Below are 57,671 nucleotides of genomic sequence, written 5' to 3'. Positions count from 1 at the left end.
AGCGCGCCGCCGAGCTGCTGTCCGGTGCTCAGCAGCGCGGCGGCAAGACCGGCCTGATCGGCGGGCACGCCCGCGTCGAATTCCTGATAGCCCAGGACCGTCTGCATATACAGCGTGACGAAGAAGAACGATAGACATCATTCCTGCGGCGATGACCAGATGTGTCAGATTGGCGGCGGCCAGCCCGCGGATGCCGAAGATCGACAGCGGGACCAGCGGGTCGGCGGTGACGCGCTCGTTCACCACGAACCCGACCAGTAGTGCGGCGGCGATCGCGAGCAGACCGAGTGTGCGCGCGTCGTCCCACCCGTACTCGGGCGCCTTCACCAAGCCGGAGACGAGCGCCATCAGTCCCGACGTCGCCAGGACCGTGCCGAGCACATCGAAGCCGCGTCGGATTTCGTTGCGCTGATCGTTCGGAATCAGCAGCGGAACAGCCGCGAGCACGAGCACGCAGGCCGGGGTGTTGACGTAGAACACCCAGCGCCAGCCCGGTCCCTCAGTGATCACACCACCGAGGAACACGCCCGTCGCCGACGCGAGACCGGCGGCGCCGCCCCAGATCCCGACGGCGGTGTGCCGATCGGAGCCCTCCCGAAAGCTGGTGGTCAGGATCGACAACGCGGCGGGCAGCATCAGCGCCGCCCCGACACCCTGCGCGAGCCGGGCGCCGATCAGCAGCCCGCTGTCGTCGGCCAGTCCGCCGAACGCGGACGACAGGCCGATGACGACCGTCCCGGCAATCAGGATTCTGCGCCGCCCGAGCAGGTCCGCCAGCCTCCCGCCGAGCAGTAGAAGTCCGCCGTAGGTCAGGAGGTACCCGCTCCTATGTGTGAGACCGAAGGAGGGCCGGTGACCGAGACCGTCGACGAGCACGCGACGCGGGTGTTCGCCGACCACAGGGAGCTGCTGTTCTCGGTGGTCTACAACATGCTCGGCAGCGTCGCCGACACCGAGGATGTGCTCCAGGAGACCTGGCTGTCCTGGGTCGCGCGCCACAGGGGCCGCACCGACGAGATCGAACACCCCAGGGCATATCTGGTGCGCATCGCGGTGAATCAGACCCTCGCCCGGCGCGCGGTGATCAGCCGCAGGCGCGAAACCTACGTCGGCACATGGCTGCCCGAGCCGCTGGTCACCGACCCGCCGGCCGGGCACGGCGGCGAGGATGCCGCGGCGCCCGCGCTGCGCGCCGAGTCGGTGTCCATGGCCATGCTCGTCGTGCTGGAGACGCTCACCCCGCTCGAGCGCGCGGTGTTCGTGTTGCACGAGGTCTTCGGGTATCCGCACACCGACATCGCCGAGATCCTCGGCCGCAGCGCCACCGCGACCCGCCCGCTCGCGCATCGGGCCAGGGAGCATGTGCACGCTCGGCGGCCGCGCTGCCAGGTCGACCCTGGGGTGCAGCGGCGGGTGACCGAGCAGTTCCTCACCGCACAGATGGACGGCGATCTGGCGGGGTTGCTGGCGCTGCTCGCGACGGACGTGACGTTCTGGTCCGACGGCGGCGGCAAGCAGCGCGCGGCGCTGCGGCCGGTCCACGGCCGCGACAAGGTCGCGCGCCTGATCACGAGCCAGGTGGTGCTGAGCCACGTGCCCGACTTCGGCGTCGGCTACCGGTTCGTCAACGGCGACCCGTCCGCGCTGATCCTCTCGGCGGGCGCGCCGTTCGCCGTCCTCGTGCTCGATATCGATCCGTCGACCGCGCGGATCAAGGGGATCTACGCGGTCGCCAATCCGGACAAACTCACCAGGATCGATACCTGATCAGCGGCCGACGCGTGGATAGGGCAGGTCGGTGCTGGTGTTCTCGGTGACCGCGAGCGGGCTGCCGATGTGTGGGAAGGCGCGCTGTGCGCAGGTGGGGCGTTCGCAGACCTTGCAGCCCGCGCCGATCGGCACCGCCGCGGTGGGGTCGTCCAGCTGCAGTCCCGCCGAATAGACCAGGCGCTCGGCGAATTCGATGTCGCAGCCGAGGCCGATCGCGAAGTTCTTCGTCGCGGTGCCGAACCCGTGCGGCGCCGTCATGGCGGTGCGGGCGATCCACAGATAGCGCCGTCCGTCGGGCATCTCGGCCACCTGGGTGAGGATGCGGCCGGGGTGCGCGAACGCCTCGTGCACCACCCACAGCGGGCAGCTGCCGCCCACGCGAGAGAAGTGGAACGCGGTAGCGGACTGGCGCTTCGAGATGTTCCCCGCGCGGTCGGTGCGGACGAAGAAGAACGGGACGCCACGCTGCCCTTGCCGCTGCAGGGTGCTGAGGCGATGGCAGATGGTCTCGAAACCGACCTCGAAACGCAGTCCGAGCAGATCGATATCGTAGTGCAGTTCCTCGGCCGACCGCAGGAACCGCCCGTAGGGCAGCACGAGCGCGCCCGCGAAGTAGTTCGCCAGCCCGACGCGGGCCAGAGTGCGGGATTCGCCGTTGAGCGAGGGGGTTTCGGCGAGCACCCCGTCCAGCTCGGCCCTATACAGCAGGAAGGCGAGGGTGGTGGCGATCTGGAAGGCTCGCTGGCCGGGCCGCAACCTTCTGGCCAGCGTCAGCGTGCGGGTCTCCTGGTCGTAGTGCCGCTTCGGGATGGTCCGGTCCGCGCCGTCGCCGCGGACCAGGACCGTGACCCCGGCGCGCTCTTCGGCGATCCGGGCGAGCTGGCGGTCGAGCGAGCCGATGGTGAGGCCGGAGTTCTCGAAGAGCTGCTCGGCGGCGATGTCGAGCTGCGGAATGTGGTTGTGGTGGTCGTAGAAGAAGTCGCGCACGTCCTCATAGGGCATGGGCATGCCCGGTGCGCCCGCGGGTGCGGACACCCGTGCCGAGAGGAGATCGAGTTGGTCGGTGGCGGCGCGTAGCCGCCGGTGCATCGCCACGACGATCCTGGCGACCTCCGGCTGGCGGGTCGCCAGTTCCTCCACCTCGGTCAGTGGCGATGTGTGTCCGCCCGCGGCGTCCACCAGCACTTCGTGCAGGTCGGACACGAGGCGCGCGTCCGAATCGGCGGCGAAGAACTGGACGTCGAGGTCGAAGGTGGAGTTGAGTTTGAGCAGCACGGGAATGGTGAGCGGCCGCTGGTCGCGCTCGAGCTGATTGAGATAGCTGGGCGACAGGTCCAGCGATTTCGCCAGGGCCGCCTGGGTCATCCTCCGCTCTTCGCGCAACCGCCGAAGCCGGGCGCCCGCGTACATCTTGCGCACGTGCACGATGGTAGCGGCGAATATTCGCAATCATCGCAATATCGGGACTTATTTCTCGCAAAAATATGCCTATGCAAGGTGTTTTCGCTAAACCCGAGCTGCGTAGTGTGCGAAGGGAGCGTTTCACATTGTGCCGGAGTGGAGGGATGCGCGAAGGCATACATCGCACGGGCCTCGGCGACACTACTTGTCGTCCATGATCACGGCCTGGGCCGCGATCACGTACGTGCCGTCGAAGGTGACTGCGGGAGAGCCGTGCAGCCGGTAACCCTGCTCGAGCAGGGCGCTGACCCGCTCGCAGAATCGGGCGTCGTCGACGCCGGTGATCAATCGGTAGCGCAAGGGCTGGTCGTCGGTCATTTCATCAGCGTAGGACGGTGTGTCGGTGACGGGCCTGCTGGCGGCCCGCGGCGAGTGCGGCACAGAAGCTCGGCATTCCGGGCGGGTATGGCATCCGGCAAATCGTCGGGTGAATGGCGTGGGAACCGAATCGGGGGTATGCGCGTCGAAGTAGGTAGGTGGGGAAAGAGAAGTCGTTGATGACCTGCGAGGAGGGGTTGCGTATGGAGCGCTGTTCCGGATGCCATACGGCATGGCGACGGGGGATGCGGGCGAGGGCGCGGGTTCTGCCGGTGACGCGGAGGGAAGAGTCGTGTGAGCGGTACACCTCGCGGCGGCGGCAGAGCCCGAAGCCGGAGCCGGAAACCGAGTGAGGTCTCAGCGGCCCGGTCCAGAGGGTCGGCCAGTGCGGGTGTTCGCAGCCGATCAGTCGGCGGCGTCGGTAGGCGACCCGACTCGAGGTGGTGTCGAGGTGCGTCCGCACCGGTGATCCGCAGTGCGGTGGCAGCAGACACGTGCACCACCACGCTGCGGAATGTGCCGGCGCCCCCTCTGGAATGCGAAGGGGGCGCCGATCATTGATCAGCCGGACGCGCTCAGCGCACGGCAGCCGCGGCGGCGACCATATTGCGCAGTGCGGCCTCCACCTCGGCGGGCCCGCGGGTCTTCAACCCGCAGTCCGGATTCACCCAGAGCCGTTCGCCGGGGACCGCTTTCAGCGCGGCGCGCAGCGACGTGGTGATCTCCTCCACGCTGGGCACCCGAGGTGAGTGGATGTCGTACACACCCGGTCCGACGCCGAGGTCGAAGCCCGCGGCGTTGAGGTCGTCGAGCACCTCCATGTGCGAGCGTGCCGCCTCGATCGACGTGACGTCGGCGTCCAGTCCGGCGATCGCATCGATCACCTCGCCGAACTCCGAATAGCAGAGGTGGGTGTGGATCTGCGTGGCATCCGACACCCCGGAGGTCGCGAGCCGGAACGACTGCACCGACCACTCCAGGTACGCGGGCTGATCGGCTGTGCGCAGCGGAAGCAGTTCGCGCAGCGCCGGTTCGTCGACCTGGACGATCCGGATGCCCGCCGTCTGCAGATCCACTGTCTCGTCCCGGATAGCCAGCGCCACCTGCCGCGCGGAATCGCCCAGCGGCTGGTCGTCGCGCACGAACGACCACGCGAGGATGGTCACCGGACCGGTCAGCATGCCCTTGACCGGCTTGTCGGTGAGCGACTGCGCGTAACCGATCCACTCGACGGTCATCGGCTCCCGCCTCGTCACGTCGCCGAACAGGATCGGCGGGCGCACACAGCGGGTGCCGTAGGACTGCACCCAGCCCTGCTCGGTGGCCGCGAAGCCGTCGAGTTGCTCGGCGAAGTACTGCACCATGTCGTTGCGCTCGGGTTCACCGTGCACCAGCACGTCCAGCCCCAGCTTCTCCTGCAGCGTGACGACATCCGCGATCTCGGCGCGCATCCGGCGCACGTACTCGGCCTGGTCGATCTCGCCGTTCCGCAGCGCGGCCCGCGCCAACCGGATCGCGGAGGTCTGCGGGTACGAACCGATCGTCGTGGTCGGCAGCGCGGGCAGCCGCAGGCGATCCTGCTGCAGCTCGCGCCGCTGCTCGGCGGGCGCGCGCCGGATGGCGTCCGGTCCGAGCGCGGCCAGCCGGGCCCGCACCCGCGGATCGTTCAGCCGGGGATCCGACCGCCGAGATTCGAGCGCCGAACGAGTCGTCGCCAATTCGTCGCCGATCGCCTCGGCGCCCTCGCTCAGCCCGGTCGCGAGCAGACGCACCTCGGCCACCTTCTCCGCGCCGAAGGCCAGCCACGACCGCAGCCGCTCGTCCAGCCGCGTCTCCGTGGCCAGCGTGTACGGCACGTGCAGCAGCGAGCACGAACTCGAAACCGCCACGTGCGCTGCGGATCCCAGCAACGTTCCGAGGGTCGCCAGGCCGTGGTCGAGATCGGTGCGCCATACATTGCGACCGTCCACAATGCCCGCCACCACCAGCTTGCGTGCCAGAGCCGGCACCGCTGCCACCTCCGAAACCTCGGTGCCGGAGGTGAAGTCGATGGCAATACCCTCGATTTCGGTGCCCGCCAGTGCGGCGAGCGCGGCATCCGGGTGTCCGAAATAGGTCGCGACGAGGATCGCGGGACGATCGGTCGCGGCGGACAGCTCCTCGTAGGTGGCGCGCACCAGATCGATCTCGTCCGCGGTGAGGTCGGTGACAAGCGCAGGCTCGTCGATCTGCACCCACTCCGCGCCCGCGGCGACCAGCCGCCGCAGCAGCTCGTGATATAGCGGAATCAGCTCGGTCAGCCGAGCCAGTGGCGCACTGCCCGTCGCTTTCGCCAGCCTCGAGAAGGTGACCGGGCCGATTACCACCGGTCGCGCGGGCACGCCGAGCGCGAGCGCCTCCCGCAGTTCCTCCAGCAGCTTCTCCGGGTGCAGCGAGAACTGGGTTTCCGGGCCGATTTCCGGCACCAGGTAGTGGTAGTTGGTGTCGAACCACTTGGTCATCTCCAGTGGCTCGACCGTGTCGGTGCCGCGCGCGGCCGCGAAGTAGCGGTCCAGGGGATCGGCGATTCCGGTGACCCGGGGTGGCAGCGCGCCGAGCAGGACAGCCGTATCGAGCATCTGGTCGTAGTAGGAGAAGGTGCCGATCGGGATCGAGTCGAGACCGGCGGCCAGCAACTCGGTGAGCTGGGCGTGCCGGAGGTCGCGCGCGAGGGTGTGCAACTCCTCGGCGCCGATCCGGCCCGCCCAGTAGGCTTCGGTCGCCCGCTTGAGCTCGCGCCGCGGCCCCACCCGAGGTAGCCCGAGAACCGTCGCGGTGAACGGCTTGTGATGTGAAACAGTCACGATGTTTCTCCATTGCTGAGGTAGAAAAGCCATCGCCCTACGGGTAGCCGGAGAACCAGTGACATGCCGGAGATGTTCCCGGTTGAGGGAGCCCGACACGTCCGCGCTGGTGGTCCGCACGCCCAAATCCACGAGGCGGTGGCCGCCGGGTACGGCGTACCCGGCACGGCTGGCAGGTCTTCGGACTCGCGGGCACCGGCCGGGTGGTCCCGGCCTGTGCCGGGGCTCGCCTGATGGCCGACCTACTGGCCGTCGCTTCCCAAGTCGCGGAGCCTTCCGGCTCGGTGAACTCAGTGCGTGGTGACGGCGGTCGTTCCTGCATACCGCTGCGGGACAGTCCCGGATTCCCACCGGGTTCCCTCTCGCCCCTCGTGGCGTCTCCGCACGAGTGGGCTCGACCCATTGCGCGACGTCGGGGCTCCATCTCGTCGTGCGCCGGTGAACCAGCTGCACTCCCAGCATAGGACGCGCGGTGTCGCGGCTGCTCGGCCGGCTCGGAAACCTGCGTCGATATCGGCTTGGTTCTCTGGCGGTCAACCGGTGCCGATCTGATTCGCGGAGCTGGAAAAGCCACGGTCGCTTGTCGCGGGAGGTGGTAAATGATCAATTTCGGGCTGGGAATGTGTCGTTCCGGTGAACGCAACTTCGCAACGATGCCAGTCGTCATTGTGAAGATTCCTGCGAAGAGGACTTCCGTGTCGGTGCGATGGGCGGTGCCGGGTACCTTAAGCCAATGTTCTCGAAAGTCTTGGTTGCAAACCGTGGCGAGATCGCCATCCGGGCCTTCCGTGCGGCTTACGAACTCGGCATCGGGACGGTGGCCGTGTTTCCCTACGAGGACCGCAATTCAGTCCACCGGTTGAAGGCGGCGGAGTCGTATCAGATCGGTGAGGCGGGCCACCCGGTGCGGGCCTACCTTTCCATCGACGCGATCATCGAGGCCGCCAAGTCGGCGGGTGCCGACGCGGTCTACCCGGGGTACGGCTTCCTTTCGGAGAACCCGGACCTGGCGGCAGCCTGCGCCCGCGCGGGCATCACCTTCATCGGTCCCTCCGCCGAGGTGCTCGAACTCGCGGGCAACAAGGCACGTGCGATCGAAGCCGCCAAGGCCGCCGGTCTGCCGGTGCTGCGCTCCAGCGCACCGTCGGCGGACGTCGACGAGCTGGTCGCCGCGTCCCGGCAGCTGGAGTACCCGATTTTCGTCAAGGCCGTCGCGGGCGGCGGCGGTCGCGGCATGCGGCGGGTCGCCGACGCCGCGCACCTGCGCGAATCGATCGAGGCGGCCTCGCGCGAGGCCGAGTCGGCGTTCGGCGATCCCACCGTGTTCCTGGAGCAGGCGGTGGTGAACCCGCGCCACATCGAGGTGCAGATCCTGGCCGACCAGCACGGCAACGTGATGCACCTGTTCGAGCGGGACTGTTCATTGCAGCGCCGCCACCAGAAGGTGATCGAGCTCGCGCCGGCCCCGAACCTGGATCCCGCACTGCGGATGCGCATCTGCGCCGACGCCGTGGCTTTCGCGCGACAGATCGGCTACAGCTGCGCGGGCACCGTCGAATTCCTGCTCGACGAGCGCGGCAACCATGTCTTCATCGAGATGAACCCGCGAATCCAGGTCGAGCACACGGTGACCGAGGAGATCACCGACGTCGACCTGGTGCAGTCGCAGCTGCGGATCGCCGCGGGCGAGACACTGGAGCAGCTGGGCCTGAGCCAGGACTCGGTCACGATCCGCGGCGCCGCGCTGCAGTGCCGGATCACCACCGAGGACCCGGCGAACGGATTCCGCCCCGACACCGGCCGCATCACCGCCTACCGCACGCCGGGCGGCGCGGGCATCCGGCTCGACGGCGGTGCGAACCTGGGCGCGGAGATCGGCGCCTACTTCGACTCAATGCTGGTCAAGCTCACCTGCCGCGGCCGTGACTTCGGCGCAGCGGTGGCGCGGGCCGGTCGCGCACTGGCCGAGTTCCGCATCCGCGGCGTGGCCACCAATATCCCGTTCCTGCTCGCGGTACTCGACGATCCCGACTTCAAGGGTGGCCGGGTCACCACCTCGTTCATCGACGAGCGTCCGCAGCTGCTCACCCTGCGCGGCTCAGCCGACCGCGGCACCAAGATCCTCACCTACCTGGCCGACATCACCGTCAACAAGCCGCACGGTGAGCGGCAGACCACGGTGTACCCGCACGACAAACTGCCATCGATCGATGTGAGCGTGCCGCCGCCGGACGGTTCCCGGCAGCGGCTGCTTCGGCTCGGGCCCGACGGCTTCGCGCAGGCGCTGCGTGAGCAGAAGGCGGTCGGCGTCACCGACACCACCTTCCGCGACGCGCACCAGTCGCTGCTGGCCACCAGGGTCCGCACCAACGGCCTGCTCGGCGTGGCCGGTCACGTCGCGCGGCTCACGCCGGAGCTGCTGTCCATCGAGGCATGGGGCGGCGCGACCTACGACGTGGCGCTGCGGTTCCTGTACGAGGACCCGTGGGAGCGGCTGGCCGCGTTGCGCGAGGCGGTGCCGAACATCTGCCTGCAGATGCTGCTGCGCGGGCGCAACACCGTCGGCTACACACCGTACCCGCAGCAGGTGACCCGCGCGTTCGTCCAGGAAGCGACCGGCACCGGCATTGATATCTTTCGAATCTTCGACGCGCTCAACAACGTCGACCAGATGCGTCCGGCGATCGACGCGGTGCGCGAAACCGGGACGGCCATCGCCGAAGTCGCGATGAGCTACACCGGCGACCTGGCGAATCCACACGAGACCCTCTACACGCTCGACTACTACCTCAAACTCGCCGAACAGATCGTCGACGCGGGCGCGCATGTGCTGGCCATCAAGGATATGGCGGGCCTGCTGCGCGCCCCGGCCGCCACGACATTGGTCACCGCTCTGCGCAGCAATTTCGATCTGCCAGTGCACGTGCACACCCACGACACCCCCGGTGGTCAGCTGGCCACCTACCTGGCTGCGTGGCAAGCCGGCGCCGACGCGGTGGACGGCGCCAGCGCCGCGATGGCCGGAACCACCAGCCAACCCGCGCTGTCCGCGATCGTCGCGGCGGCGGCGCATAGTGCGTACGACACCGGCCTGAACCTGCAGAACGTCTGCGATCTGGAGCCGTACTGGGAAGCACTGCGAAAGGTGTACGCGCCCTTCGAATCCGGGCTGCCCGCCCCGACCGGCCGGGTGTATACCCACGAGATCCCGGGCGGCCAGCTGTCGAACCTGCGTCAGCAAGCCATCGCGCTCGGTCTCGGCGACCGGTTCGAAGAGGTGGAGGCGAAATACGCCGCGGCGGACCGGCTTCTGGGCCGTCTGGTGAAGGTCACACCGTCCTCGAAGGTCGTCGGCGACTTGGCACTGGCGCTGGTCGGCACCGGTGTCGACATCGAGGACTTCGCCGCGGATCCGGGCCGCTACGACATCCCCGATTCCGTTATCGGCTTCCTGCGTGGCGAACTCGGCACACCCGCGGGCGGGTGGCCCGAGCCGTTCCGCAGCAAGGCGCTGGCCGGGCGCGGACCCGCGAAACCGGAGACCGCGCTGACTCCCGAGGACGAGGCGGGGCTCGCCGGTACGTCGGAGGAACGGCGCGGAACGCTGAACCGGCTGCTCTTCCCTGGGCCCACGGCCGAATTCCTCGCACATCGGGAGAAGTACGGCGACACCTCCGGGCTGTCGGCGAACCAGTTCCTCTACGGTTTGCGCCGCGGTGAGGAACACCGGGTGCAGTTGGAAAAGGGCGTCACCCTGCTCATCGGCTTGGAGGCCATCTCGGAGCCGGACGAGCGCGGCATGCGCACCGTGATGTGCATCCTGAACGGGCAGCTGCGTCCGGTCGCCGTGCGGGACCGGTCCATCGCCAGCGACATCCCGGCAGCGGAGAAGGCCGACAAGGGCAACGCGGGCCACATCGCCGCCCCGTTCGCCGGAGTCGTGACCCTCGCTGTCTCGGAAGGCCATCCGGTCGCCGCGGGCGACACCATAGGCACCATCGAAGCCATGAAAATGGAAGCGGCCATCACCGCGCCCCGCTCGGGTGTCGTCGGTCGCGTCGCGATCGGTCCCGTACAGCAGGTCGAGGGCGGCGACCTACTCATCGAGCTGGCCGTGCGCGAGTCCTCCGCCGAATGACGCGGATTGTCGCGGGGGCAGCGGGCGGGCGGCGCCTTCGGGTACCGCCCTCCGGCACCCGTCCGACCTCCGACCGGGTGCGGGAGGCGCTGTTCAGCGCCTTGGACGCCCGGCTGGATTTCGTCGGCGCGCGCGTGCTCGACCTGTACGCGGGCTCCGGCGCGCTCGGGTTGGAGGCGCTCTCGCGCGGCGCCGAGCACGCGTTGCTCGTCGAGTCCGACCGCAAGGCGGCCGCCGTCGTGCGCGGCAATATCGCCGACCTCGGCCTGCCCGGTGCGCAGCTGCGGGTCGCCGCGGTGGCGAGCGCGCTGGAACTGGGCGGGGCGGGCGCCTTCGATCTGGTCTTCTCCGATCCGCCCTACGCGGTGGAGAACGCGGCCGTGCTGGCCGACTTGCGCACGCTGGCCGAGCGCGGTTGGCTGCATCCCGGCGCCCTCGTCGTGCTGGAGCGGTCGGCGCGTTCACCCGAAATCGACTGGCCCGCAGGCTTCATCCCGGCCAAGTCGCGCCGGTACGGCGAGACCCGCATCGATCTCGCGGAGTTCGAGCCTGCCGTCGGAACGGGTCCGGCCACCGCTGCCGCACCGCCGCGGTCCTGCTAGCGTCGGGCCATGGCAGGAGCACTGTGCCCCGGGTCTTTCGACCCCGTGACCTATGGACACCTCGATGTCTTCAATCGGGCCGCCGCCCAGTTCGACGAGGTCGTCATCACCGTCATGATCAACAAGAGCAAACAGGGCATGTTCAGCGTCGAGGAGCGGATGGAGATGCTGAGGGAGTCGACCGCACACCTGGCCAACGTGCGGGTGGAGTCGTGGTACGGCCTGCTCGTGGACTTCGCGCGGGAGCAGGGCATTACCGCCATCGTGAAGGGTCTGCGCGACGCGGGCGATTTTGGTTACGAGCTGCAGATGGCGCAGATGAACAAGAAGCTCTCCGGCGTGGACACCTTCTTCATCGCCACCAACCCGTCCTTCAGCTACCTGTCCAGCTCGCTGGTCAAAGAGGTCGCGGCCTTCGGCGGCGACGTCAGCGACATGTTGCCCCCTTCGGTCTACAAGCGCCTCCTGGAGCGCCTCGCTGAACGCAAAAGCTGACAGCTCCCCTACTCCCGGACCGTCGCCCTATACAACGACTACTCGCAACGCAACTCTTGATCTCTAACGCAACAACTGATCTCAGAAGCACATGGGTAACTCGTCGGGCACGCCCAGAGCTGGAGTGGCACCCAACGCAGGACCTGAACGCAAATCCCGCGCCACCTCACTAGTACGGCCTAAAGACGCGGAGAGGCGGAACAGAAGACCAAGCCACGCAGGGCCAGGAAGCGCATGCCGCCCACCGCGGCGGTGATGGCCAGGATCGCGACGGCTTGGGCGGCGTCCCCGAGGCCGGGGGCCCACACGCCGAGGGCGGCCAGTGCCGCGGTCGTGATGGCGAGGCCGAGTAGCGCCAGCCCGCCGCCCTCCCATTGCGCGGTGAACCAGCCGACCCGGCCCGCGGCGTGGAAGGTGAGCTGGCGGTGTAGTTCGTTGGCGATCATGGTGCTGACGATCGAGCCGATGACGTTGGCCAGCAGCGGCCCTGTGCTGTGCATGGTGAAGAACAGCAGGACGTAGGCGACGTTGCTGGACCCGCCGACCAGGGCGAAGCGGATCAGCTGGGCGAAGGCGCGATCGCCGCGCAGGTAGTGCGTCAACTGCTCCAACTTGGCCGCGACCGGCGCCTTCGGCAGCGCGGGGTACGGGCCGCCCCACGGCACGAAGAAGCTGGTGGCGCTCACTCCTGCCGGTCGCGGCAGTTCCAGAACAGTCATCGTCTTTCCGATCGAACACGAGCTTTCAGTAGGACAACAGCGTTGGTCATCGCTTTGCTTCCGTCGATTCTCGGCAGGCCTCTTCGGCACTCTAAGTTCAGTATGTACTGAACAATAAAAACCTGTCAACGTTCGCGGATGCTGTCCATCCCTTCGGCTTCCTCAATCCGCGGCCCCGGTGGGTCCGTGGTCCGTGCTGAAGATCGCGGTTCACGACCTTCCAGACGAATGTAACACGAAGCGGAGAGGTAGTCTCCACTTGACTTCTGTGGCATGGAAGACACCGGCACGACACACCGGACGATGACTCGGCACGAGCCGTGACGAGGGGCACACTGGGCCTCGGCGGAGAGTTTTCGCCGTGAGTCCGCAGGAGGGTAGTGAGCATGTATCGCGTATTCGAAGCACTCGACGAACTGGTCGCGATCGTCGAAGAGGCGCGCGGCATCCCGCCGACCCGCAGCTGCATTGTGCCGAGAGGTGACGTGCTCGAACTACTCGACGACGTCCGTGATGCGCTGCCCGGCGAACTCGACGACGCCCAGGACGTACTCGACCATCGGGACAAGATTGTCTCCGATGCCAGGGCCTCGGCCGAGACCACGGTGAGCGGTGCCAACGAACAGGCGGACCACACCATCGGCTCGGCCCGCGAGGAGGCCGACCGTATCCTCGCCGACGCCAAGGCGCACGCCGACCGGATGGTCGCCGAGGCGAGCGCGCACGCCGACCATCTGGTCGCCACTGCGCAGTTGGAGGCCGATCGGGTGGTAGCCGACGGTAACGCCGAATTCGAGGCGGTGACGGGTCGGGCGCGCGCCGAATCGGAGCGGATGATCGAGGCGGGCAAGGCCACCTATGAGCGCGCGGTCGCCGACGGCCTCGCGGAGCAGGAGCGGCTGGTCTCGCAGACCGAGGTGGTGCGCGCCGCGCACGCGGAATCGGCCAAGGTGATCGACGCCGCGCATGCGGAAGCCGACCGGCTACGTGAGGAGTGTGACCACTACGTGGACGGCAGACTGGCCGACTTCGAGGAGACGCTGAGCAGCGCGCTGCGCACGGTCGGTCGGGGGCGCCACCAGCTGCGTAGCGGTGCGGGTGCGCCGGACTACGCGACCGAATATCGCAGGTGAGCGGCATGGCGTGTGACCTGTCCGGTTTGAGCGATGGCCGTGTGCTCGCGTATTGTCGGGTGGTTGCCCATTTTCCCTCGATCGTGAGTGAGTTCGTGATGCCCGCCGGTTCCGGTTCCGGTTCCACATCGCGTTCCCGTTCGGCTCAGCGCCGTACGCCGGACGCGGCTTTCGTGCTGGACACCCGCAGCCTCGGCCGCAGGCCGGGGACCATGCGGGAACTGCGCCGCACTCTCACCACGAAGGAGCGAATCGGGCTCGATCTGATCGCCATCCCAGCGGGCGCTCAGGTGGAGCTCGACCTGCAGTTGCAGGCCGTATCCGAAGGTGTGCTGGTCACCGGAACAGTGTCCGCGCCGACCGAGGGCGAGTGCTCGCGCTGTCTGGAGCCGTTCACCGGCGACGTGAGCCTGTACATCACCGAGCTGTTCGCCTACCCGGACAGCGCGACCGAGCAGACCACCGAGGACGACGAGGTCTACCGGATGGTCGACGACACCATCGACCTGGAGCCGGTTGTGGTCGACGCGGTCGGTATCGAGCTGCCGCTGCAGCCGCTGTGCACGTCGGACTGTGCCGGATTGTGCCCGGAATGCGGTGTACGGATGGCGATTGCGGGATCCGACCACGGGCATGAGATACTTGACCCTCGCTGGGCCGGACTGGCTGAGTTCGCCACCGGATCGCCCGGCAGCGGCAGCCCCGACAAGGGTGACAAAGGTGCGGCCGGCCCAGACCACTGAGCAAGACCGATCAGCCCAATGGCGAGCAAATAGGACAGAGGAGAAGTAGTCGTGGCCGTTCCCAAGCGCCGGATGTCCCGTTCCAACACCAGGTCGCGGCGCAGCCAGTGGAAGGCCACCGCGCCGACCCTGATCACCTGCCCGAACCGCGCCTGTGGCGAGAAGACCTTGCCGCACATCGCCTGCCCGTCCTGCGGCACCTACAAGGGCCGCCAGGTCACCGCGGCGGTCTGATCGTTCGACCTGTCGTATCGACGTGACCGACGAACCCGGCTCGTCCGGTGAACATGCGAGCCTGCTCGCGGCGCTAGGCGTCGACGTGCGGCCGGATCTGCTGCGCCTCGCGCTGACACATCGGTCGTACGCGTACGAGAACGGTGGTCTGCCGACCAACGAGCGCCTCGAGTTCCTCGGCGATTCCGTGCTCGGGCTGAGCATCACCGAGCGGCTGTACCATGAGCACCCCTTGAAGTCCGAGGGGGAGCTGGCCAAGCTGCGCGCGAGCGTGGTGAATATGCGCGCGCTCGCCGAGGTCGCCCGTGCTCTCGGCGAGGGCGGTCTCGGTGTGCACCTGTTGCTCGGCAAGGGTGAGGAGCTCACCGGCGGCCGTGACAAGGAGAGCATCCTTGCCGACGGCATGGAGTCGCTGCTCGGTGCCGTGCATCTGCAGCACGGTATCGAGGTGGCCCGCGCGGTGGTGCTGCGACTGTTTGCCGAGCTACTCGAGCGAGGGCCCCGCATGGGCGCCGGCCTGGACTGGAAGACCAGCCTGCAGGAATTGACCGCCGAGCGCGGTCTCGGCGTGCCCAGCTACGAGATCACCTCGACCGGGCCCGACCACGACAAGGAATTCACCGCGACCACGGTGGTCGGCGGCCGGGCCTATGGGCAGGGCGTCGGCCGATCCAAGAAGGAAGCCGAGCAGAAGGCCGCGGGCACCGCCTACGAGGCGCTGACCGCGGAAGCCTGACGTGCCGGAACTTCCCGAGGTCGAGGTGGTTCGGCGTGGCCTTGCCGAGCATGTGGTGGGGCGTGTCGTCGAATCGGTCGCGATCACCCATCCCCGTTCGGTTCGCCGCCATCTCGAAGGCGCCGCCGATCTCGCCGCGCGGCTGACCGGCCTGAAGGTCGAGTCGGCCGAACGACGCGGCAAATTCCTGTGGCTGACCTTCGACGACCCCGAGGCCGCCTTGGTAGTGCATCTCGGGATGAGCGGCCAGATGCTGGTCCAGCCCGCCGACGCGCCGCTGGAGAAGCACGCGCACATCCGCGCCACTCTCGGCGACGGCACCCAGCTGCGTTTCGTCGACCAGCGCACCTTCGGCGGTTGGGCGCTCGCGCCGCTGGTCGAGGTGGACGGCACCCTGGTGCCAGAACCGGTTGCTCACATCGCCCGCGATCCGCTCGATCCGTGTTTCGACGTCGAATCCGTGGTCGCGGCCGTCCGTGGCAAACAGAGCGAGATCAAGCGCGTCCTACTCAACCAGGGTGTGATCTCGGGCATCGGCAATATCTACGCCGATGAGTCGCTGTGGCGCGCCGAGATCCACGGCATCCGTCCCGCTTCGGGTCTGTCCCGGCCCGCCCTGCGCGGCCTGCTCGCCGCGGTGCGTGAGGTGATGAGTGCGGCGCTGGCCGCGGGCGGCACCTCCTTCGACGCGCTCTACGTGAACGTCAACGGCCAGTCCGGCTACTTCGAGCGTTCGCTTGCCGTCTACGGCCGCGAGAACGAGCCGTGCCGCCGCTGCGGCGCGCCGATCACCCGGGAGCGGTTCATGAACCGCTCTTCCTACTACTGTCCACGCTGCCAGCCGAAGCCGCGCCGTCGCTAGCGTGAGCGAGCTACCGTTTCCTCGGGGCGGTTCGGATGTCACCCCGGCCATGAGGAAGGAAGCATGCGAAAGCTCACCTATTACGTCGCCTCGACCATTGATGGATTCATCGCGACCGAGGAGGGCTCGGTCGACTTCTTCCCGGTCGGCGGGGATCACGGTCCTGCGATCACCGCGCAATACCCGGAAACCCTGCCGACCAAGGTGCGCGAGGCGATCGGGGTCGACCAGCACAATCGCTATTTCGACACGGTGCTGATGGGGCGTAAGACGCACGATTTCGGGGTGCGCACCGGTACTTCCAGCCCCTACGCGCATCTGAAGCAGTACGTGGTCTCGACCACCCTGCCCGAGAGCCCCGATCCGGCGGTGGAGCTGATCACTGACGACCCGGTCGGGAAGGTGCGCGAGCTCAAGCGGGAGACCGGGCTCGGCATCTGGCTGTGCGGCGGTGGTGAACTGGCGCAGGCGCTGCTCCCGGAGATCGATCAGATCTTCCTCAAGCTGTATCCGATCGTGCTCGGCCGTGGGCGAGCGTTGTTCGGCGACGGGCCGCGGCTTCCGGAGGCGGCCGAGTTCAGGGTGATCACCAGCAGGGTGTTCGAGGACGGGGTGGCCTTCATGAAGTACAGCCGGATCCGCTAGCCCGGTGGCCGGACACGTTCCGAGCGGGGAGCAGACGCCGGGCCCGGTCGAGTCGTTGCGGGAGATCGGCTTCTGGCTGGAACGTTCCCGTGCGGAGACCCATCGGGTCAAGGCGTACCGGCGCGCCGCCGACATCGTCGCCGAGCTGACGGGCGACGAGCGTGCGGCGCACCGGAGGGCGCGCAGCTGGCGCGAGATCGCGGGCATCGGGCCCAAGACCGCCGCCGTCATCGAGCAGGCGTACGACGGTGCGGTGCCACGGTATCTGGCCGAGCTGCGGGGCACGGCGCAGCCGATCGGCGTGCCGGGCAAGCCGCTGCGCGCGCGGTTGCGCGGTGATCTGCACACCCACTCGAACTGGTCCGACGGCGGCAGTCCGATCGAGGAGATGATGCGCGTCGCGGCCGCCCTCGGGCACGAATACTGTGCTCTGACCGATCATTCGCCGCGGCTGACCGTCGCCAACGGACTGTCCGCCGACCGGCTGCGCGAGCAGCTGGATGTGGTCGCCGAACTCAACGAGCGGATGGCGCCGTTTCGGATCCTCACCGGCATCGAGGTGGACATCCTCGGCAACGGTGCCCTCGACCAGTCGGCCGATCTGCTCGCGGAGCTGGATGTCGTGGTGGCGAGCGTGCATTCGCACCTGCGCGACGACAGCGCGACGATGACCGAGCGCATGGTGTACGCGGTCGCCGACCCCAACGTCGACGTGCTCGGCCACTGCACCGGCCGCCTGGTGGAAGGCCGCCGCGGAACTCGGCCGGAGTCGACGTTCGACGCCGAGGTGGTGTTCGAGGCGTGCCGCGCCTACGGCACCGCCGTCGAGATCAACAGCAGACCCGAACGACGTGATCCGCCTGCACGATTGCTGCGGTTGGCTGTCGAGATGGGCTGTCACTTCGCCATCGACACCGACGCGCACGCCCCGGGCCAGCTCGACTGGCAAGGCTACGGCTGCGAGCGCGCGGTCGCGAACGGCGTTGCGCCCGAACGGGTGATCAACACCTGGCCGCTGGAGAACCTGCTGGCCTGGGCCCGCAGCCACGGAGCGTGACCGTTGGGTTAACTGTTGCCGAACAGTTGGATCGCAGGTGTGCTGGACGTCGATCGCCCTCGAGAATGGGGGCTACACGGATTTCTCGGGGAGTGGGATCAACTGGTGGGCGACCTTCCGCTCGAAATCGTTCTGGCGCTGATCGGTATCGTCGTGCCGATCGCCGCCTTTCTGTGGGAGTTCGTCTTCGCGGGTCGCAGGCGGCTCGGATATCGGGTGCAGATGGATACGCCGGTCACCGGCGAGATCTCCTCGGTGTTCCCCGGCGTGCTCCCACAGTTGCGTCCCTCGCTCGACGGCGCGAGCCCGGACCTGAAGGACATCTCCGTCGTCCTGGTGCGCATCGAGAACAGCGGCGTCACGACGATCGACTCCCAGGACTACAAAGCGCCGGAAGCCGCCAGGATCGGGCTGCACCTGCGTTTCCCGCAGCGCAGGGTGATCGGCATGGCGGTGACCGAGCTGAGCGATCCGTCGCTGGCCGACAACCTGGACACGGACTCCGGCATCGCGGTGCGCGAGGACATCGGCGGGCACGTCGGCGTGATCGATCTGCCCAAAGTGCCGCTGGGCCCGGCCGAGCACTACAAGATCCTGGCCATCCTGCAACGCTCCGAAGGATCGGGGGAGTACGCGCCACCGATGCTGCGCGGGGGAGTCAAGGGTGGTCGGGTCATCGAAACTCGCAGCCGCACCGGCATTTCCCGGATGATGTTGGTGCTCACGGTGTTTCTGGTGACGGTGATCGTCGTCCAGCTCGTGGTGGCCGCGCTGGAGCCGTCGCCGACGCCGTTGGACTGTGCCTCGGGGAACCTGGCTGTGGTCGGGTCCTCGGCGTTCGGCCCGGTGGTCCGAGAGGCCGCCGACCAGTACCGGAAGCGGTGTACCGGTGCGGAGTTCACATTCGCCTTCGAGGGGACCGAGCGCGGCCTGGACCGGCTCGCCGAGGAAGGCACGGGTAACCCGGGGCTGCTCGCGATCAGCGACGGGTCGAAGGGCAGCGGGTATCCGACGCTGGTGTACCGCCCGCTCGCACTGTCGCTGTTCACCATGATCGTCCATCCTGGCGTCGGCGTCCGCAGCCTCACCGTGGGCCAGATCCAGGATCTCTATCTGGGCAGGATCGGCAACTGGCGCGAGGTGGGCGGTCCGGACTTGCCGGTCGTGCTGGTCGATCGCATTCCGGGGTCGGGTTCGCGAAATACTTTCGAACGCAGGCTTCTCGACGGCAGGCAGGCCGATCGCCCGCACGTGAGTTGCACCGCGCTCAAGGGCACGGTCACTACCGAGCCCGCGCACTGCGATGTACGAGTGACCGCGGACATGCGCAAGGCGGTGGCCGAGATCCCGGGCGCCGTCGGCTATTCGGAGTTCTCCGAGGCGAGCGAAGCGGGCTTGCCCACCGTCGCGATCGACGCCATCGGCGCGGGTCGCGACGCCGTCGTGCGGCGCACCTACCCGTTCTGGGGCGTCGAATATGCCTACAGCAATGGTGAACTGCCCGGCGACTCGCTCGCCGCGAGCTTTCTGCACTTCCTGATCGATCAGGTCGGCAAGGATGTGCTGCGGGCGCACGGCAATGCGCCGTGCGCCGAGCTGCCCGACCCGGGCCGCTGTCTACCCGACTCGTGAATGTGACGACCACGCGCGCTCGGCTACGTGGAGTTACGAAACTCGTTGCGCGACCAGGTCTGGGCCCAGGTCGGTAAGTCCTGCGACGAGGGCGCCCACGCCGGCCTGGTCGTGGTCACCGCGATGGTCGACCTTTGTGACCGTGTCGGAGTTCCGCCGCGGATTCGGCCCCGCGTGGATCGAGCCCCGGGCGGTCGGCCGTGACCGGTCCGGCCGCCGATCTGTCGGTGGTCTCGGCGAGGATGGGCGCATGACGGAACTATCGCTGCGCGAGCTGAATCGGACGCTGTTGGTCCGCCAGAAACTGGTGGAGCGGGTCGCGCTGACTCCGTTCGAGCTCGTCCGGCACCTGGTCGCCGTGCAGGGCCAGGAGCCCAACTGGCCCTACGTCGGACTGTGGACCAGGCTCGCGCAATTCCGGCACGACGAGCTGGCCGCACTGCTGCGCGACCGTAAGCTGGTTCGCTCCACCATGCTCCGCCGCACCGTGCACCTAGCGGACGGCGCGGACTTCCGGTGGTTGCGTCCGACGGTGCAACCGGTTGTCGATGCCGCGCTGAAGGCGCCCTACTACCGCGACGAGATCGACGGCGTCGACCTGGACGAGCTCGGGGCGGCCGGGCGTGAGCTGCTGGCCGGACAGCGCCTCAGCCGCAGCGATCTGGGCAAGTTGCTCGCCGAGCGTTTCCCGGACCGGCATACGCGCAGGCTGGCCGAAACTGTGGAGCTGCTGGTCCCGATGGCGCACGGCCCGGAGACGGGCGCGTGGGGGCGCTGGCGTAATCGGTCTGTGACGGTCGGTCTGGCGGAGGAATGGCTCGCGGCGCCGATGGCTGCCGAGCCGCGGCCGGAGACGCTGGTGCTGCGCTACCTGGCCGCCTTCGGCCCCGCCACCGTCGCCGACATGCAGGCGTGGGCGGGCATCACCCGGCTGGCCGAGGTCGTCGACGAGATGCGTACGCGGCTGCGGGTGTTCACCGACGATCAGCATCGTGTGCTGTTCGACCTACCGGACGCGCCTTTGGCGGAGCCGGATCTGCCGGTGCCCGTGCGCTTCCTGCCTGCCTTCGACAACGTGCTGCTCGGCCACAAGGACCGCCGCCGGATCATCAGCGAGGAAGATCGCCGACGCGTCGCCGAGGAGGCCTCCGCGGGCGTGCCGATGTATCTGGTGGACGGCTTTGTGCACGGATGTTGGTCGATCGAAGACGCCACCCTGCGCGTCATCCCGTGGCACCCGCTGTCCGCGTGCGACGAGGCGGCGCTGCGCGCCGAAGCGGAGGACCTGCTGTCGTTCGTCGTCGTGGGCCGGGACGGCACGGTCGTCATCGAGGGCTGAGCGTCCGATCCGGCGAATTGGTCGCTTGGACAATGTGCCGGTAGCTAGAAGTATGCTGGAATTGCATCTTTTCGTAAGAAATGTGGTTTGAACGAAATCGATTGAGGTACCTCCCTGTCGGCCCCCCTGATCGCGTCAGTGGTCGTGACCAGGCCAACCATGCCCCATGGACGGCGGTGTAGCTTCGGTCTTCACCCCCGCCGCGGCGGCCACTTAGTTCAGTTCGGCGCCCGGTACTCCGAGTGCTGGGTGGATGCGAGTGCTACTGGTTGTCCCTGGAAGGAGGGTCATGAGCGCGTTTACCGCGCCGGTTTCGGCGAAGAAGGTACCGTCCGATTTGCAGATGGCAGCGCCCGAGCTGCTCTCGATAGATCATGTCGGCACCCCGTTCCGCATTGCGATGGTGGTTCCTCCGTACTTCGACGTACCGCCCAAGGCGTACGGCGGCGTAGAGGCCGTGGTCGCCGATCTGGTCGACGCATTGGTGGCCCGCGGCCACGACGTCACTCTGTTCGGCGCGGGAGAGCCGGGCACCAAGGCCAAGTTCGTGCCGGTCTGGGATAGGGCGCAGCCCGAGCGACTCGGCGACCCGTTCCCGGAGGTAGTGCACGCGCTGCGGGTGCGCCGGGCGATCGAAAAGCTCGCGGCGACATCGGGTGTGGACTTGGTGCACGACCATACCTTCGCGGGGCCACTCAATGCTCCCGCCTTCCAGCGCCTCGGCCTGCCGACGGTGCTCACGGTGCACGGGCCGGTGGAGGACGACTCCTACCGGTACTACCAGGAACTGGGCGACGAGGTCGCGCTGGTGGCGATCAGCGACCGGCAGCGGGAGCTCGCACCGGACCTGAACTGGGCTGGGCGCGTGCACAATGCGTTGCACGTCGACGAGTGGCCGTTCCGCGTCGAGAAAGACGACTACGCCCTGTTTCTCGGCCGGTTCAATACCTGCAAGGCACCGCACCTCGCGCTGGAGGCCGCGCACGCGGCGGGCATCCCACTGGTGCTGGCAGGCAAGTGCAGCGAACGGGCCGAGCAGGCATACTTCGAGGAGAAGGTCCGCCCGCTGCTTACCGAAAACGACCACGTATTCGGCCTCGCCGACGCGGCCGCCAAGCGTAAGCTGCTGGCCAATGCGCGTTGCCTGTTGTTCCCGATTCGCTGGGAGGAACCGTTCGGCATGGTGATGATCGAATCCATGGTCTGTGGCACGCCGGTGGTCGCGTTGCGCGGTGGCGCGGTCTCCGAGGTGGTCGTCGACGGCGTGACCGGCCGCATCTGTGACGACCCCGCCGAGCTGCCCGCGGCCATCGCGGAGGTTCAGGCGATGGACCCGGTTGCCTGCAGGCGCCATGTGCAGGCGAAGTTCGGTGCCGATACCCTCGGTCGGGGCTACGAGCAGGTGTACCGCAAGCTGTTGTGGTCCAGGAAGCGGTTCGGAGCCATGCCGTTCGAGCCGACGGCCCCGGTCATCCCGTCGGTCAGGATCCCGGCGAGCGGATTCGCGTGACGGGAACGGCACCTTTGAGCCCGGCCCCCCTGAATTCCGGTGAGCCCACCGGATTCGGGGGGTGTGGCTCTGTCACCTTGGTAGAAGGCGGCACCTTCTGCCTGTCGAACCGGCTCGGCGATGTCGAGCTGGGCAAACCGCACGGCCTGTTCTTCCGGGACGCGCGCGTGCTGTCCCGGTGGGAGCTGCTGGTGAACGGCAAACCCGCCGAACCGCTGTCGGTGCTGAGCCCTGAGGCGTTCGCCGCCAGGTTCGTGCTGCGCAGGCCGCCACAGGCGGGCCTGGCCGACAGCACGTTGCTGGTGGTGCGCGAGCGGATCGTTGCCGACGGCATGCACGAGCTGCTGACGTTGGAGAACATGGGCCGTGAGCCGACGGCGGTCTTGCTGGAACTGCACGTCGACGCCGATTTCGTCGACCTTTTCGCGGTCAAGGAAGGCCGTGCCGGGCACGCACGGGCCGACGTGACGGTGGCCGACGGCGAGCTGGTGCTGCACGACCATACCGACCGGATGCGAGGCATCTCCGTCTCCGCGACGGTCGAACCCGAGGTGATGCCCGGCACGTTGGTATGGCGGGTGATCGTCCCGGTCGGTGAGTGCTGGCAGACCGAGATCATCGCCCAGCCGACATTGGGCAACCAGCGTTTTCAAGCGGTCGCCCCCGGCGAGCACTTCGGCGTCAGCGCGCCGGGACGCAAGATCGAGGCTTGGCGGGATACCGCCACCGACATCGTCGCATCGGATCCGGTGCTCACCCGGGTGCTGCGCCGTACCGAAAGTGACCTGGGCGCATTGCAGATTCACGACGACACCGGCGCCGGTCGGCCGTTCGTCGCGGCGGGCGCGCCATGGTTCATGACCCTGTTCGGCCGGGACAGTCTGCTCACCGCGTGGATGGCGCTGCCGCTGGAAGTCGACCTGGCGCTCGGCACGCTGCAGCAGCTGGCGGAACTGCAAGGCCAGGAGGTCAATCCGCTCACCGAGGAGGAGCCGGGGCGCATCATGCACGAGATGCGTCGCGGTCCGGCGGGCGGTCAGGTACTCGGCGGCAATATCTACTACGGAACCGCCGACGCGACACCGCTGTTCGTGATGCTGATGGCCGAATGCCATCGCTGGGGCGCGGATCCCGAGGCGATCAGGGAGCTGTTGCCCGCCGCCGACGCGGCGTTGCACTGGATCACCGACTACGGCGACCGCGACGGCGATGGTTTCGTCGAATATCGCCGCGCGACCGACCGCGGGCTGATCAACCAGGGCTGGAAGGACAGCTTCGACGGCATCAACCATGCCACCGGTCATATCGCCGAGGGGCCGATCGCGCTGTGCGAGGTGCAGGGATACGTGCACGCGGCGCTGGTCGCCAGGGCCTACCTTGCCGAGGTATTCGATGACGCCCGGTTGGCCGGGCAGCTACGGGAGCGTGCCGCGGAGCTGCGCGGCAAGTTCGCCGAGCAGTTCTGGCTTCCTGAGCGGGGCTGGTACGCCGTCGCTCTGGACGGCGGCAAGCGTCAGGTCGACTCGCTGACCAGCAATGTGGCGCACTGCCTCTGGTCGGGGATCGCGAGTGACGAGCACGCGGCCGAACTGGTGACACGGATGTCGGGCCCGGAGATGGACACCGGCTTCGGGTTGCGCACCTTGGCGTCGAACATGGGCGCCTACAACCCGATGAGCTACCACTGCGGCTCGGTCTGGCCGCACGACACGGCGATCGCGGTGGCCGGCCTGCTGCGCTACCGGCACGTGCCCGGCGCGGTCGAGCTGGCGACCCAGCTGGCCTCCGGATTGCTGGACGCGGCAGCGGTTTTCGACGGGCGACTGCCCGAGCTGTTCTGTGGCTTTCCGCGGTCACGGTTCGCCAGCCCCGTTCCGTATCCGACGTCCTGCTCGCCGCAGGCGTGGGCCAGCGCCGCGCCGTTGCTGCTGGTGCGCGCGTTCCTCGGCCTCGACCCGGATGTGCCGACCCGCACCCTCACCGTGCGTCCGCAGCTGCCGCTGACGTGGGGCAGGGTCTCGCTCCGAGCGTTGCGCCTCGGCGCGATCACCGTCGACTTGGAAGCGGAGGGCGGCCAGATCACCGCGGCACGACTGCCCGACGACTGGCGGTTGGTCACCCGATGACGCGGGCAGGTTACCGACCGAGACGAACGGGTATGCCCCCGGGATAACGACATTGGCAAGTCTCTCGTACTGACACCCACGCGGGCTTGGAGGTGCACGATGCAGACATCACTGGATACGCGGGACCTGTGGAGCACTCGGTACCGGGATTGCACCGCAGAACCCACCACGGATCTCGACATGGACCGCGCGCTCTTCATCCGGAGTGTTCACGCAGGCCACGGTCCGGAATGCCGCCAATACCTCGCGGCGGCGGCCTACTGCCTCGAGCACATGGACGACACCTGACCCGGCGCTTCGACCGAGGAGCGGTACGAGTACGCCGTCCGGCGGCGAGCGTGTCGCTGATCGGCGGCCGGAGGCTTGCCCGATCGAGTCGACAACCGCGCGCGGCAAGCCTTTCGGCCGGTGCGGCTCCGGTGCCGGGGTCGGATGTCCTCGGCTGCGGGTCAGTGGTGGTTTTACAGAATGGCGAAGGCGACGACCAATCCGAGAGCGAAGTGCGCGGCGGCCACGACCAGAACCTCGGTGGTGTAGGTGTCGGAGTGCAGAGCGGCGCCGATGTCGATGCCGAGCGCCCGCTCGATGACGCGGACCGAGATGACCTGCGCGACGATTCCGACCAGGCCGAACACGAGCGAGGCGATCAGCCCCTCGGAGAGTTTGCCGCCGCCGCCGACGGCGAAGATGGCAAGCACGACGATGAACGCCATGCTGATCATGCCCGCCGCGGTGACGACGATGGCGTTCGGCTTGCCCGCCACCACCAGTGTGCGCAGCTTGCCCGGCGTGGTCAGGTCGATGGCGTAGAACCCGACGAGCATGAGCACCAAGCCGACCAGGGCGTAGAGGATGATCGCTCCCACGCCCTCGCCGAGCGAGCTCCAGTACCCCGATTCGAGGGCGACTGCGGTCATCTTGGTCCTTCCGGGTGAGTTGCGATGCGGCTGAGGTGAATTCGGGCTAGTCGGTAATGATGCGGTGTGGAACGAAGGCGGAGCCGTCGTCGGTGATCAGGCCCGCGGTCTCGCGGATGCCGAGGCCCGCCGCGGTATCACCGACGATCCAGGCGCCGAGCACCGGGCGCATGTCGTCGAATTCCGGGAGCGGGTCGAGCAATTGGTAGACGTAGCCTTCTTCGCCGTATACCCCGCCGGTGGCGGTTTCCATGCCCGCGCCGACGATGGTCATGTTGGCGCCTTCGCGTCCCAGCTTCGGTTTGCGGATGTACTCGGTGAGCTCGTTGGGTTGATCGAGGTAGGCAGGCAACAGGTTCGGGTGCCCCGGGTACATCTCCCACAGCACGGCGAGGATCGCCTTGTTGCTCAGCAGGGTCTTCCACAGCGGTTCGACCCACATGGTCTGCGGCAGGCTGTCGACTACCCGCTTGCCGAAGTCGTCGTCGAGCGCCCACTCCCAGGGGTACAGCTTGAAGATCGCCTCGATCGGCGCCTCGGCCAGGTCGACGAAACGTTCCAGTTCCGAATCGAATCCGACCTCCTCGATCGGGAGCGCGATGGTGTCGAACCCGGCCTCGGCGGCGGTCTCCTGCAGGTACGCCGTCGTGACGTTGTCCTCGCCGGTCGCGTCCGCGCCGGACCAGGTGAAGTGCAGCTGTGCCGTCGGTAGCACGTCGCGCAGCGTGCTCCAGCGCTCGACGAGCTTCTCGTGCAACGAGTTCCACTGGTCGCCACCAGGGTAGCGGTCGGTGAGCCAGTGCCACTGCACGATCGCAGCCTCCAGCAGCGAGGTCGGCGTATCCGCGTTGTACTCCAGCAGTTTCGCGGGCCTGCGCGCGTCGTAGCGCAGATCGAAACGCCCGTACACGTACGGGTCGGAGCGCCTCCAGGATTCGGCGATCGGGCCCCAGCTCCACTCGGGCAGACCGAAATCGGCGAACCGTTCGGTGAGCACGATGTGTTCCACCGCGTTCAGGCACATCGAGTGCAGCAGTTCGACGTCGGCCTCCAAGGCGAGGATCTCCGGCATATCGAACTCGTAGTGGATGGACTCGTCCCAGTACGGCCTCGGCTGGCCGCTCGCGTCCCGTCCCGGTGAACCGTAGACCAGGCCCTGGCCCTCGATGGTCTGCTGCCAGCCCGGCCGGGGCGTATCGCGCACGCGCCGCATCTACGACCCCCCGCCGGTGCTCTTGCTGCCGAGCCCGCCGCGCTGCACCGTGGTTCCGCTCTTGGTCTTGATCTCCGCGCTGCGCGGTACGACCGTGGTGCCGCCGGTCGGCGGCTTGCCGACGGTGCCGGTGCCGCCGTAGTAGTAGCGGTACTGCGGTCCGCCGCCGAGGATGATGAGACCTGGACCGCCACCGCTATTGCTGACGAAGCCGGGTCGGCCGTCGCCGCAGTGATCGTCGTCGACCACGACCTCCTGGCCGTTCTCGGTCTTCACGCAGTACGCCGTGACCCGTTCCGGCGCGTTCAGCGCACGATAGGCCAGGTAGCCGCCGCCGACCAGACCGGCGACGCCGACAATGGCGACACCACCGATCATGACCCGCTTGCGCTTGCGCTTCTTGGCCTCCTCAGCCGCGACGGCGGCCTGCTGTGCCTGCTCGGCGTGCTTGCGCGCCTTGTCTCTGGCCCTCGCTTCGGCCACCGTGGGTGGACGCGGCTTGGTAACCCCCGCTTCCTGTCGCTGCACGCTGCCGCGGCGGGGCGGCCCCGGAGTGCCGGGAGCCGCGCCCAGACCGGCGAGCCCTTCCGTGCCGCTCGCGGCTCCGGGCGGCACCGAGCCCGGCGTCGACCAGTCGACGTCCGACGGATCGGCGGGCGTCGTGCCCGGCATACTCGACGTGGGAGTCGACCGATCCTGCGCTTCGGCGGAATCGGCAGGCGCGGGCTCCGGGGCCGATCGCGCACCGGCCGCGGGTTCGGAACCGGCTGCGGCGGGCGTATCCGGATGCTCCGAAGCGGACGACCGCTCGGGTTCGGGGCTGTCGGGACGCGTGCCGTCACCCGGATGCTGCGTGCTCACCGCTGCGCCCCCCTCGTCGCCCGAACTACCACTACCGCTCCTCGAAACCGGTCAAATCACCCCGCGCGGGCTCCCAGCTTTCCACAACCAGGGTCACCCGACCAGGTGGAGTCCCGGAACGCAAGAGCTCGAGCAACCTTTCGCAAGCCTGTCGCGGTCCTTGCGCGACCACGTGCACGCGGCCGTCTCTGGCGTTGGTCGCGTGCCCGACCAGCCCTAGTTCCAACGCGCGCGCCCGTGTCCACCAGCGGAAACCCACTCCCTGGACCCAGCCGTGCACCCAGGCGCTCAACCGAATGGGGTCGTCCATCAGGCCTCGACGTCGAACGACAAGGTCACCTTGGATCCGGCCCGCAGCGTCCGCCCGACGGTGCACACCTTGTCGATCGCGCGCTGCACGGTGACGAGCAACCGCTCGCGTGCCTCGTCGTCGAGTTCGCTGAGGTCGAGCTCGAACACCTCGTCCAGCTGTGGGTAGACCTCGTTCTCCCGATCGGCGTCGCCGGACACCCGGATGGTCGCGTCGAAGTTCTCGCCGAGCTTGCGCGACAGTGGGAAATCCGCACTCAGGCCCGAGCAGGCAGCCAAGGCGATCTTCAGCAGCTCGCCCGGTGTGAACACGCCGGCGACGCCCTGCGACCCGATCCGGACCTCGGCGCCGCGGGAGCTGCGACCGGTGTAGGCCCTGGTCCCGGTGCGCTCGACCCACAGTGTGGTCGGGCCATGCTCGACCGGCGCCGCGGTGGCGGTGGCGGGTGTAGCGGTCTGTTCAGCCATGGTTCGATCCTGCCATTCTCGTCGAAATCAGCTCGCGCGCCTGGCAACGCCGGGGTCGCGTGCGCCATTCCTGACGGTCACCGGACGGTGGCTGGGATTACTACTCCTGAAACCGGTAGCCCATCCCGGCCTCGGTGAGCAGGTGTCTCGGGTGTGACGGATCGACTTCCAGCTTGCGCCGCAGCTGCGCCAGATATACCCGCAGATAGTGCGTTTCGGTGGCGTAGGACGGACCCCACACCTCGCGCAGCAGCTCACGTCGTCCGACCAGCTTGCCGCGGTTGCGCACCAGCATCTCGAGCATGCCCCACTCGGTCGGCGTCAGGTGCACGGTCTCGCCGTGCTTGGTGACCTTCTTGGCGGCCAGGTCGACGGTGAACGACGAGGTCACCACCACGGGGTCCGACGCGTCGGTGTCGGTGGCGCCGCGGCGGACGGCGGCGCGCAGCCGGGCAAGCAGCTCGTCCATTCCGAACGGCTTGGTGACGTAGTCGTCGGCGCCCGCGTCGAGCGCCTCGACCTTGTCGGTCGAGTCGGTCCGCGCGGACAGCACGATCACCGGCGCCGACGTCCAGCCGCGCAGCCCGGCGAGTACCTCGATGCCGTCCATGTCGGGTAGGCCGAGGTCGAGGATCACCACGTCCGGATGTTTGTCGGCGGCCGCGCGCAGGGCGGCGCCACCGGTCGCCGCGGTGATCACCTCGTAGCCGCGAACCGACAGGTTGATCCGCAGCGCGCGCACGATCTGCGGTTCGTCGTCGACCACGAGTACCTTGGTCGCCACCGCCTCGGGTGTTTTCGTCACCACCGCCTCCTGTGCTGTCAGGGACACCTCACTCACCTGCGCTTGTCGTTTCGTGCGGGACATCCGCGCCCGCGTCGTCGGGGGGCCGTAACTCGTCCGCAGGCAGATCGACCAGCATGGTCAATCCTCCCCCCGGCGTCGGCTCGGCGTGCACCGTCCCGCCCATCGCCTCTACGAATCCGCGCACCACCGACAGACCGAGCCCGACACCCGTGGTGTTGTCTCGATCGCCGAGGCGCTGAAACGGCTCGAAGAGCTGCTCCTCCGCGCCGTGCGGGACGCCGGGACCGGTGTCGACGACGGCGACCGAGACGCGGTCGCCGGTGCGGTCGGCGGTGATCCGGACCGGGGTATCGCGTGGCGCGTGACGCAGCGCGTTGTCGATCAGGTTGGCCAGCACCCGTTCCAGCAGGCCGCCATCGGCCCGCACCGAGATGTCGCCGACGTCGACCCCGACCCGGTCCATTGCGGCGCGTCGCAGCCCGCGCGCGCCCATTCCGACGCTCACCAGCGCGCGGTGCGCTACCTCGTCCAGGTACACCCGCCGCAGCTGCGGCGTCACCACGCCGACCGCGAGCCGCGACGAGTCGAGCAGGTTGCCGACCAGCGCGGTGAGCTGATCCACCGACTCCTCGATTGTCTCCAGCAGTTCGGCGGTGTCCTCCGGGGAGAATTCGATGTCGTCGCTGCGCAGGCTGGAGACGGCGGCCTTGGCTCCCGCCAGGGGCGTGCGCAGGTCGTGGCTGACCGCCGAGAGCAGCGCCCGGCGTAGCCGGTCGGCTTCCAACAGCGCCGCCGCGGCGCCGGCCTCCTCGGCGAGGCGGGACTGCCGCACCAGTCCGACCGCCTGATTGGCCACCGCGTTGAGGACGGTACGGTCGGCCGTCGGCAGCGGTCGGCCCGCGAGCAGCAGCCAGTGGTGCGCGTCGCCCGCCTCGACCACGGTGCTCGCGTCGGCCGGCAGGCGCGGCGGGTCGATGCCGACCTCGGCAAGCACCAGGTCGCCCGCCACCAGGCTGACCGCGCGTTGGGTGAAGGTCTCTCTGATCTGTTCGAGCAGCTTGGGCAGATCCGCGCCGTGCAGGACGGCGCCGGAGAACATGGTCAGCAGTTCGGCCTGCCGAGAGGCTTTGCGCGCCTGCCTTGTCCGCTTCGCGGCCACGTCGACCAGCGCCGCGACCGCGACGGCGACGATGAGCAGCACGATCACCGTGACGAAGCTGTCCGGCTCGGCGATGGTCAGGCTGTAGCGCGGCGGCGCGAAGAACCAGTTCAACAGCAGGCCGGACAGCAGCGCCGATGCCGACGCGGGCACAATGCCGCCCAGCAACGCCACCGCGACGACGCCGACCACGAACACCGCGCTGAGCCCGCCGAGATCCAGCACGCTGTCCAGGTACGTGGAGCTGACCGCGCACACCAGCACGGGCACGAGAACCGCGGCGAGCCAGGCGGTCACGGGTCTGCGCGGCCGGAACGCGTACCGGCGCAAACCGCGGTGGGCCTCCTCATGCGTCACCATGTGCACGTCGATCTTCGCGGAGTGCTGCACCACGGTCGACCCGATGCCCTCGTCGAACATCCGTGCCCAGCGCGAGCGCCGCGAGGTGCCGAGTACCAGCTGGGTGGCGTTCGCCTCGCGCGCGAACTCCAGCAGGGCCGAGGGCACGTCGTCGCCGGTGACGGTGTGCAGCGAGGCGTCCAGGCTGGCCGCGAGCTCACGGAGCCTGGCGAGGCGCTCGGTGGAGACCCCGGCCAGCCCGTCGCCGCGCACGACGTGCACCACCACCAGGTCGGCGCTGGATTTCGTGGCGATCCGGCTCGCCCTGCGCACGATGGTCTCCGACTCCGGGCCGCCGGTCACCGCGACCACGACCCGCTCCCGCGCCTCCCACAGCTCGGTGATCTTGTGGTCGGCGCGATACTTGGCCAGCGCTGCGTCGACCTGGTCGGCCAGCCACAGCAGCGCCAACTCGCGCAATGCCGTGAGGTTTCCGGCCCGGAAATAGTTGCGCATCGCCGCGTCGATCTTCTCGGCGGCGTATACGTTGCCGTGGGATAGCCTGCGCCGCAACGCCTCCGGCGTGATATCGACCAGCTCCACCTGGTCCGCGCCGCGCACCACGGCGTCCGGCACGGTTTCGCGCTGCTGGATGCCGGTGATCTGCTCGACGACGTCGTTGAGGCTCTCCAGGTGCTGCACATTGACCGTGGAGATCACGTCGATGCCGGCGTCGAGCAGATCCGCCACGTCCTGCCAGCGCTTCTCGTGCGTGCTGCCCGGCGTGTTCGTGTGCGCGAGCTCGTCGACCAGCACCACCGCGGGCGCGCGCTTCAGCACCGCCTCGACGTCGAGCTCCGGAAACGTGGTTCCGCGATACTCGATCAGCTTCGGCGGAATGCGCTCGATGCCCTCGAGCAGCTGCGCGGTCTTCTCCCTGCCGTGCGTCTCGACGACCGCGGCCACCACGTCGCGGCCACGCTCCAGCCGCCGGTGTGCCTCGCCGAGCATGGCGTAGGTCTTGCCGACTCCCGGCGCGGCGCCCAGGTAGATGCGCAGCTGGCCGCGTTTCACGCCTTCATCATCGCGCGCCGCGAGTCCCGGGCCGAGCAACCCTCGATCGAACCGGCGTGCTGCGCCCGCTCAGACATCGAACGCCCCTGGCTTGTTCGTGCGCCACCGCTCGGCGCGGTCGCCCGCGACGACCACAACCTGCGGTCGGCGCGACTGCGCGCGACTGCCCAGGACCCGGATGATCAATGCACAGCACACGAACCCGACGAGAACGGCAACGGCGACTGCCGACATGACGACCCTTCTTCCGATGAGACACCGCCGGTTGCGCTGGAGTCGTCCGCCTGACCGGCTCTCCACTTCTACCGCCGGGATACCCACAGACCCCGATCTTTACGGTCTGTTAACGGTCCGGCGCTCTTCTTTGACAGCTTCCTTTCGGCGGATACGATCGCCCGCCCTGGTGGGACATGGTCGTGCGGATCACGACAAGGAACCGGTGATCGCTCTGTACCGGACAGCGTGCCGTGTGTGCGGCTGCCTCGCCTGCGCTCGGCCCGGCGCAGGGCTGTGGACGGACTTCGTCCGGCAGTGCTCGATGTGCGGGTGGCGACCGTGGAGGTGCGCAGGCTGCGGCTGACCGATCGCTGGTGGCCGGTGGTGGTGCCGTTAACGAACCGCAAATGCGGAATCCCGGGGCGCTAAGGAGTCGTAAGGAATCGCCTCCTACGGGCGCCGGGACGCTTGACTCGCTCTGGCGTGCTCCACCATGGCGCGCGGATGGAGGTTGTCGAGTCATGTCTGTCGTGCTGTTCACGGCGCTCACCGTGGCGGCGTTCGCGCTGCTGGGACTGATCCAGCGTGGGGTGGAGAAGCTGTGATCGCGAACCTGGCCGGTCTGGTTCTCGCTGTCGGCGTCGCTGTCTACCTGGTCGTGGCGCTGCTGTTTCCCGAGAGGTTCTAGGTGAACACGACAACCGCGGGGATCGCCTTCGTGGCGTCCCTGGTGCTGGCGCTCGTGCTGGTTCATGTGCCGCTCGGCGACTACATGTACCGGGTGTACAGCGGCCGCAAGCATTCTCGCGTGGAACGCGTCGTTTACCGGGTGATCGGCGCCCAGCCCGATGTCGAGCAGACCTGGTCGGTGTACGCCCGCAGTGTGCTGGCCTTCTCGGCGGTCGGCATCCTGTTCCTGTTCTTCTTCCAGCTGGTCCAGGGCAGACTTCCGCTGCACCTGAACGATCCCGGTACCGAGATGACGCCCGCGCTGGCTTGGAACACCGCGGTCAGCTTCGTGACGAACACGAACTGGCAGAACTATTCCGGTGAATCGACCCAGGGGCACCTGGTGCAGATGGCGGGGCTCGCGGTGCAGAACTTCGTGTCCGCGGCGGTCGGGATGGCGGTGGCGGTCGCGCTGGTGCGCGGGTTCGCGGGCAGGCACACCGGCGACCTCGGCAACTTCTGGGTGGACCTGGTGCGCGGCACGATCCGTATCCTGTTGCCGCTCGCGTTCGTGTTCGCGATCGTGCTGGTCGCGGGCGGCGTGATCCAGAACTTCCACCTGCACGACCAGGTCGCGCAGACGCTCAACGGCACGCAGCAGACCCTTACCGGCGGTCCGGTGGCCAGCCAGGAGGCGATCAAAGAACTGGGCACCAATGGAGGCGGCTTCTACAACGCCAACTCGGCGCACCCGTTCGAGAACCCGCGTACCTGGACCAACTGGGTGGAGATCTTCCTGCTGCTGGTGATCAGCTTCTCGCTGCCGCGTACGTTCGGCAGGATCGTCGGCAGCCGTAAGCAGGGCTACGCGATCGTCGCGGTGATGGGGACGATCGCGCTGATCAGCGTGACGCTGACCAACCTGGTCCAGCTCCAGCACCACGGGACCGTGCCGACCGCGATCGGCGCGTCGATGGAAGGGGTGGAACAGCGCTTCGGGGTGGCGAACTCGGCCACCTGGGCGTCAGCGACCACTTTGACCTCGACCGGCGCCGTCGACTCGTTCCACGACTCCTACACCAGCCTCGGCGGCCTGATGACGATGTTCAACATGCAGCTCGGCGAGGTCGCGCCGGGTGGGACGGGCTCCGGGCTGTACGGAATGCTGATTCTCGCGGTGATCACGGTGTTCGTCGCGGGTCTGATGGTCGGGCGCACACCGGAATATCTCGGCAAGAAGATCACGCCGAAAGAGATCAAGCTCGCCGCTTCGTATTTCCTGATCAGCCCGTTGATCGTGCTCGTCGGCACTGCTTCGGCGATGGCGCTGCCGGGGCAACGGGCGGGCATGCTGAATTCCGGGCCACACGGCCTGTCGGAGGTGTTGTACGCCTTCACCTCAGCGGCCAACAACAACGGTTCGGCGTTCGCGGGCCTGACCGGGAACACCGACTGGTACAACACGGCGCTCGGCCTGGCCATGCTGTTCGGCCGCTTCGTGCCGATCATCTTCGTGCTCGCGCTGGCCGGGTCGCTGGCTCAGCAGGGCACCACTCCCGAGTCGATCGGCACCCTGCCGACGCACCGGCCGCAGTTCGTCGGCATGGTCGTTGGTGTGACGGTGATCCTGGTCGCGCTCACCTTCCTGCCCGCACTCGCGCTGGGGCCGCTCGCCGAAGGAATCCACTGATGACCAGTCCCGCAATCGAAAAGAACAGCTCCGCGGAGCCTGAGCCCGAACGGCAGCGGCGGGACAAGGGTGTCCCGAAGGGTGTGCTCGACCCCGCGATGCTGGTGACCTCGCTGCCGGACGCGGTGCGCAAGCTCGATCCGCGCACCTTGTGGCGCAACCCCGTGATGCTCATCGTCGAACTGGGCGCGGTCTGGTCGACCATCCTCGCTCTGGCCGATCCGAGCTTCTTCGCCTGGGCCATCGTCGTGTGGCTGTGGCTCACCGTGATTTTCGCGAACCTGGCCGAGGCGGTCGCCGAGGGCCGCGGCAAGGCTCAGGCGGACGCGCTGCGCAAGGCCAAGACCGACACGGTCGCGCGGCGGCTGCCCGACTGGTCGCCGGGTGCCCGGGTGGTCGAAGAGTCGGTCGCCGCGCCGGATCTGCGCCGCGGCGATCACGTGGTCGTCGAGGCGGGGGAAGTCATTCCCGGCGACGGCGACGTGGTGGAGGGCATCGCCTCCGTGGACGAGTCGGCGATCACCGGCGAATCCGCGCCCGTGATCCGGGAGTCCGGTGGCGACCGTTCGGCGGTGACCGGCGGAACCACCGTGCTGTCGGACCGGATCGTCGTCCAGATCACCCAGGAGCCGGGGCAAAGTTTCATCGACAAGATGATCGCGTTGGTCGAGGGCGCGAGCAGGCAGAAGACGCCGAACGAGATCGCGCTGAACATCCTGCTCGCGGCGCTGACGATCATCTTCGTGTTCGCGGTCGTCACGTTGCAGCCGCTGGCGATGTTCTCCAAGGCGAACAACCCTGGGGTGGCGGACACGTCGGCGCTGGACGTGCACGGTGTCACCGGCATCGTGCTGGTCTCGCTGCTGGTGTGCCTGATCCCGACGACCATCGGCGCGCTGCTGTCGGCCATCGGCATCGCGGGCATGGACCGGCTGGTGCAACGCAACGTCCTGGCCATGTCGGGCCGCGCGGTCGAGGCCGCGGGCGATGTGAACACGCTGCTGCTGGACAAGACCGGCACCATCACCCTCGGCAACCGTCAGGCGTCGGAGTTCGTCCCGGTGCCCGGCGTCGGCAAGGACGAATTGGCCGACGCCGCACAGCTGTCCAGCCTGGCCGACGAGACGCCCGAAGGCCGTTCCATCGTGGTATACGCCAAGCAGGCATACGGGCTGCGGGAGCGGACGCCGGGCGAGCTGACGCACGCGCAGTGGGTGGAATTCACCGCCCAGACCCGGATGTCCGGCGTCGACGTCGACGGGCGTCTGCTGCGCAAGGGCGCGGCGAGTGCGGTCACCGAATGGGTACGCGCGCGGGGCGGTTCGGTGCCTGACGAACTCGGCGCGACCGTCGACGGCATCTCCGCCGCAGGCGGCACGCCGCTGGTCGTCGGTGAAGTCAACGACGGCACTGCCCGGCTGCTCGGGGTGATCCACCTCAAAGATGTGGTGAAGCAGGGCATGCGGGAGCGGTTCGACGAGATGCGCAGGATGGGCATCCGCACGGTGATGATCACCGGCGACAACCCGTTGACCGCCAAGGCGATCGCCGACGAGGCCGGGGTGGACGACTTCCTCGCGGAGGCGACGCCGGAGGACAAGCTGGCGCTGATCAAGCAGGAACAGGATGGCGGGCGGCTGGTCGCGATGACCGGCGACGGCACCAACGACGCCCCCGCACTGGCTCAGGCCGACGTGGGCGTCGCGATGAACACCGGCACCTCGGCGGCCAAGGAAGCCGGCAACATGGTGGACCTGGATTCCGATCCGACCAAGCTCATCGAGATCGTGGAGATCGGCAAGCAGCTGCTCATCACCCGCGGCGCGCTCACCACGTTCTCCATCGCCAACGACATCGCCAAATACTTCGCGATCATTCCCGCACTGTTCGTCACGTTGTTCCCCGGCCTCGACGCGCTCAACATCATGCGGCTTTCCAGCCCGCAGTCCGCGATCCTGTCCGCGGTCATCTTCAACGCGATCGTCATCGTCGCGCTGATCCCGCTGGCGCTGCGCGGCGTGCGCTACCGGCCCTCGAACGCGTCGGCACTGTTGAGCCGCAACCTGACCGTCTACGGGCTGGGCGGCATCATCGCGCCGTTCATCGGCATCAAACTCATCGACCTCGTCGTCCAACTCCTCCCCGGGATGTCCTGACATGCGCCTTTCCACCTTGATCCGGCAGCATCTCGCCGCGCTGCGCGCGTTGCTCGCGCTCACCGCGATCACCGGAATCGTCTACCCGCTCGCGGTTTTCGCCGTCGCGCAGCTGCCGGGACTGCACGACAAAGCGGATGGTTCGCTGCTCGAGGAGAACGGAACAGTGGTGGGCTCCAGCTTGATCGGGCAGTCGTTCACCGACTCCGGCGGCGCCGCGCTGGTGCAGTACTTCCAGAGCCGCCCGTCCGCGGCAGGCGACGGGTACGACCCGATGTCCACGGCCGCGAGCAATCTGGGTCCGGAGGACATTGTCGACACCGCCTCGCGCCCGAGTCTGCTCACCACGGTGTGCACCCGCAGCAAGGAGGTCGGCGACCGTGAGGGGGTCGACGGCAGCCGCCCGTACTGCACGAAAAGCGGTGTGGGCGCGGTGCTCTCGGTGATCGGGTCGCGCGACGCCTACGGTGACGTGCCCCATCCAGTGCAGGTCGTCAGCGTCAACGAGGCGTGCCCGGCGCAGCCGTTCCTCGCCGACTACCGCGGGGTTCGGGTCGAATGCGCCAAGGAGGGCGAGGACTACTCCGTCGGCCGTATCGTTCCGATCTCGGGCGATACCCCGGCCAACCCGCCCGTGCCTGCCGACGCCGTCACCGCGAGCGGTAGCGGGCTGGACCCGAACATCTCCCCAGCGTACGCGGCGATCCAGGTGTCCCGAATCGCGAAGGCGCGCAGCATCTCCGAGGAGCAGGTTCGCGCGGTCGTGGACGCGCATACCAGCGGTCGGACCATGGATTTCCTCGGTGAGCCGCGGGTTGATGTTGTGCAACTGAACCTGGATTTGGACCGCAGCTACCCGTATCGCGGCTGACCAGCACACGAACGCGGTCGTCAGCTACGGTTGCCGACCGCGTTCGCGTGGCTGTCAGTGGCCGCGGGCGATCCAGTCGGCCAGCGAGGGTTTCTCGGCGCCGATAGTGGTGGAATCGCCGTGGCCGGTGCGCACCGTGGTCTCCTCCGGGAGGGTGAGCAGCCGGTCGCGGATCGAGTCGATGATCGTGCCGAAATCGGAGAACGAGCGGCCGGTCGCGCCGGGTCCGCCCGAGAACAGAGTGTCGCCGGTGAACAGGGCCTTCGCCTCCGGGAGATGCAGCGTGACCGAGCCAGGGGAGTGGCCGGGGGTGTGCAGGACTTCGAACTCAGTGCCCGCCACCGGAATCCGCTCGGTATCGGCGAGGGACCGGTAGGTGACGTCAGGATGGGTCATGCGCCACAGCGGGTCGTCGGCGGGATGCAGCAGGATCGGCGCGTCGAGACGCTCGCCCAGCTCGGGGGCGACGGTGACATGGTCGTTGTGGCCGTGGGTGCAGACGATCGCGCGGACGGTCCGGCCCGCCACGGCCGCGACGATCGGGTCGGCATCGTGCGCGGCATCGATCACGACGACCTCGGCGTCATCGCCGACCAGCCAGACGTTGTTGTCCACATCCCAGGTGCCGCCGTCGAGGGAGAAGGTGCCCGAGGTGACCACGCGGTCGATCCGGGCGGTCACCAGACCACCACCGAGCGCAGCACATCGCCGGTGTGCATCTTGCCGAAGGCGTGTTCCACCTGGTCGAGCGCGATGCGCTCGGTGACGAAGCGCTCCAGCGGCAGGCGGCCCTGACGGTACAGGTCGATCAGGGTGGGGAAGTCGCGTTCCGGCAGACAGTCGCCGTACCAGGAGGACTTCAGCGCGCCGCCGCGGGAGAACAGGTCGATCAGCGGCATCTCGATGGTCATGTCGGGTGTCGGGACGCCGACCAGGACGACCGTGCCCGCCAGGTCGCGGCCGTAGAACGCCTGCTTCCAGGTCTCCGGGCGGCCGACTGCGTCGATGACGACGTCGGCGCCCCAGCCGTCGGTGTACTCCTGGATCTTCTCGACCACGTCTTCGGCGGTGGCGTCGATGGTGTGGGTGGCACCGAATTCGCTGGCCCAGCGCAGCTTCTGGGCGTCTCGGTCGATCGCGATGATGGTCCCTGCCCCGGCCAGGCGTGCGCCCGCGATCGCCGCGTCGCCGACTCCGCCGCAGCCGATCACCGCGACCGTGTCGCCGCGGGACACGGCGCCGGTGTTCATCGCCGCGCCGATGCCTGCCATCACGCCGCAGCCGAGCAGGCCCGCCACCGCGGGATCGGCTTCCGGATCCACTGTGGTGCACTGGCCTTCGTGCACGAGCGTTTTGTCGACGAACGCGCCGATGCCGAGCGCGGGACTGAGCTCGGTGCCGTCGGTGAGCGTCATTTTTCTGCTCGCGTTGTGGCTGGCGAAGCAGTACCAGGGGCGGCCGCGCCGACACGCCCGGCATTCGCCGCAGACCGCGCGCCAGTTGAGGATCACGTAGTCACCGACCTCGACGTGGGTGACCGCGTCGCCGACGATCTCCACCACGCCCGCCGCTTCATGGCCGAGCAGGAAAGGGAATTCGTCGTTGATCCCGCCCTCGCGGTAGTGCAAGTCGGTGTGGCACACTCCGCACGCCTGCACCCGGACCACCACGTCGTGCGGTCCTGGCTCGGGAATCACCACGTCGACGATCTCGACCGGCGCGCCTTTGCTGCGGGCCACGACCCCACGCACGGTTTCGGACACTGTGCCTCCTAAGTGGATCGAGCGATGAGCGGATCCGGCCGTTCGCCGGGCCCGAAATCTGTACACCTGTCCATACTTCTGTACTCGATGTTCTGACACTACCGCCGGGCGGTCGGCTACCGGAGGGCGCGAGGTTGACATTCCACATTAGAATGTTATGCTGAAAAACATTATTCCACTATGGAGTGTGGAACCGTCGATAGGAACAGGCATGGACATCTCGACCGGTACCCGCGCCTCGAACGCCGAACGCGACAAGGTGGTGCGGCTGCTCGGCAGGCATATGTCGGACGGGCGGATCGATCTCGCCGAATACGACCAGCGCGTCGCCCAGGTGTACGCCACCGCCACCCGCGACGACCTGAACCTGGTGCTGTCCGATCTGCCCAAGCTCGCCAAGGAGGTCGCCGAACCGGCCGGCGCGTGGCCCCGCCTCCCGCTCTGGCAGCGGATCGAGGGCACCACCTGGCTCGGTGTGAGCCTGCTCGTGCTGGCTATCTGGGTAGCGATCTCGCTCGGTCTCGGCGAGCTCACCTATTTCTGGCCGGTGTGGGTGATCGGCCCGTGGGGCGCGGTCCTCGCGTTCCGTATGGTGGCCGGCTTCGAGGGCGGCCGCCGTACGAGCTGAACCCGTCTCGGCGCTGTCGGTCGGATTCTCCGGCGGCAGTGCCGATTCCTGTCCCGGGCCGCGCTACCACCTGCGCCGGGCGGTCGGGTCATGCGACGGGGACGGCTGGTCGCGCCCGTCGCGCCCGTCGCGCCCGTCGCGGCGTCCGGGCGCGGGTTGGTCGTGCGACGGTTCGGCATGGTGGTCGGACGGCGCGAACCGAGCACGGGGCCGGGACGCGGGCTCGTCCGGAGGCGGCGTCGCGCGGCGTCGCGTGTGCTCGAAGTCCATGGGCGGGTAGGGATCTCGCTCCCGAAGGGGTTGGCGACCTGTGGGCGGCCTGCGGTACGCCGCGGCCTCGTAGTCGGGCGATGGGTATTGCCTGGATCGGCCTGCCCGCTCATCGCGCGTGCTCGGCTGGTCGTCGGGTGTGGAGAACTCGTCGTGGTTGTGGCGTAGACGGTCTGGCTGATCGGGACGAGCGGGTGGACGATGCCGCGAACGGTTCGGCTCTTCCGCGCCGGTCTGCGGCAATGGACCGCTCGACCGAGCCCTTTCGGAATCGGTGCGGCGGCGCGCGGATCGCTCGGCGGGCGCTGGCTCGGCGTCGTCGGACCGCGCGTTCGGCTGCGCGGTGGTGGGCCACTCGTGGCCCCGTGATCGTCGGTCGGGACTGGAAGCAGGCTCCGGCAGGCCGAGCCGGAGCGCGGGAAGTTCCCGGGTCACCTCGGCGGCGCTGACGCCCTTCTCGCGGTAGCTGGCCGGAATATCGTGGGCGCGCAGCCAAGCACCCGGATCGTGGCCTGCGCCCGGCTCCAGCCTTGGAATGGTCTGTTCGAGCAGGTCGAGAAGATCGCCAGTCGTGGCGCCGAGTGCGGCGCGGATCGCGGGGAAAGCGTCCGGGTGGAAGGTCCACTTCCATTCGGACTGCGGGTGCGCTCCACCGCGCTCGCGTCGGTGGAAGACGAGGTCTCCGGAGCGGACGATTCTGGCACGCATGGTCCATCCGCTGGATTCGACGACCAGCTCGCCGGATTCGGTGCGCTCGATGTGATCGATCTCGTCGTCGACGAGATCGACGTCCGGCTCGGCGTGGCGCACCCATTTCGTCAGGGCACTCCACTTGGCGAGCAATGGCGGCCCGGGCTCGTCGACATCCGCTGTGTCGGCCCGGCCGCTCCGCAACGCCCGCGGAATCCACGCGGTGAGGTTGGCGCGCGCGGAGGTCTCGAGCCGGCCGTCGTCCTCGAACGACGGCACGGAATCCGGCCGCGCGCGCCAGCCGGTTCGGCCGGAGAAATTCCCATGAATGGGAGCCTCGTCCTGTTCCTCGGCGTCGCCCCATGTGCTGTCGGCGCTTCGCCGGGCTGCTTCGCCTTGCCGGTTCCGCGCGTTCAGTGTGATCTCGAACCACGCTGCGACCAGTCCGGCCACACCGAACCCGCCCGCGACGGCCACCTCCACCCACACATCGCTGAGCACCGCACTATTGCTGCGCTCACACGCGTAGAGAAATACCAGGCAGCCGAGCACCAGCGCCGTGATGCGGGCAAGGCGGAACGCTGTGCTGTTCCCTGGTGAGGGGGCAGGCATGCTGTTGCGCTCCCGAACATTCCGCTGGTGAATCAGAGGGATCGTATGTGCCCAGACGGTGGGGCGTCAGCACATGGTCGAGATCTTTCGGGATCGGTGCATCCGTCCCTTCGAGTGTGCGAACGACAGCAGGTCTGTCCTGCGATTCGCCGCAATGAGCTGGCAACCGTTCGCGCCCGCGTCGCGCAGGACGATTCGGTGCCGCGGACGGCGACGCGGACCATTCCGGCAAACCGATCACGCGATGAAGCGAATGCTGACCGCGCAACAAATCGTTTCGCCACGCGACAACTGATCTCACAAGCACATGGGTAACTCGCCGGGCACGTCCAGAACTCGAGCGATACCCGACGCAGGACCTGAACGCAACTCTCGTGACACCCGGCTGGTACGGCCTGAAGACCCGGAGAGGCGGGGGAGCACCCGACGCAGGACCTGAATGCGACTCCCGTGACACCTGACTGGTACGGCCTGAAGACCCGGAGAGGCGGCTGAGCCCCGCGTCGGGAATGCCCGGCACTCGACGGATACCATGACTGGTCGCCGGATCCTCTGATAACCAGGCAGAACACGGAAAGGTCGTCGACTTTGCACCTGAAGAGTCTGACGTTGAAGGGCTTCAAGTCCTTCGCGTCCGCGACGACGCTGCGGTTGGAGCCCGGCATCACGTGCGTGGTCGGTCCGAACGGATCGGGCAAATCGAACGTCGTCGACGCGCTCACCTGGGTCATGGGTGAGCAGGGTGCGAAGGCGCTGCGCGGCGGCAAGATGCAGGACGTCATCTTCGCGGGCACCACCGGACGCGCACCACTCGGCCGCGCCGAGGTCACACTGACCATCGACAATTCCGACGGCGCGCTGCCGATCGACTACGCCGAGGTGTCCATCACCCGGCGTATGTTCCGCGACGGCGCGGGCGAATACGAGATCAACGGCAGCTCCTGCCGGCTGATGGACGTGCAGGAACTGCTCAGCGACTCCGGCATCGGCCGTGAGATGCACGTCATCGTGGGGCAGGGACAGCTTTCGGCCATCCTGGAATCGCGCCCGGAGGACCGCCGCGCGTTCGTCGAAGAGGCTGCCGGTGTGCTCAAACACCGCAAACGCAAGGAAAAGGCGGTGCGCAAGCTCGAGGCCATGCAGGCCAACCTGGCCCGCCTCACCGACCTCACCACCGAGCTGCGCCGCCAGCTCAAGCCGCTGGGCAGGCAGGCCGAGGTGGCCCGAAGGGCACAGACCGTGCAGGCCGATCTGCGCGATGCCCGCCTGCGCCTCGCCGCCGACGATCTGGTCACCCGCCGCCAGGAGCTGGCAAGCCAGCAGAGCAAAGAGGCCTACGCTCGCGAGCAGCAGATCACCGTGCATTCCGAGCTGGACGCCGCCAACGCCGCGCTGGCCCAGCACGAGTTCCAGCTGTCCCGTCTGACCCCGAGCGCCGAGGCCGCCGCGCAGATCTGGTTCCAGCTCTCCGCGCTGGCCGAGCGGGTCAACGCGACGATTCGAATCGCGGGCGACCGTGCGCGCCACCTCGACACCGAAACCCCGGTCGGCACCGGCCGGGACCCCGAACAGCTGGAGGCCGAGGCCGAACGCGTCGAGACCGAGGAAGCCGAACTGCGCGAGGCCGTCGAGATCGCTGTCGAGACCCTCGATGCGGCCAGGGAGCAGCTGGCCGAACGGGAACAGTTCGCGAAGGCCGCCGAGCAGGCGCATCTGGCCGCCGTGCGGGCGATCGCCGATCGGCGTGAGGGTCTGGCCCGGCTGTCCGGCAGGGTCGACACGCTGCGCACCAGGGCCCAGTCGGTGGACGCGGAGATCGCCAGGCTCTCGGTCGCCATCGCCGACGCCAGGCACCGCGGCGAGGCCGCGCAGGCCGAATTCGACACCGTGCAGGTCGAACTCGGCGAACTGGACGCGGGTGAGGCGGGGCTGGACGCGCAGTACGAGCACGCGGTGCAGGCGCTCACGCTGGCCGATCAGCGCGTCACCGAGCTGCGCGAGCAGGACCGTGACGCGAGCAAGCGGGTGGCGTCGCTGACCGCGCGGATCGAGGCGCTCGGCATGAACCTGGCACGCCGCGATGGCGTGGCCTGGCTGGTGGAGAACCGTGCCCAGGGGCTGCTCGGCCCGCTGTCGGCGCTGTTGCGCGTGCACGGTGGTTTCGAGGCGGCGGTCGCCGCCGCGCTCGGCCCGCTCGCCGATGCCGTCGCGGCCGAGACCGGCGAATCCGCCCACGTCGCGATTCGCGCGCTCAAGGACGGTGACGGAGGGCGTGCCGCGGTGGTGTTCGGAGTGGACGGCGAGCATCGGCCGCCGCTCGGCGCGTTACCCGGCGCTGCCCGGTGGTTGATCGACGTGGTGGACTGCTCGGACAGCGTGCGCGGCGCGATCACGGCGCTGACCGCGGGAATCGCCGTCGCCGACGACCTGGTCGCGGCTCAGGCGGTCGTGGCCGCAGTGCCCGAGGTTCGTGTGGTCACCCGCGACGGCGATCTCGCCGGAAATGGTTGGCTGTTGGGGGGTTCCGATCGTGCGCCGAGCCAGCTGGAGATCCAGGCCGACATCGACGCGGCCGAGACGGACCTGGTTGCCTCGCAGCGCCGCGCCGAGGAACTGGAGGCGGCGCTGTCCGGCGCGCTCGCCGAGCAAGCCGACCGCAAGGACGCTGTCGACCATGCGTTGCTGGCGCTGCACGAATCCGACCAGGCACTGGTCGCGATCTACGACCGGCTCGGCAGGCTCGGCCAGACCGCACGCACCGCGCACGCCGACAGCGAGCGGCTGCTGGTACAGCGCGCCGAAACCGAGGTGAGCCGGGAGGAAGCGCTCGCCGCGCTCGCCGAGCTGGAGGATCGCCTGCGGCACGCGGAACTCGAGCAGTCCGAGGTCGACGCCGACGGCATCGGCGCGGCGGGCACCGAATCCGCGGGCCGCGAGCGCGAGGAGGCGGCGGCGGCACTCGCGGAGGCGCGTTCGATGGAGGTCGAGGCCCGCCTCACCGTGCGCACCGCCGAGGAGCGCGCGGAATCGGTGCGCGGCAAGGCGGATTCGCTGCGCAGGGCCGCTCGCGCCGAACGGGAGACCCGCGCTCGCGCCGAACGCGCGCATGCCGCGCGCAAGCGGGCGGCCGAGGTGGCCGCAGCGGTGGCGGAATCCGGTGCGAAGATCGCCGCCGAATTGGAAAAGGTGGTCGGCGAGGCGGGTACCCGACGCGACGAGCTGGTGCGCAGGCGCGCCGAATGCGCCGCCCAGGTCGAGCAGGTCAAGGAGCGTGCGCGTGCGCTGACCGCGCAGCTGACCCAGCTCACCGACGCGGTGCACCGCGACGAGGTGGCCAAAGCTCAGGCAGCGCTGCGCATCGAACAGCTGGAGGCGACCATCGCCGAGCAGTTCGGCATAGCGCTGACCGACCTGATCGCCGAGTACGGTCCGGACGTGCCACTACCGCCGTCGGAGCTGGAGATGCAGGAGTACGAACAGGCGAAGGCGCGCGGCGAGCAGGTCAGCGTCCCCGCCCCGATGCCCTACGACCGGCAGACCCAGGAGCGGCGCGCCAAACGCGCGGAGAAGGACCTCGCCACCCTCGGCAAGGTGAATCCCCTTGCGCTGGAAGAGTTCGCGGCCCTGGAGGAACGCTACAACTTCCTGGCCACCCAGCTGGAGGACGTCAAGAGCGCACGCAAGGACCTGATGGATGTGGTCGCCGATGTCGACGCCCGCATCCTGCAGGTGTTCACCGAGGCCTACGCCGACGTCGAGCGCGAGTTCGTCGGGGTCTTCGCGAAACTGTTTCCCGGCGGCGAGGGCAGGTTGCTGCTCACCGACCCGTCCGACATGCTCACCACCGGCATCGAGGTGGAGGCCAGACCGCCGGGAAAGAAGGTCAAGCGGCTGTCGCTGCTGTCCGGCGGAGAGAAGTCGCTCACCGCGGTCGCTCTGCTGGTGGCCATCTTCCGCGCAAGGCCCTCGCCGTTCTACGTGATGGACGAGGTGGAGGCCGCGCTGGACGACACCAATCTGCGCCGCCTGATCGGTCTGTTCGAGCAGTTGCGGGAGAAGAGTCAGCTGATCGTCATCACCCACCAGAAGCCGACGATGGAGATCGCCGACGCTCTCTATGGCGTCAGCATGCGCGGCGACGGCATCACCCAGGTGATCTCCCAGCGGATGCGTGGGCAGAATCTCGCCCCCGTCGGCGCGGCAGGCTGAGCTGACGCGCGGTCGGCCGCGGCCGACCGCGAGCCTGGCGGCCCGGAGTCCGGATAGACCATCAGGTCGTCACTCGAATTGTCGAGCTTCGCGACCGCCGCCCCTCCTTGCGCTCATGGGCGTGCTTGGCGCCCATGAACGTGCTTGCGCGATGGGCCGAGCATCTTGTCGGCGTCATCGGAGTCCGCCCGGGCGACCGGATCTGCTACGCAGGCGCATCGACCGTGTCGACGGTGTGCCTGGTGCGTCGAATCCCGCTGTGACCAGAGGAATCCTTGTCCGGCGTGCATCCGAACCCGCGGCGCCCGGATACACGCCGTGGTCGGTGAGCAACCGCTCGGCGCCCGGACATCGGGCGTCTCGCGCACCAGCCCAGACGCGAGCCCCCGCGTTCACCGTCCGGCGCGGGTCACCGCGACGTGCTCACTTCGTCGCTGTCCAGCAGCGCTTTGATCTGGGTCGCACCGGTCTCGGCCAGCCAGGTGTCGAAGGTCCGCAAGCCGGGGTGGATCTCGCGGATCTGCTCGACGTCGGCGATCCAGCCGCCGGTGTGGCGGAGCAGGCGCCAAGTGTTGCCGATCTCTTCGCCGAGCGCGTCCGCGTCGGCCTCGCTGATCTCGTGATAGCGGACCTCGTGTCCGGTGGCCTTGCTGATCGCCGCGACGGCCGCCGGTGGGGTGATCGCGTCGCCCGCGAGTTCGAGGACGCGACCGTCGAAGCCTTCCGGGTCGGCGAACGCGAGGGCAGCGATATCGCCGATATCCGCCAGGGCGATCACCTTCATCGGTTGATCGGTGGGGAAGAGGTGCCGGTGCACCCCGTCGATGATCCCGTCGAGCGGTAACGAGCGCAGCAGGTAGTTTTCCATGAAGCGCACCGGGTGCAGCAGTGTATAGCGGGCGCCGCTGGCGGCTATCGCGTCTTCGATGCGCTTCTTGCCATTCGCGCCCCACGAGGTGTTCTCGCCCATCGACGCGATGCCGGTGAACACGATCTGTTCGACACCGGCCTGGCGGGCCGCGTGCACGAGCGCCTCGCCGCGCGCGGCTTCCAGTTCGACGTTCCAGCCCTGCGGGCCGAAAGCGGCGGGCGGGACCACGAACAGTCCGGTGGCGCCGGCCAGTGCGGTGGACAGGGTGTCGGGGGAGTCGAAGTCACCGACAATGAGTTCTGCGCCCGCCGCGGCCAATTCCCGTGCGGCGGGCGCCTGCGCGTCGCGAACCAGCGCGCGCACCGCCCTGCCGTCCGCCAACAGCCTTCGGGCGGTGGCTCCGCCCTGCTTGCCGGTGGCGCCGGTGACCAGGATGAGGTTCTGCTGAGGGGACATGCTTCGCCTTCTCTGTTGGATAGAATCGGGTTGGGCAACCCGAATTCGGACGATACGGGTGGACTGACCCGATTGACCAGGGCACACAGCGAAGGGCCGTAACGAAATGACCGCATCCTCGGACGCGGGCACGGGGGCACGCGCCGATGCCCGGCGCAATCGCGCACTCGTGCTCGCCGCCGCGCAGCGTGCCTTCGCCGAGCAGGGTGTCTCGGTGTCGCTCGCCGAGGTCGCCCGGCGGGCCGGCGTCGGCGCGGGCACGGTCTACCGACACTTCCCGACGAAATCCGTTCTGCTTGAGGCGGTTATACAGCAGCGCGTCGACCGGTTGGCGAAACTGGCCGCCGATTACCTCGGCGCGCGGGACGCGGGAGCCGCCTTCTTCGCCTTCTGTCGTGCGGTGATCGCCACAACCCCGGGCAACCAGGCGTTATGCGACATTGTCCAGTCCGACGACGGCTGGCCGCGCACGCTCTTGGCCGGTGCAGGCGTGCGATTCCATCGCGCGGTGGCCGCGCTGCTGGCGGCCGCCAAGCAGCAGGGCGCGGTCCGCGCCGACATCGAGGTCGACGACGTGCTCGCCATCTTCACCGGATGTGTTGCCATCCAACAGCTTCGGAAGACCGAGGTCGGCGTGGACCGTACCGCCGCGATCGTGCTGGACGCATTGCGGGCGCAGCCGGGCGGCCCGGGCGTAACGAGACAGGTCGACGACATCCGTAACAAATCAGCGGATCGTAACGAAAGCAGCGGCGTCGACGAGCACTGCCCGGTGTGTTACGCGCTGGTGCCGCAGACCGGGATCGGCCGCCGCGCCAGATACTGCTCGGCAGCGTGCCGTCAGAAGGCGCATCGGCGGCGCGTCGCCACGGCGGGATAGTGCCCGGATGGCGCATATGTGTCAGATGCGCCATATCGGTCTCCGACCGGTCGGAGACCGATGCCGCGGCCTGCTAGCCGAGGGGAGGGGATCCGACTCGCAGCCGTCGGAGCCGCCGGTATCGGCACCGGGCTTGGCAACGCGATTGCTTCGCCTGCTCGCGGGTGCGGGTGTATGCCTGACGCACCTACGGGGCGCCCGCCTTGTCCAGAAGGCGCGGTCGACGTAGTGCTGCCGGGCTGCTCAGAGCAGGTCGCTGACGTCGTCCGGCACGTCGACGGCGTACTTGCGCAAGATCTCCACCGAGATCACTTCCAGGGCGTTCTCGTGCGTGGCGGCCAGCACGACGGGCGCGGCGACACCGTCCTCGTGCGCGTGCAGCCACCGCACCGCTACGACGCACCACCGGTCGCCCGGCTGCAAGCCCGGAAAGTTGTTCTCCGGCCGCGGCGTGCTGAGATCGTTGCCGATGGACGCCTGATGCTCCAGAAACTCTGCCGTGACGACGGTGCACACGGTATGGCTGCCGAGATCCTCCGGACCGGTGCTGCAGCAGCCGTCCCGGTAGAAGCCGGTGAGAGGATCGGTGCCGCACTCTTCCAGCGGCCCCCCAAGCACGTTTCGATCGGTCACGTCGCCGATCCTATTGTCACTTCGCGAGAAGTTCCGCAGGACAAGAAATCTCGGGGGCTGTGTCGGTGTTCGAGCGGTCGCGCCGTTGGCCGGGCGCGTCCGGCATTCGCCGAGCTCACACCCTTGCGGTCGGGACCGAAGCAGGCCCTTCCGTCCGGCACGGCGGCCATGCGGGCGATGTCCTTCTGCAAGGATGGTCCGCGTGAGTCCCGAAGCTTGGATCCTGATTGCCGCGGTCGCCGCGCTGCTGCTCGTGGTGCTTGTCGCCGGTTTCGTCCGGTACAAGCGCGGTCGCGTGTCGCTGACCCCGCCGACGCAGGAGAAGGAGGTAACCGACCGGTCCGGTGGTTACACGGCCTCCGGCGGATTCAACTTCAGCCGCGGCGGCACGGCGACCACAACCGAGCCGCCGCCGGTCGAACGCACCGACACCGAAGGGCAGCCACACGTCGGTGACGACGCCGCGATCCCGCGCGACGCGCCCAGACGCGGCATCACCGATGTGCCACTTCCGGAGGCGGACGTCGCCGAGGCGCCCACTGCCCCGGTCGACACCTCCGACAGGTCCGCGACGGCACCCGCCACGCCCGATACCGCAGCGGACGCTCCCACTGCGGGTACGGCCGCGCCGACGACGACCGACAGCGCGGACACGGCCGCGACCGAGACGGCCGCGCCGGACGAATCGACGGCGACCACGGCGGAGAGCACGACTGTCGAGTCGGGCACGGTCGCTGAGCCGGGCACGGTCGCCGAGCCGGGCACGGTCGCCGAGCCGGGCACCGACGCGGTCGAGGCCGGCACGGTTCCTGCCGATTCGGACACGAGCGCCGCGGCCGACGCCACCGTGTTGCCCGCACCGGACACCCCCGCGGGCGCCGAGACCGTCGCTCCACTCGAGGAGATCGAGCCCACCGAGGGGCGTCTGGTCCGCCTGCGCGGACGCCTGTCCCGGTCGCAGAACGCGGTCGGCAAGAGCCTGCTCGGCCTGCTCGGCGGCGGCGACCTCGACGACGACTCCTGGGAGGAGGTCGAGGACACGCTCGTGCTGGCCGACCTCGGTACCGCCAGCACCGCCGCCGTCGTCTCCCGTCTGCGCGAGGAGATGGCGGCCCGGAGCGTGCGCACCACCGACCAGGCGCGCGCGGTGCTGCGCGACGTGCTGATCGAGCAGCTGCGACCGGAGCTGGACCGGTCGGTGCGCGCGCTGCCGCACGCAGATCATCCGTCGATCCTGCTGGTCGTAGGCGTGAACGGCACCGGAAAGACGACCACAACCGGCAAACTCGCGCGCGTGCTGGTCGCCGACGGTCGCCGCGTCTTGCTCGGCGCGGCCGACACCTTCCGTGCCGCGGCCGCCGACCAGCTGCAGACCTGGGGTGAGCGGGTCGGCGCGGAGACCGTTCGCGGACGCGAAGGCGCCGATCCGGCCGCCGTCGCGTTCGACGCGGTGGCCGCGGGTATCGAGGGCGGCGTCGACGTGGTGCTCATCGATACCGCGGGCCGGCTGCACACCAAGACCGGTCTGATGGACGAGCTCGGCAAGGTCAAGCGTGTCGTGGAGAAGAAGGCCGACGTCGACGAGGTGCTGCTGGTGCTGGACGCCACCGTCGGCCAGAACGGCCTCACCCAGGCGCGGGTGTTCGCGGAGGTGGTCGACATCAGCGGCGTCGTGCTCACCAAGCTGGACGGTACGGCCAAGGGCGGCATCGTCTTCCAGGTCCAGCACGAGCTGGGTGTGCCGGTGAAGCTGGTCGGCCTCGGAGAGGGCGCCGACGACCTGGCCCCGTTCGAGCCCGGCGCGTTCGTGGACGCGCTGCTGGGCTGATCGGCGATTCCGGAACCCGGTAGAGCCCGCGGAGGCACTCCGCACGAGTCGCGCCGCGGGCTCACTTCGGCACGGCCGGTCCGGCGCTCGAACTCGATCGAGCCAACAACCGAATGTTTGCCAGGTCCTACTCGACGGAATCAGATGTTCGATTTCGCCGACACGCGTCTCACCCGGCGCGGAAACCTCCGGTGTACGCCACGAAACCTGGTAGCAACACAGCTGCGCCATCCGTTCACGTAGGCGAAACACGGCAGCTCTACGGATGAAACACCGAATGAGGACCCTTCTGTGCAGGTCCATTCGCCGGAATCGGCAGGGCCCGAGATGAGGAGGACATTAAGGTGGCATTTCCCCTTACCGGTGCACCGGACACCGGTGACACCGCATGGATGCTGGCGAGTTCGGCACTCGTGTTGTTGATGACGCCGGGCCTGGCATTCTTCTACGGCGGCATGGTTCGGTCGAAGAACGTGCTCAACATGATCATGATGAGCATCAGCGCCATGGGCCTGGTCGGCGTGTTGTGGTCGCTGTACGGATACTCGACGGCATTCGGTGACAACAAGTTCGGTGTGATCGGCGATCCCTCGCAATTCTTCGGCCTCAAAGGCTTGATCGGTGGCAACTCCGTTGCCGAGGTCAAGGACGCGGCGGGCGTCGTCACCACGGAGGCCGTGAACATTCCGCTTGCGGGCACCATTCCGGCGACCGTCTTCGTCGCGTTCCAGCTGATGTTCGCCATCATCACGGTTGCCCTCATCTCGGGCGCGGTCGCCGACCGCCTGAAGTTCAGCGCGTGGCTGCTGTTCGCGGGCATCTGGTCCACGGTCGTCTACTTCCCGGTCGCGCATTGGGTGTTCGACTTCGATGTCAAGGACGCCGACGGCAATATCGTGCACGAGGGCGGCTGGATCGCCAACAAGCTGCTCGCGGTCGACTTCGCCGGCGGTACGGCCGTGCACATCAACGCCGGTGCGGCCGGTCTGGCGCTGGTGCTGGTGCTCGGCAAGCGCAAGGGCTGGCCGACCACTCCGTTCCGTCCGCACAACCTGCCGTTCGTCATGCTCGGCGCCGGCCTGCTGTGGTTCGGCTGGTTCGGTTTCAACGCCGGTTCCGCGGTGACCTCCGGTGGCCTTGCCGGCTCGACCTTCGTCACCACCACCATCGCGACCTGTGCCGCGATGCTGGCCTGGCTGCTGGTGGAGAAGATCCGCGACGGCAAGCCCACCTCCCTCGGTGCGGCTTCGGGCGTCGTGGCCGGTCTGGTCGCCATCACCCCGTCCTGCTCCTCGGTGAACGTGGTTGGTGCCCTCGCCATCGGTGCGGTCGCGGGTGTGCTGTGCGCCCTGGCGGTCGGGCTGAAGTTCAAGTTCGGCTTCGACGACTCGCTCGACGTGGTCGGCGTGCACCTTGTCGGCGGCATCGTCGGTACTTTGATGGTCGGTCTCGTCGCGGCGCCGGAGGCGGGTGCGGCCAAGACCGGTCTGCTCTATGGCGGCGGAACCGATCAGCTGTGGCGGCAGGCGGTGGGTGCCGGTGCGGTACTTGCCTTCTCCTTCATCGCGACCCTGATCATTGCCTATATCGTGAAGTTCACCATTGGGCTGCGCGTGAGCGAAGAAGCAGAGTCGGTGGGCTTGGACGAGTCCGAGCACGCGGAAACCGCCTACGACTTCGCCGCTCTGGGTAGCACGGCACGTTCGGCCGTCAAGGAGGCATGACGAACATGAAACTGATCACCGCAATCGTCAAACCGTTTACGCTCGAGGACGTCAAGACCGGGCTCGAGCAGGCGGGTGTGTTGGGCATGACCGTCAGCGAGGTGCAGGGGTACGGACGGCAGAAGGGACACACCGAGGTTTACCGCGGTGCTGAGTACTCGGTCGATTTCGTGCCGAAGGTCCGCGTCGAGGTCGTCGTGGACGACGCGTCTGTCGACAAGGTCGTCGAGGTGATCGTGGAAGCCTCCCGCACCGGCAAGATCGGTGACGGCAAGGTCTGGGTCACCCCGGTGGAGTCGATCATCCGGGTCCGGACCGGCGAACGCGGTACCGACGCGCTGTAACCGATATCGAGTCGAGCGGCGGCCCCGCTCCCACCGGAGTTCCCGGTCGGGGCGGGGCCGCGCGCATGAAGTGGGTGGTGGGTTGTGGATAGTCAGTACGAGCGTGACGGTGAGCCGAAGGTGACCGAAGAAGTCAACGGCAAGGTATCCAACGCCGCGGCCGATCTGGTCCGCGCACGAACCCAGCTGCTCGAAGGCGGCCTGCCCCGTAATCCCCGGCTCGACGCCGAATCCTTGCGCCACGCCCTGGTCGACCTGTTCGAACTCTGGCTCACCAGCAAGGGCAGCGAACTGGGCATCGCCGCCGACAGTGGCCTCGCGGTGGTGGCGGTCGGCGGTCTCGGCCGGGGGGAGATGCTGCCGTACTCGGATCTGGATCTGGTGCTGCTGCACGACGACGTCGATCCCACCCGGGTCGCTGAGGTCGCCGACCAGCTCTGGTACCCGCTGTGGGACGCGCACATCAAGCTCGACCACAGCGTGCGGACCGTGCCGCAGGCGTTGCGGGTGGCCGCTGGCGATCTCATCGCCGCGCTCGGCATGCTGGAGGCCAGGCACATCGTCGGTGACCAGGATCTGAGCAACCTGCTGATCGGTGGAGTGCGCCGGGAATGGCGGACCGGGATCCGGACCCGGTTCGACGAGCTGATCACCCAGGCCGAGGCCAGGTGGGAGCGCAGCGGCGAAATCGCGCACCGCGCCGAGCCCGATCTGAAGAACGGACGCGGCGGCCTGCGCGACATCCAACTGCTCGACGCCCTGGCCATTGCCCAGTTGACCGATGCCATGCCCGGACTCGGACCGGACGTGCCCGGCGGCGGCCTGAAGCAGGCCCACCGGCGTCTGCTGGACGTGCGCACGGAGCTGCACCGGGTGGCGGGGCGGTCCCGCGACCAGCTGCGCGCACAGGACGCCGACGAGATCGGCGGGGCCCTGCGCGTCGGTGACCGGTTCGATCTCGCTCGCACACTGAGCGATTCCGCTCGGACCGTCAGCTATTCCGTTGACGTCGGACTGCGTACCGCGGCCAATGCGCTGCCACGCCGGGGACTGGCACGACTTCGCCGCATGCCGGTGCGGCGTCCGCTCGATGAGGGGGTGGTCGAGCACGCGGGCGAAGTCGTGCTGGCCCGGGATGCGCGTCCGCAGCGCGATCCCGGGCTCGTCCTTCGGGTGGCGGCGGCGTCGGCCCAGACCGGGCTGCCGATGTCCGCCACCACGTTGAACCGGCTCTCCGAGGACGCGCCGGAGCTCCGCGAACCTTGGCCCAAGGACGCCCTCAACGACCTGCTCGTCCTGTTGGGCGCGGGCAGGGGCACGATCGACGCGATCGAGGCGTTGGATCGAACGGGCTTGTGGGGCAGGCTGTTTCCGGAATGGGGTGCGGTGCGTGACCTGCCGCCGCGGGACGCCATGCACACCTGGACCGTCGACCGCCACCTCACGGAGACGGTCGCCTACGCCAGTGCGATGAGCACCCGGGTGGCCCGCCCCGATCTGCTCGCCCTCGGCGCACTGCTGCACGACATCGGCAAGGGCCGCGTCGGCGACCACAGCGTCGTCGGCGCAGAGCTGGCCACCCACATCGGTCGGCGTCTCGGCCTGTGGCCGTCGGACGTGCGCACGCTCAGCGCCGTGGTACGCCACCACCTGCTGCTGCCGGACACCGCGACCCGGCGTGATCTCTCCGATCCCGATACGGTGCAGTACGTAGTGGACACGCTCGCGGGTGACGCACAGCTGCTGGACCTGCTGCATACGTTGGCCGAAGCGGATTCGCTTGCCACCGGTCCCGGGGTGTGGGGGGACTGGAAGGCCTCGCTGATCGGCGAGTTGGTCCGCCGCTGCCGATTGGTCATGGCCGGTGATCAGTTGCCGACGCCGGAGCCGATCGCGCCGGAGCTGATCGCCAAGGCCACGGCGGGCGGCGTGCACGTCGACCTGAAGCCCGGCGAGAGCAAATACACCTACACCGCCACCGTCATCGCGCCCGACAGCGCTGGTCTGCTCTCCGATGCCGCGGGCGTGCTCGCGCTGCATTCGCTGCGGGTGCTGTCCGCCGCGCTCGGCGTCGAAGGTGATTCGGCGATCGACACCTTCGTCGTGTCGCCCAAGTTCGGCGACCCGCCCGACGCCGGGCTCCTACGCCAGGAGCTGATCCGTGCGATGGCGGGGGATCTCGATGTTTCCGCGGCGTTGGCCAAACGCGAGCGCGAGGCGAGCGGTATCGGCCCGAGCCGGTACGCGCGGGCCCAGCCGCGGGTGATCTGGTTCGGTACCTCGGTGCCAGGTCGGGTGATCCTGGAGCTGCGCGCCGAGGACCGCGTCGGTTTGCTCAGCCGCCTGGCCGCCGCGCTGGCGGGCTGCGGCGCCGATGTCCGGTGGGCCAAGGTGGTCACGATGGGGTCGGCGGTGGTCGACAGTTTCTGCCTCGAGATGGGCGCCGACGACGGCCCGCTGCGCCGGGAAATGATCGAGAAAGCCATTCTTGCGGTGGTTCCCAGAACTGCGCCAAAGAAGCCGGAAGGTGGGGTGTCTGGCCCGTAAATTGGATCTTGAGCTGCTATTTTGCTCAGTGACCGATCTGTTGCAGAAGATTTGCTGGAACTGAACTCCGGTGCGGCTGCTGAGCCCTACGATCAGAGCGTCTGGCTATCGCTAGCACGAGGGGAGCAGGTCGGTGGCAATTGAAGTCGTTTCGGCGTCGATGATGACCAGTGACGAGACCACGCATATCGCGCGGTGCGTCGGCGGTGACCGCTGGGTGGTGTCCTGGCTGCCGGGTCGCACCTTGACCGGACAGCAGGCCGTGAGTGCGATGACCATCGCATCGACGGTCGCCTCCTCCGCGATCCCCACCACCACAGAGTGGGCCGTCCTCGACGACTTGTCCCTCGAACTGGGCCTGACCGCCCGCGAAGCGGTCTTCATGGTGGCCAAGGAAAACCACGACTACCGCAAGACCGCCAAACCGCGCCGCCGCGTGCTCGACCCCTAGAACGGTTACGCTGGCGACCGACATCCGCGGCCGAGTCTCGCCGACCGTCGAGTTCGAGAAGCCGTGCGGTGAGCGGTCCTCGCGTGACCCGACCGTTCGCGCTGCCGGGATCGCGTAAGGAGAACGAACGGTGACCGAGCACGACCACCACCACTGGATGACCAGAGCCATTGGTCTCGCCCGCCGGTGCCCGGTGGTCGAGGGCGCGTTCTCGGTGGGCGCGGTGATCGTCGCTGACGGCCGGGAGATCTCGACCGGCTACTCGCGCGAGACCGACCCGAAGGTGCACGCTGAGGAATCCGCGCTCGACAAGCTGGGCGCGAACGATCCCCGGCTGGCGCGGGCCACGATCTACAGCACCCTGGAACCGTGCTCGGAACGCGCGACGAAGACCCGCACGCCCTGCACCGACCGCATCCTGCGGGCGGGCATTCCGGTCGTCGTGATCGCATGGCGTGAACCACCCACATTCGTCGCGGACTGCGTCGGTGTGCGGAAGCTGCGGCAGAAGGGCGTCACCGTGATCGAACTCCCGGAGCTGGCCGACGCGGCAATGTCGATGAACCGCCACCTCGACCTCTCCTGAGGGTCATCTCCTGGCTGTTGCGCTCCCTTCCCACCAAGAAGGGCGCACCGCCTGCGCGATCATGTGGGTGATCCCATTACCCTGGGAGAGAATGTGACGTCCCCCGAGATCAGGAGCGCGATCGGTGTTCGAATCCCTGTCCGACCGGCTTACCGGTGCCCTCAAGGATCTGCGTGGTAAGGGGCGTCTGTCACCGGCCGACATCGACGTCACCTGTCGGGAGATCCGTCTCGCCCTGCTCGAGGCCGACGTCGCGCTGCCTGTGGTGCGCGGTTTCATCGGGCGGATCAAGGAGCGCGCCAAGGGCGCGGAGGTTTCCGGGGCGCTGAATCCGGCCCAGCAAGTCGTGAAGATCGTCAATGAGGAACTCGTCGGCATCCTCGGCGGCGAGACCAGGCGACTGAACCTGGCCAAGAACCCGCCGACGGTGATCATGCTCGCCGGTCTGCAGGGTTCCGGTAAGACGACGCTCGCGGGCAAGCTGGCGAAATGGCTGAAGGGGCAGGGGCATCAGCCGCTGCTGGTCGCCTGTGACCTGCAGCGTCCTGGCGCCGTCACTCAGCTGCAGGTGGTGGGCGAGCGCGCGGGCGTGCCCGTCTACGCGCCGCACCCCGGCACTTCCGTCGGTGGTGGCGAGAACCCGCTCGGCATCACGGCCGCCGACCCGGTGGGTGTGGCGCGCGGCGGTATCGCGGAAGCCGAGCAGAAGCAGCACGACGTCGTCATCGTCGACACGGCGGGCCGTCTCGGTATCGACGCCGAGCTCATGCGGCAGGCCGTTGGCATCCGGGACGCAGTGCGGCCGGACGAGACCCTGTTCGTACTCGACGCCATGATCGGTCAGGACGCGGTCAGCACCGCCGAGTCGTTCCGCGACGGCGTCGGCTTCACCGGTGTCGTGCTCACCAAGCTCGACGGCGACGCCCGCGGTGGCGCCGCGCTGAGCGTCCGTGAGGTCACCGGCGTCCCGATCCTGTTCGCCTCCACCGGTGAGAAGCTCGAGGACTTCGACGTCTTCCACCCGGACCGTATGGCCAGCCGCATCCTTGGTATGGGCGACGTGCTCACCCTGATCGAGCAGGCTGAGCAGGTCTACGACGCGCAGCAGGCCGAGGAGGCCGCGCGCAAGATCGGCAGCGGCGAGCTCACCCTCGAGGACTTCCTCGATCAGATGCTGGCCATCCGCAAGATGGGCCCGATCGGCAACCTCCTGGGCATGCTGCCCGGCGCGGGCCAGATGAAGGACATGCTCGCCCAGGTCGACGACAAGCAGCTCGACCGCGTGCAGGCGATCATCCGCGGCATGACCCCGGCCGAACGTGACAACCCCAAGATCATCAACGCCTCTCGTCGGCTGCGCATCGCCAATGGCTCTGGTGTCCAGGTCTCCGAGGTCAACCAGCTCGTCGACCGTTTCTTCGAGGCCAAGAAGATGATGGCCATGATGGGCCGCCAGATGGGGCTGCCCGGCTCCCGTCGCGGCAACACCAAGAAGGGCAAGAAGGGGAAGAAGGGCGGCCGTGGCCCGACGCCGCCGAAGGTGCGCGGCGGGTTCCCCGGAATGGGCGGCATGCCCGGCATGCCCGGACTGCCCGCCGGTATGCCCGACATCTCCAACATGCCCGCCGGTCTCGACCAGCTGCCGCCCGGCCTGGAGGGCATCGACCTCTCTCAATTCAAGTTCCCGAAAAAGTAGACCGTATCGGCGGCGCCGATACGGGCACGGTTTCTCCGCGGATAGGTGTCACGGTGCATGAACAGTAGGTTGGTGGCAGCCGAGGACGTCCGGGAGGTTGCTGTGCATCTGCGAGGTGTGGTTCTGCCTGGCGATGAGGTGCGGGATCTGTGGGTGCGCGATGGGCTGGTGTCTTTCGAACCTGTGCCTGGCGCCGAAACACTCTGTGACGCAGGGTGGATAGTGCCTGGCCTGGTCGACGCGCACTGCCACGTCGGTATCCGATACGGCGGGGGCGACGAGGACCGCGAGGGGGCCATCGCGCAGGCTGAGACCGAACGTGCGGCCGGTGCGCTGCTGCTGCGCGACGCGGGCTCGCCGATCGACACCC

Annotated in this window: 51 protein-coding genes, 1 pseudogene and 1 riboswitch (2 of these 53 running past the window's edge); of the genes and pseudogenes, 33 read left to right on the top strand and 19 right to left on the bottom strand. The window is 68.3% G+C overall.

Annotated features, from left to right (window positions below):
* Both OHB12_RS15195 and OHB12_RS15190 read right to left on the bottom strand, forming a co-directional pair.
* Positions 1-107 carry the 5' portion of a hypothetical protein gene (locus OHB12_RS15195; RefSeq protein ID WP_327121814.1) on the bottom strand. It extends 214 nt beyond the left edge of the window, so only the first 107 of its 321 coding nucleotides appear in the window; its start codon is at positions 105-107; its stop codon lies off the left edge, out of view.
* 91 nt (positions 108-198) lie between these two features.
* A pseudogene (locus OHB12_RS15190) lies at positions 199-876 on the bottom strand (MFS transporter); the annotation flags it as partial.
* Here OHB12_RS15190 and sigJ point away from each other — a divergent pair.
* Positions 853-1,767, top strand: coding sequence for an RNA polymerase sigma factor SigJ (gene sigJ, locus OHB12_RS15185; protein WP_327120037.1), 915 nt, complete (start codon positions 853-855; stop codon positions 1,765-1,767). The pseudogene OHB12_RS15190 and the gene sigJ sit on opposite strands and share 24 nt — an antisense overlap.
* Here the strand turns inward: sigJ and OHB12_RS15180 are convergent, their stop codons facing one another.
* The 3 genes from OHB12_RS15180 to metE all read right to left on the bottom strand — a co-directional run bounded on the left by OHB12_RS15180 (position 1,768) and on the right by metE (position 6,425).
* Positions 1,768-3,189 (bottom strand): short-chain fatty acyl-CoA regulator family protein, encoded by a 1,422-nt coding sequence (locus OHB12_RS15180; RefSeq protein WP_327120035.1) that lies wholly within the window; start codon positions 3,187-3,189, stop codon positions 1,768-1,770.
* Positions 3,190-3,372: 183 nt separating this feature from the next.
* Complete coding sequence (locus OHB12_RS15175) at positions 3,373-3,549, bottom strand: DUF1737 domain-containing protein (RefSeq protein WP_327120033.1); 177 nt, start codon at positions 3,547-3,549, stop codon at positions 3,373-3,375.
* 575 nt (positions 3,550-4,124) lie between these two features.
* A complete protein-coding gene (metE, locus tag OHB12_RS15170) occupies positions 4,125-6,425 on the bottom strand; it encodes a 5-methyltetrahydropteroyltriglutamate--homocysteine S-methyltransferase (protein ID WP_327120031.1) in 2,301 nt (766 codons plus the stop codon).
* 141 nt (positions 6,426-6,566) lie between these two features.
* Positions 6,567-6,753, bottom strand: a riboswitch (cobalamin riboswitch).
* A 372-nt stretch (positions 6,754-7,125) separates the two neighbouring features.
* Between metE and OHB12_RS15165 the strand changes: the two genes are divergently transcribed.
* Genes OHB12_RS15165 through coaD form a run of 3 tightly spaced genes read left to right on the top strand, consistent with a single transcriptional unit; the run spans position 7,126 to position 11,627 of the window.
* Positions 7,126-10,530, top strand: coding sequence for a pyruvate carboxylase (locus OHB12_RS15165; protein ID WP_327120029.1), 3,405 nt, complete (start codon positions 7,126-7,128; stop codon positions 10,528-10,530).
* The gene (gene rsmD / locus OHB12_RS15160; protein WP_327120027.1) at positions 10,527-11,132 is read left to right on the top strand and encodes a 16S rRNA (guanine(966)-N(2))-methyltransferase RsmD; all 606 of its coding nucleotides are present in this window, start codon (positions 10,527-10,529) and stop codon (positions 11,130-11,132) included. Before OHB12_RS15165 ends, rsmD begins: the two co-directional genes overlap by 4 nt.
* A gap of 9 nt (positions 11,133-11,141) precedes the next feature.
* A complete protein-coding gene (gene coaD, locus OHB12_RS15155) occupies positions 11,142-11,627 on the top strand; it encodes a pantetheine-phosphate adenylyltransferase (protein ID WP_327120025.1) in 486 nt (161 codons plus the stop codon).
* Positions 11,628-11,806: 179 nt separating this feature from the next.
* On the opposite strand, the gene OHB12_RS15150 is transcribed toward coaD, so the two are convergent.
* Entirely contained in the window at positions 11,807-12,346 is a 540-nt protein-coding gene (locus OHB12_RS15150; RefSeq protein ID WP_327120023.1) for a GtrA family protein, read from the bottom strand.
* Between the two features lie 386 nt (positions 12,347-12,732).
* Here OHB12_RS15150 and OHB12_RS15145 point away from each other — a divergent pair, with 386 nt between their 5' ends.
* The 12 genes from OHB12_RS15145 to OHB12_RS15090 all read left to right on the top strand — a co-directional run bounded on the left by OHB12_RS15145 (position 12,733) and on the right by OHB12_RS15090 (position 24,651).
* Positions 12,733-13,479 carry a DivIVA domain-containing protein gene (locus OHB12_RS15145; protein ID WP_327120021.1) on the top strand — a complete coding sequence of 249 codons (747 nt, stop codon included), beginning with the start codon at positions 12,733-12,735 and terminating at the stop codon, positions 13,477-13,479.
* A gap of 98 nt (positions 13,480-13,577) precedes the next feature.
* Positions 13,578-14,222: a YceD family protein gene (locus OHB12_RS15140; protein WP_327121142.1), complete on the top strand. Its 645-nt coding sequence runs from the start codon at positions 13,578-13,580 to the stop codon at positions 14,220-14,222.
* Positions 14,223-14,273: 51 nt separating this feature from the next.
* Entirely contained in the window at positions 14,274-14,456 is a 183-nt protein-coding gene (gene rpmF / locus OHB12_RS15135; RefSeq protein ID WP_014987105.1) for a 50S ribosomal protein L32, read from the top strand.
* Positions 14,457-14,478: 22 nt separating this feature from the next.
* Positions 14,479-15,192 carry a ribonuclease III gene (rnc, locus tag OHB12_RS15130; protein WP_327120019.1) on the top strand — a complete coding sequence of 238 codons (714 nt, stop codon included), beginning with the start codon at positions 14,479-14,481 and terminating at the stop codon, positions 15,190-15,192.
* 1 nt (position 15,193) lies between these two features.
* Positions 15,194-16,054, top strand: a complete 861-nt coding sequence (gene mutM, locus OHB12_RS15125) for a bifunctional DNA-formamidopyrimidine glycosylase/DNA-(apurinic or apyrimidinic site) lyase (protein WP_327120017.1) — start codon at positions 15,194-15,196, stop codon at positions 16,052-16,054.
* Between the two features lie 63 nt (positions 16,055-16,117).
* Positions 16,118-16,699 carry a dihydrofolate reductase family protein gene (locus OHB12_RS15120; RefSeq protein WP_327120015.1) on the top strand — a complete coding sequence of 194 codons (582 nt, stop codon included), beginning with the start codon at positions 16,118-16,120 and terminating at the stop codon, positions 16,697-16,699.
* A gap of 4 nt (positions 16,700-16,703) precedes the next feature.
* Entirely contained in the window at positions 16,704-17,756 is a 1,053-nt protein-coding gene (locus OHB12_RS15115) for a PHP domain-containing protein (protein ID WP_327120013.1), read from the top strand.
* 39 nt (positions 17,757-17,795) lie between these two features.
* A complete protein-coding gene (locus OHB12_RS15110) occupies positions 17,796-19,388 on the top strand; it encodes a PstS family phosphate ABC transporter substrate-binding protein (RefSeq protein WP_327120011.1) in 1,593 nt (530 codons plus the stop codon).
* Between the two features lie 250 nt (positions 19,389-19,638).
* Complete coding sequence (locus tag OHB12_RS15105; protein WP_327120009.1) at positions 19,639-20,727, top strand: winged helix DNA-binding domain-containing protein; 1,089 nt, start codon at positions 19,639-19,641, stop codon at positions 20,725-20,727.
* Positions 20,728-21,070: 343 nt separating this feature from the next.
* A complete protein-coding gene (locus tag OHB12_RS15100) occupies positions 21,071-22,237 on the top strand; it encodes a glycosyltransferase family 4 protein (RefSeq protein ID WP_327121140.1) in 1,167 nt (388 codons plus the stop codon).
* A gap of 14 nt (positions 22,238-22,251) precedes the next feature.
* A complete protein-coding gene (locus tag OHB12_RS15095; protein WP_327120006.1) occupies positions 22,252-24,363 on the top strand; it encodes an amylo-alpha-1,6-glucosidase in 2,112 nt (703 codons plus the stop codon).
* A gap of 99 nt (positions 24,364-24,462) precedes the next feature.
* The gene (locus OHB12_RS15090; protein WP_327120004.1) at positions 24,463-24,651 is read left to right on the top strand and encodes a hypothetical protein; all 189 of its coding nucleotides are present in this window, start codon (positions 24,463-24,465) and stop codon (positions 24,649-24,651) included.
* Between the two features lie 173 nt (positions 24,652-24,824).
* On the opposite strand, the gene OHB12_RS15085 is transcribed toward OHB12_RS15090, so the two are convergent.
* The 8 genes from OHB12_RS15085 to OHB12_RS15050 form a co-directional block, all read right to left on the bottom strand.
* Positions 24,825-25,280: a DUF350 domain-containing protein gene (locus OHB12_RS15085; RefSeq protein ID WP_327120003.1), complete on the bottom strand. Its 456-nt coding sequence runs from the start codon at positions 25,278-25,280 to the stop codon at positions 24,825-24,827.
* A 46-nt stretch (positions 25,281-25,326) separates the two neighbouring features.
* On the bottom strand, positions 25,327-26,493 hold the full coding sequence (locus OHB12_RS15080; protein WP_327120002.1) for a glutathionylspermidine synthase family protein: 1,167 nt from the start codon (positions 26,491-26,493) through the stop codon (positions 25,327-25,329).
* Positions 26,494-27,354 (bottom strand): hypothetical protein, encoded by an 861-nt coding sequence (locus OHB12_RS15075; RefSeq protein WP_327120000.1) that lies wholly within the window; start codon positions 27,352-27,354, stop codon positions 26,494-26,496.
* 31 nt (positions 27,355-27,385) lie between these two features.
* Positions 27,386-27,664: an acylphosphatase gene (locus OHB12_RS15070; protein WP_327119998.1), complete on the bottom strand. Its 279-nt coding sequence runs from the start codon at positions 27,662-27,664 to the stop codon at positions 27,386-27,388.
* The gene (locus OHB12_RS15065) at positions 27,664-28,131 is read right to left on the bottom strand and encodes an OsmC family protein (RefSeq protein ID WP_327119996.1); all 468 of its coding nucleotides are present in this window, start codon (positions 28,129-28,131) and stop codon (positions 27,664-27,666) included. The genes OHB12_RS15070 and OHB12_RS15065 overlap by 1 nt, the downstream gene beginning before the upstream one ends.
* 100 nt (positions 28,132-28,231) lie before the next feature.
* A complete protein-coding gene (locus tag OHB12_RS15060) occupies positions 28,232-28,963 on the bottom strand; it encodes a response regulator (RefSeq protein ID WP_442800099.1) in 732 nt (243 codons plus the stop codon).
* A gap of 1 nt (position 28,964) precedes the next feature.
* Positions 28,965-31,511, bottom strand: coding sequence for a sensor histidine kinase KdpD (locus tag OHB12_RS15055; RefSeq protein ID WP_327119994.1), 2,547 nt, complete (start codon positions 31,509-31,511; stop codon positions 28,965-28,967).
* Between the two features lie 69 nt (positions 31,512-31,580).
* Positions 31,581-31,745, bottom strand: coding sequence for a hypothetical protein (locus OHB12_RS15050; RefSeq protein WP_327119992.1), 165 nt, complete (start codon positions 31,743-31,745; stop codon positions 31,581-31,583).
* 237 nt (positions 31,746-31,982) lie between these two features.
* Between OHB12_RS15050 and OHB12_RS15045 the strand changes: the two genes are divergently transcribed.
* The 5 genes from OHB12_RS15045 (at position 31,983) to OHB12_RS15025 (ending at position 37,113) form a co-directional block, all read left to right on the top strand.
* Positions 31,983-32,156 (top strand): hypothetical protein, encoded by a 174-nt coding sequence (locus OHB12_RS15045; protein ID WP_327119990.1) that lies wholly within the window; start codon positions 31,983-31,985, stop codon positions 32,154-32,156.
* A 64-nt stretch (positions 32,157-32,220) separates the two neighbouring features.
* Positions 32,221-32,415 carry a K(+)-transporting ATPase subunit F gene (kdpF, locus tag OHB12_RS15040; protein ID WP_327119988.1) on the top strand — a complete coding sequence of 65 codons (195 nt, stop codon included), beginning with the start codon at positions 32,221-32,223 and terminating at the stop codon, positions 32,413-32,415.
* Positions 32,416-34,086 carry a potassium-transporting ATPase subunit KdpA gene (gene kdpA / locus OHB12_RS15035; RefSeq protein ID WP_327119986.1) on the top strand — a complete coding sequence of 557 codons (1,671 nt, stop codon included), beginning with the start codon at positions 32,416-32,418 and terminating at the stop codon, positions 34,084-34,086.
* Positions 34,086-36,242, top strand: a complete 2,157-nt coding sequence (gene kdpB, locus OHB12_RS15030; protein WP_327119984.1) for a potassium-transporting ATPase subunit KdpB — start codon at positions 34,086-34,088, stop codon at positions 36,240-36,242. Before kdpA ends, kdpB begins: the two co-directional genes overlap by 1 nt.
* Before the next feature lies 1 nt (position 36,243).
* Positions 36,244-37,113: a potassium-transporting ATPase subunit C gene (locus OHB12_RS15025; protein WP_327119982.1), complete on the top strand. Its 870-nt coding sequence runs from the start codon at positions 36,244-36,246 to the stop codon at positions 37,111-37,113.
* A gap of 54 nt (positions 37,114-37,167) precedes the next feature.
* Here OHB12_RS15025 and OHB12_RS15020 read toward each other — a convergent pair whose 3' ends face one another.
* A complete protein-coding gene (locus tag OHB12_RS15020) occupies positions 37,168-37,794 on the bottom strand; it encodes an MBL fold metallo-hydrolase (protein WP_327119980.1) in 627 nt (208 codons plus the stop codon).
* Entirely contained in the window at positions 37,791-38,876 is a 1,086-nt protein-coding gene (locus OHB12_RS15015) for an S-(hydroxymethyl)mycothiol dehydrogenase (protein WP_327119978.1), read from the bottom strand. Before OHB12_RS15015 ends, OHB12_RS15020 begins: the two co-directional genes overlap by 4 nt.
* Before the next feature lie 211 nt (positions 38,877-39,087).
* Here OHB12_RS15015 and OHB12_RS15010 point away from each other — a divergent pair, with 211 nt between their 5' ends.
* Complete coding sequence (locus OHB12_RS15010) at positions 39,088-39,504, top strand: DUF1707 SHOCT-like domain-containing protein (RefSeq protein ID WP_327119976.1); 417 nt, start codon at positions 39,088-39,090, stop codon at positions 39,502-39,504.
* 63 nt (positions 39,505-39,567) lie between these two features.
* On the opposite strand, the gene OHB12_RS15005 is transcribed toward OHB12_RS15010, so the two are convergent.
* Entirely contained in the window at positions 39,568-41,076 is a 1,509-nt protein-coding gene (locus OHB12_RS15005) for a hypothetical protein (RefSeq protein WP_327119974.1), read from the bottom strand.
* Between the two features lie 588 nt (positions 41,077-41,664).
* Between OHB12_RS15005 and smc the strand changes: the two genes are divergently transcribed.
* Positions 41,665-45,285, top strand: coding sequence for a chromosome segregation protein SMC (gene smc / locus OHB12_RS15000; RefSeq protein WP_327119972.1), 3,621 nt, complete (start codon positions 41,665-41,667; stop codon positions 45,283-45,285).
* A gap of 134 nt (positions 45,286-45,419) precedes the next feature.
* A complete protein-coding gene (locus OHB12_RS14995) occupies positions 45,420-45,548 on the top strand; it encodes a hypothetical protein (protein ID WP_327119970.1) in 129 nt (42 codons plus the stop codon).
* 146 nt (positions 45,549-45,694) lie between these two features.
* Here the strand turns inward: OHB12_RS14995 and OHB12_RS14990 are convergent, their stop codons facing one another.
* Positions 45,695-46,612, bottom strand: coding sequence for an NmrA family NAD(P)-binding protein (locus tag OHB12_RS14990; protein ID WP_327119968.1), 918 nt, complete (start codon positions 46,610-46,612; stop codon positions 45,695-45,697).
* A 106-nt stretch (positions 46,613-46,718) separates the two neighbouring features.
* On the opposite strand from OHB12_RS14990, the gene OHB12_RS14985 reads away from it, so the two are divergent.
* On the top strand, positions 46,719-47,492 hold the full coding sequence (locus OHB12_RS14985; RefSeq protein WP_327119966.1) for a TetR/AcrR family transcriptional regulator: 774 nt from the start codon (positions 46,719-46,721) through the stop codon (positions 47,490-47,492).
* Between the two features lie 243 nt (positions 47,493-47,735).
* Here the strand turns inward: OHB12_RS14985 and OHB12_RS14980 are convergent, their stop codons facing one another.
* Positions 47,736-48,125: a DUF2237 family protein gene (locus OHB12_RS14980; protein WP_327119964.1), complete on the bottom strand. Its 390-nt coding sequence runs from the start codon at positions 48,123-48,125 to the stop codon at positions 47,736-47,738.
* 193 nt (positions 48,126-48,318) lie between these two features.
* On the opposite strand from OHB12_RS14980, the gene ftsY reads away from it, so the two are divergent.
* The 8 genes from ftsY to OHB12_RS14940 form a co-directional block, all read left to right on the top strand.
* Positions 48,319-49,953 (top strand): signal recognition particle-docking protein FtsY, encoded by a 1,635-nt coding sequence (ftsY, locus tag OHB12_RS14975; RefSeq protein WP_442800044.1) that lies wholly within the window; start codon positions 48,319-48,321, stop codon positions 49,951-49,953.
* A gap of 344 nt (positions 49,954-50,297) precedes the next feature.
* Entirely contained in the window at positions 50,298-51,677 is a 1,380-nt protein-coding gene (locus OHB12_RS14970) for an ammonium transporter (protein WP_327119960.1), read from the top strand.
* A 5-nt stretch (positions 51,678-51,682) separates the two neighbouring features.
* The gene (locus tag OHB12_RS14965) at positions 51,683-52,021 is read left to right on the top strand and encodes a P-II family nitrogen regulator (protein ID WP_040780799.1); all 339 of its coding nucleotides are present in this window, start codon (positions 51,683-51,685) and stop codon (positions 52,019-52,021) included.
* A gap of 120 nt (positions 52,022-52,141) precedes the next feature.
* Complete coding sequence (locus OHB12_RS14960) at positions 52,142-54,568, top strand: [protein-PII] uridylyltransferase (protein ID WP_327121133.1); 2,427 nt, start codon at positions 52,142-52,144, stop codon at positions 54,566-54,568.
* 133 nt (positions 54,569-54,701) lie between these two features.
* Complete coding sequence (locus tag OHB12_RS14955; RefSeq protein WP_327119958.1) at positions 54,702-55,019, top strand: hypothetical protein; 318 nt, start codon at positions 54,702-54,704, stop codon at positions 55,017-55,019.
* 130 nt (positions 55,020-55,149) lie between these two features.
* Positions 55,150-55,605, top strand: coding sequence for a deaminase (locus OHB12_RS14950; protein WP_327119956.1), 456 nt, complete (start codon positions 55,150-55,152; stop codon positions 55,603-55,605).
* A gap of 124 nt (positions 55,606-55,729) precedes the next feature.
* Positions 55,730-57,301, top strand: a complete 1,572-nt coding sequence (ffh, locus tag OHB12_RS14945) for a signal recognition particle protein (RefSeq protein WP_327119954.1) — start codon at positions 55,730-55,732, stop codon at positions 57,299-57,301.
* A gap of 57 nt (positions 57,302-57,358) precedes the next feature.
* On the top strand, positions 57,359-57,671 hold the beginning of the coding sequence (locus OHB12_RS14940; protein ID WP_327119952.1) for an amidohydrolase family protein. The gene runs 827 nt beyond the window's last position; only the first 313 of its 1,140 coding nucleotides appear in the window; its start codon is at positions 57,359-57,361; its stop codon lies beyond the right edge, outside the window.

It is taken from the genome of Nocardia sp. NBC_01730 (assembly GCF_035920445.1).
In the GTDB taxonomy this organism is placed as follows: Bacteria; Actinomycetota; Actinomycetes; order Mycobacteriales; family Mycobacteriaceae; genus Nocardia.
The sequence above is the reverse complement of the archived record's forward strand: the minus strand, read 5'-3'. Positions and strand labels throughout refer to the sequence as shown.

Coding starts and splice junctions, on each gene's coding strand:
- OHB12_RS15105 (WP_327120009.1), top strand. CDS start 19,639: ATGACGGAACTATCGCTGCGCGAGCTGAATCGGACGCTGTTGGTCCGC.
- OHB12_RS15165 (WP_327120029.1), top strand. CDS start 7,126: ATGTTCTCGAAAGTCTTGGTTGCAAACCGTGGCGAGATCGCCATCCGG.
- OHB12_RS15140 (WP_327121142.1), top strand. CDS start 13,578: ATGCCCGCCGGTTCCGGTTCCGGTTCCACATCGCGTTCCCGTTCGGCT.
- OHB12_RS15100 (WP_327121140.1), top strand. CDS start 21,071: ATGGCAGCGCCCGAGCTGCTCTCGATAGATCATGTCGGCACCCCGTTC.
- OHB12_RS14995 (WP_327119970.1), top strand. CDS start 45,420: ATGAACGTGCTTGCGCGATGGGCCGAGCATCTTGTCGGCGTCATCGGA.
- OHB12_RS15005 (WP_327119974.1), bottom strand. CDS start 41,076: ATGCCTGCCCCCTCACCAGGGAACAGCACAGCGTTCCGCCTTGCCCGC.
- OHB12_RS15010 (WP_327119976.1), top strand. CDS start 39,088: ATGGACATCTCGACCGGTACCCGCGCCTCGAACGCCGAACGCGACAAG.
- OHB12_RS14985 (WP_327119966.1), top strand. CDS start 46,719: ATGACCGCATCCTCGGACGCGGGCACGGGGGCACGCGCCGATGCCCGG.
- OHB12_RS15080 (WP_327120002.1), bottom strand. CDS start 26,493: ATGCGGCGCGTGCGCGATACGCCCCGGCCGGGCTGGCAGCAGACCATC.
- OHB12_RS15050 (WP_327119992.1), bottom strand. CDS start 31,745: ATGTCGGCAGTCGCCGTTGCCGTTCTCGTCGGGTTCGTGTGCTGTGCA.
- OHB12_RS15070 (WP_327119998.1), bottom strand. CDS start 27,664: ATGGACGACCCCATTCGGTTGAGCGCCTGGGTGCACGGCTGGGTCCAG.
- OHB12_RS15120 (WP_327120015.1), top strand. CDS start 16,118: ATGCGAAAGCTCACCTATTACGTCGCCTCGACCATTGATGGATTCATC.
- ftsY (WP_442800044.1), top strand. CDS start 48,319: ATGGTCCGCGTGAGTCCCGAAGCTTGGATCCTGATTGCCGCGGTCGCC.
- OHB12_RS15025 (WP_327119982.1), top strand. CDS start 36,244: ATGCGCCTTTCCACCTTGATCCGGCAGCATCTCGCCGCGCTGCGCGCG.
- kdpF (WP_327119988.1), top strand. CDS start 32,221: ATGGCGCGCGGATGGAGGTTGTCGAGTCATGTCTGTCGTGCTGTTCAC.
- kdpB (WP_327119984.1), top strand. CDS start 34,086: ATGACCAGTCCCGCAATCGAAAAGAACAGCTCCGCGGAGCCTGAGCCC.
- OHB12_RS15145 (WP_327120021.1), top strand. CDS start 12,733: ATGTATCGCGTATTCGAAGCACTCGACGAACTGGTCGCGATCGTCGAA.
- coaD (WP_327120025.1), top strand. CDS start 11,142: ATGGCAGGAGCACTGTGCCCCGGGTCTTTCGACCCCGTGACCTATGGA.
- OHB12_RS15090 (WP_327120004.1), top strand. CDS start 24,463: ATGCAGACATCACTGGATACGCGGGACCTGTGGAGCACTCGGTACCGG.
- OHB12_RS15175 (WP_327120033.1), bottom strand. CDS start 3,549: ATGACCGACGACCAGCCCTTGCGCTACCGATTGATCACCGGCGTCGAC.
- OHB12_RS14965 (WP_040780799.1), top strand. CDS start 51,683: ATGAAACTGATCACCGCAATCGTCAAACCGTTTACGCTCGAGGACGTC.
- metE (WP_327120031.1), bottom strand. CDS start 6,425: ATGGCTTTTCTACCTCAGCAATGGAGAAACATCGTGACTGTTTCACAT.
- OHB12_RS15065 (WP_327119996.1), bottom strand. CDS start 28,131: ATGGCTGAACAGACCGCTACACCCGCCACCGCCACCGCGGCGCCGGTC.
- OHB12_RS14990 (WP_327119968.1), bottom strand. CDS start 46,612: ATGTCCCCTCAGCAGAACCTCATCCTGGTCACCGGCGCCACCGGCAAG.
- OHB12_RS15085 (WP_327120003.1), bottom strand. CDS start 25,280: ATGACCGCAGTCGCCCTCGAATCGGGGTACTGGAGCTCGCTCGGCGAG.
- rsmD (WP_327120027.1), top strand. CDS start 10,527: ATGACGCGGATTGTCGCGGGGGCAGCGGGCGGGCGGCGCCTTCGGGTA.
- OHB12_RS15150 (WP_327120023.1), bottom strand. CDS start 12,346: ATGACTGTTCTGGAACTGCCGCGACCGGCAGGAGTGAGCGCCACCAGC.